Source organism: Streptomyces sp. NPDC016640 (assembly GCF_043076215.1).
In the GTDB taxonomy this organism is placed as follows: domain Bacteria; phylum Actinomycetota; class Actinomycetes; order Streptomycetales; family Streptomycetaceae; genus Streptomyces.
On record NZ_JBIBRG010000002.1, the window covers coordinates 676,738 to 732,120 of the forward strand.

A 55,383-nucleotide genomic window follows, 5' to 3' on the forward strand; every position below is an offset into this window, starting at 1 on the left:
CCGGGGGGCCGCCTGTTGGGTGGGGGTCGGGGGGGGGGGGGGGGGGGTGGTGGGGGGGGGGGGGGGGCGGGCGGGGGGGGGGCGGGGGGGGGGGCGGCCGGGCGGGGGGGCCGGGCGGACGACGAAGGGTGTCCTCCCCGAACCGGGAAGGACACCCTCCGGTGCCGTGGCGCCGACCGGACGCGGTCGGCCGCCAAGCCGGCCGGTCGGCCGGACGCGGTCAGACCGCCACAGGAGCCTTCTCCGGCGCGCGCCCCGCGTTCGCCGACGAGCGCCTGGTGAACAGGCGGTCCAGGCCGAAGGCGCCGGAGCCGGTGAACACCAGCAGGAACATGGCCCAGCAGTACAGGGCCGCGCCCTCGCCGTGGTTCTCGATCGGCCACAGGGCCTCGGGCTGGTGGACCTTGAAGTACGCGTAGGCCATCGCACCGGACGAGATGAACGCGGCGGCGCGGGTGCCGAGGCCGAGCAGGACCAGGCTACCGCCGACGAGCTCGATCACGGCCGCGTACCAGTTGGGCCAGGCGCCGGTCTCGGCGGTGCCGCCGTTGCCGTCCACGCCGCCGAGCACACCGAGGAGGGACACGGCGCCGTGGCAGGCGAAGAGCAGGCCGACGACTATGCGGAACAGGCCGAGAACGTATGGCTGGGCGCTGTTGAGGCGTTCGGTCATGGTGGGGGTCTCCTTCGGTCAGGCCGGCCCCCGGACGGGGCCGGTCCGGGGACGGAACCGAGTCGAAACCCCACGTTAGGTGGGCCTAACTCTTACTTGCAAGTTCAACATTTGGCCACGGCCTCACGTCGCAGCGGCCGTTCCGGAACCCGCTGTCGCATGTCAATACGGCCTCCACCCCGCTTTCATGTTCAACGACGTGACCGGATCCACACCCCCCGGCACAGGCAACTCACAGGTTCCTGCAGCCTCACTGGCTCAGCCGCCTCTCCATCACCGTCCTGAGCCGCGTCCCGGCCTCCTCCTGCTGTGCGTGCTCCAGCCGGAGGACCGCCGAACGCCCCTGTGCCGTCAGGGTCATGAGCTGGTTGCCGAACCAGGGACCACCCGTCTTGCGCCAGTCGACCGACGGCCGGCCCAGACCCCCGTGCCGCGCGAACACGCGGCCGAGTCCCCGGGCGGCGGCGCTCCAGCCGAAGCGGAAGCCGAGCCGGATCGACTGCGGGATGGAGTTGTGGACGGGGGAGCAGGTGAGTTGCACCACCCGGGCGTCCGGTCCGGTGCCACCCGGCCAGCTCGGCTCGGCGACGTAGGCGTGGTGGACGTCCCCGGAGAGCACGCACACCGTCGCGGGCGCCTGCGGTCCCCTGCCGGACTCGGCGATCAGTTCCGCCAGTTCGTCGAACGACTCGGGGAAGGCCGACCAGTGCTCCAGGTCCGCCCCGCGCCGCAGCTTCTCCCCGAGCCGCGCCCAGCGCGCGCCCTTGTCGCCCCGGCACAGCACGGAGCTCCACGCCTCGACGTCGTGCACCAGATGGGGCAGCAGCCAGGGCAGGGACGTGCCGATGAGCAGGTGGTCGTAGGAGCCGCGCCCGTCGAGGGCCTGCTCGCGCAGCCAGGTCGCCTCGGCCCGGTCGAGCATGGAGCGCCGGCCCTCCTCCAGGACGCGGGCCGCGCGGCTGTCCACCATCAGCAGCCGGACCCGGCCGAAGTCGCGCCGGTAGCTCCAGCGCACGGTGGTCGCGTCCGCCTCGGCCCGGGAGGCGAAGGCGCGCAGCGCGTCGGTGCCGTCGGTGTTCTCCCGGACCGACGCGTACAGCGGATCGGCCTCCATCTCGGCGGGGGAGAGGTTGCCCAGGTGCTGGTACACCCAGTACGACATCAGGCCGCTGAGCACCCGCTCCCGCCACCACGGCCGGGCGCGCATGTCGGAGACCCAGGAGGCGGAGGTGTTCCAGTCGTCGATCAGGTCGTGGTCGTCGAAGATCATGCACGTGGGCACGGTGGACAGCAGCCAGCGCACCTGCGGGTCGAGCCAGGACTCGTAGTAGAGGTGGGTGTACTCCTCGTAGTCCGCCACCTGGCTGCCCGGGGGGTCCTCCAGATCGCGGCGGGCGGCGAGCCAGGCGCGGGTGGCGTCGGAGGTCTCGTCGGCGTAGACCTGGTCGCCCAGGAGCAGCAGGACGTCGGGCCGTTCGCCGTCCGGGTCGGCGGCGATGCGCCGGGCCAGGGCGTCCAGGGCGTCGGGGCCGACGGGGTCGGGCTCCCCGGTGGGCGGGGCGGCCCAGCGGCAGGAGCCGAAGGCGACGCGCACGCGGTCGCCGGGGCCCGGGGTGGGGATGACGGAGGGCGGGAAGGACGGTTCCCCGGCCAGGGGCCACACCCGGGTGCGGTCGAGGAAAACCTCGTACGGGGTGCTCGTGCCCGGGGTGAGACCGGTGACCTGGACGAGCGCGTAGTGGTGCCCGGCGATCTGGAAGGTGCCGGCCTCCCCGGCCGTCCCGTCGGCGCAGCGCACCTCGACGGTGCCCGGCCGGCCGGTCTCGACCCAGACGGTCGCGGACGAGCCGTCGATGTACCTCAGCAGCGGTCCGAGCCGCAGTTCGGTCATGGTGTCCCCTTCCTCCGTCGCCCCGTACGGTACGGAACGACGGAGGGCACCGGGGAGACCCGTGCCTGCCGGCAGTTCGCGGGGGCGGTTCAGCAGTTCGCGAGGTGGCCCTGCAGGGCGCTCTTCTCGGCCGAGTCGACCGACAGGCCGTAGTAGTACTTCACCTGTACCCAGGCACGGACGTAGATGCAGCGGTAGTCCGTGCGCGAGGGCATCCAGGTGGCCGGGTCCTGGTCGCCCTTGGACTGGTTGACGTCGTCGGTGACGGCGATGAGCTGCGGGCGGGTCAGGTCGTTGGCGAAGGCCTGGCGGCGCGAGGTGGTCCAGGAGCCGGCTCCGGAGTCCCAGGCCTCGGCGAGCGGGACGAGGTGGTCGATGTCGACGTCGGAGGCGGCGGACCAGGTCGCGCCGTCGTACGGGGAGTACCAGCTGCCGCTGGTGGAGGCGCAGGAGGAGTCGGTCTGCACGTTGGAGCCGTCGCGCTTGAGGACGGTCTCGCGGGTGTTGCAGGCGCCGCTGACGGTGATCCAGTGCGGGAACAGCTCACGGTCGTAGCCGGTGCGGCTCTCGGTGCGCACGGGCAGCGTGGACAGGTAGCCGCGGGCGGTGGAGGCGCTGACCGGGGTCGGGAGGGCGGCGGAGGCGGCCGGACCGTTGAACAGGCCGACGGAGGCTATGAGACCGGTGAACGCCGCGACTATGCTGATCCGTCGACGCGCGTAGAACTTCGACATGCGAACTCCCTTGAGGGGTGGGCGTGTTGGAGTGCGAGCAGGGGAATGCTCACCACTCCGGGTTGCGGGGAGGGGTGCGTCCGGTAAGAAGTTAGTGACGCGTCCATGTCACGTCTATGGTCCGGGTGTGAAGTTTCCGCGCGGGAGGCCGGTGCGTGTCTCGCGTACCATGGACGGCGCAGAAGGGGAGTAGCTCTTCGCCGGACCGTCGACATACTGCTCAGCCCGCCTGAGCCGGCGCCCGGAGGCGGAACCCGTACGGGGTCCGTCGGCGAGACCTTCGGCAAGCAGTGCACGCCCGTGCCCCCCGGCGCGGGTGCCCCGTGTGCTGCCGTGCCGAGGTGTCCCGTGCACACGCGCAGCACTCTCGGTGGGGCAGTCCCGACCGATTGAGGAACCGTTGATCAGCCTGACCGTGACGGCCGTCGTCTTCGGCGTCGTCTTCCTCGCCGAACTGCCGGACAAGACCGCCCTCGCCGGTCTCGTCCTCGGCACCCGCTACCGCGCCTCCTACGTCTTCGCGGGTGTCGCCGCCGCCTTCGCGCTGCACGTCGCGCTCGCGGTGGCGGCCGGAAGCGTGCTCACCCTGCTGCCGCAGCAGATCGTGCACGCGCTCACGGGTGTGCTCTTCCTGGGCGGCGCGGCGATGCTGCTGCTCAAGAAGGACGAGGACGAGTCGGAGGTCCGCAAGCCCGAGAACCAGTCCTTCTGGAAGGTCTCCGGGGCGGGTTTCATGCTCATCCTGGTCGCCGAGTTCGGTGACCTGACGCAGATCATGACGGCCAACCTCGCCGCCCGCTACGACGACCCGCTCTCCGTCGGCCTGGGCGCGGTGCTTGCCCTGTGGTCGGTGGCGGCGCTCGGCATCGTCGGCGGAAAGGCCCTGATGAAGCGGGTTCCGCTGCGGCTGATCACCCAGATCGCGGCGCTGCTGATGCTGGGCCTCGGCGTGTGGAGCCTGTGGGAGGCGGTCACCGGCTGACGCCCCGCCGCGCGGCCCCGGGGGCGACGGCGGGCCGAAGGGTGGGTGAACGCTCGGCGAAGGTGGTGGCGGGATGCCGGGTTTGTTTTGTACCGTGGGTGAACAAAGTGGCTCCCGCCCGTTTTCCCTGACCGGCGGGCGGGGCCGCCTTGTCCCCCCGGGGCACCCCCAGGCCCCCTCCCCCTCCCTCCCCCTCCGTGCCTTGGAGCTGCCGATGACGGCCACCGCCGTACTCACCGCCCGCGCCCTCCTGCTGGACATGGACGGCACCCTCGTCAACTCCGACGCCTCGGTCGAGCGCGTCTGGCGGCGCTGGGCCGACCGGCACGGGCTCGACGGGGACGAGGTCATGAAGGTCGTGCACGGACGCCAGGGCTACGCGTCGATGGCGCTGCTGCTGCCGGACCGGCCGATGGAGCAGAACCACGCGGACAACGTCCGCATGCTCGCCGAGGAGACCGCCGACACCGAGGGCGTCGTCGCCATCCCCGGCGCCCGCGACTTCCTCGCCTCCCTGAAGGGGCTGCCGCACGCGCTCGTGACCTCCGCCGACGTCGCCCTGTCGACGGCGCGGATGGCCGCCGCCGGACTGGAGCAGCCCGAGGTGCGGGTGACCGCGGAGTCCGTCGGCGCGAGCAAGCCCGACCCCGAGGGCTTTCTGAAGGGCGCGGCGGAACTGGGCGTCGAACCGGCCGACTGCGTGGTCTTCGAGGACTCCGGCGCCGGTATCGCCGCGGGCCGCGCCGCCGGGATGCGGGTCGTCGGGATCGGCCCGCGGGCCGGCTTCCACCGGCCGGACGTGGTCGTACGGGATCTCACCCAGGTGCGGGTGGAGGCCGGGGCGGACGGCACGGTCCGGCTGCACATCACGGAGTAGGAACCGCCCTCACGCGGCAGGGGCCGCGCGTACGCGGCGGGCGCGGCACCGCGCCCGGGGACCGGCCCCGCGCGGTCCTGCTGCGGCCCCGCTACGGCTCCCGCGTCTCCGACTCCAGCCGGGACCGGGTCCGCGGGCCGTACACACCCAGCTCCTCCTGGACGCCGCGGGACCACTGGTAGTTGCGCAGGGCCTCCTCGACGCGGTGGGTGAACTCGCCGTCGATGCCGTCGTGGTAGAGGTACAGCTGCCGCAACCGCAACTGGAGTTCGGAGACCTCCGGGCCCCGGTCGCCGCGGCGCAGCACCGGAGCGGTGTCGCCGCTGTCACCCTCGTCCGCGTCCCCGGCGGCATCGGAGGGGGCGGTGGTCACCGGGGCCGCGGACGGCTCGGCCGGCCGCGACGGCCCCGGCGAGGCGCTGGACGCCGACGCCGACGGCGAGGCCGACGAGTCCGCGTCGGCGGACGGCGAGGCCGAGGGGGGCGCGGAGGGCGACGGCGGGACGGAGGGCGCGCTCGGCGCGGGCGTTCCGGAGGGAGCCTCGGACGACGGGTCGGGCACCCCGGCCCTGAGGTCCTCCGGTGCCGCGCCGTTCCGGGAGGGGGTCTCGTAGGCGAGCAGTCCGCTCGCCCACCCCGCCGCCCCCATCACGACGACACAGGCCCCGGCGGCCGCGAGCAGCGTCAGGCGGCGGCGCCGGCGCGGCGGCGATCCGTCGGCGCCGGCCGCACCGGGTGCGGCGGGCCCGGTGACGTCCGGCTGCCCGGTCGCGAACGGGTGCGGATCGGTGGTGCCCGGCCGGGTCGTCGCGGGCGCCATCGGCGTGGGGAGCGCGGACGCGGCGTCGAGGGCGCCGGGAACGTCCGGCGTGCGCGGCGCACCGGCCGGCGGCCCCGCCGCGTCCACCGCGTCCACCGCATCGGCGGCATCGGCGGCGTCGGCGGCGTCCGCCGTCCTCGCATCCTCCGGCGGTCCGTCCTGCGCATCGCCGCTCCGCGCGGTCCGGCCGTCCAGCTCGACGTACGGCCGTATGCGCAGCGGGTCGAAGTCCTCCGCCGCGGCCGCCTCCGCCGTGCGGGTGTCGCGGAGGGCGTCGGCGGCCCGCAGGGTGCAGGCGCAGGAGGGCGTGTTGTCCCCGTTCCTGGGCGCGCCGCACTCCGGGCACGGGTTTTCGTTCGGCTGTTCCATGTCACGTCCCTCCCCTCGCGAACTCCAGAGATTATGCAGATCTCCTTCACGCCCCGGTCCGCGCGCCCCCGGAATGCGGACTTCCGTGATGGCTCAACAGGCCATAACAGGTCATACCGATCACGATGGGGAGTGGAACGAGAACCTGTGGAGGTCTTCATGGCCGGCGACGCGCACGGTACGGCGCCGAGGACGGGCAACGGGCGGCCCGCACCCCGCCCCGGGCCACCGACCGGTGACGGCGGCGGCCGGGAGCGGGTGTCCGGCGACGTCCTCGTCTCCATCGGCGCCCTGCTGCTCGGTCTGCTGCTCGCCGCCCTCGACCAGACCATCGTGGCCACCGCGCTGCCCACCATCGTCAGCGAGCTGGGCGGCCTGGCACACCTCTCCTGGGTGGTCACCGCGTATCTGCTGGCCTCGACCGCCGCGACCCCGCTGTGGGGCAAGCTCGGCGACCAGTACGGGCGCAAGAGGCTCTTCCAGACCGCCATCGTGATCTTCCTGGCGGGATCCGCGCTGTGCGGCGCGGCGCAGGACATGTCCCAGCTGATCGCGTTCCGCGCGCTCCAGGGACTGGGCGGCGGCGGACTGATCGTGCTGTCGATGGCGATCGTCGGCGATCTGGTCCCACCCCGCGAACGCGGCCGCTACCAGGGCCTGTTCGGGGCGGTGTTCGGCACGACGAGTGTGCTCGGGCCGCTGCTGGGCGGACTGTTCACCGAGCACCTGAGCTGGCGCTGGGTGTTCTACGTCAACCTGCCCGTGGGCATCGTGGCGCTCGGCGTGATCGCGGCCGTGCTGCACATCCCGCGCAGGTCGGTGAAGCACGTCATCGACTACCTCGGCACCTTCCTGATCGCCTCCGTCGCCACTTCCCTCGTGCTGGTCGCCTCCCTCGGCGGCACCACCTGGGGCTGGGGTTCGCCGGGGATCGTCGGGCTCGCGCTGCTCGGCGCCGCGCTGATCGTCGCCTTCGTGGCGGTGGAACGCCGGGCCGCCGAGCCGGTGCTGCCGCCGAAGCTGTTCCGGATGCGCACCTTCACGCTCTCCGCCGTGATCAGCTTCATCATCGGCTTCGCCATGTTCGGCGCGATGACCTATCTGCCGACCTTCCTCCAGGTGGTGCAGGGCGTCACCCCGACCATGTCCGGCGTGCACATGCTGCCGATGGTGGCCGGCATGCTGCTGTCCTCCACCGGCTCCGGGCAGATCGTCAGCCGCACCGGCCGCTGGAAGGTGTTCCCGATCACGGGCACCGCCGTCACCACCCTCGGACTGCTGCTGCTCCACCAGCTCGACGCGGACAGCTCCACCGCCGAGATGAGCGCCTACTTCTTCGTCTTCGGCCTCGGACTCGGCCTGGTGATGCAGGTCCTGGTGCTGATCGTGCAGAACGCCGTCTCCTACGAGGACCTCGGCGTCGCCACCTCCGGCGCGACCTTCTTCCGCTCCATCGGCGCCTCGTTCGGCGTAGCCATCTTCGGTACGATCTTCGCCGGCCACCTCGGCGAGAAGCTCACGGACGCCCTCGCCGGGACCCGGCTGCCGCCCGGCGTCTCCGCCGACTCCCTGGAGGCCGACCCGCGCGGCATCGCCGCCCTGCCGCCCGCCCTGCGCCCGTCCGCGCTCGACGCGTACGCCGACGCCATCACCGACGTCTTCCTGTACGCCGTGCCCGTCGCCCTCCTCGGCTTCGTACTCGCCTGGTTCCTCAGGGAGGACCGGCTGCGCGCCTCGGTCACCGCGCCCGACGTGACCGAGACGCTGGCCAGCAACCCCGTCGAGCGGTCCTCGTACGACGAGGTGTGCCGCGCGCTGTCGCTGCTCGGCACCCGCGAGGGCCGGCGCGAGATCTACCGCAAGATCACCGAACGGGCGGGCTACGACCTGCTGCCCGCGGCGAGCTGGCTGCTGCTGCGGATCAGGAAGTACGGCTCGGTGGAACCGGCCCGGCTCGCCGAGCGCAGCCCCATCCCGCTGAGCGTCGTCATCGAGGCGGCCCGCCAGGTCGAGGTACGGCACCTGGCCGTGCGCCAGGGCCTCGACATGGTGCTGACCGCCGAGGGCCGCGAGGTGACGGAGCGGCTGGCACGGGCCCGGGAGGAGTCGCTGGCCGAGCTGCTCGGCGACTGGTGGGGCCCGGACCGCCCGACCGACCTGGTGCAGCTGGTGCACGAACTGAACGACGAACTGTGCGGCTCCCGGGGCGAACGCCCCCAGAACGAACGTCCGGTGACACGGACGGGCTGAGCGGCACGCGCGGGCCGGGAACTGTTTGTGGGTGAACCTTCGGGCAACCCGATAGGCGAACCGGCTCGCGAGGAGTGCCGGTTGGGCCGAGAACCCGGAAGGCATTCATGTCCACTGGCCTGATCATTGCGTTGATCGTCATCATTGCGGTCGTCGTCGCCGCGGCCGTGCTGATGCTGCGCGCCCGCGACCCGCGGCACGGCGGCGGCCTGAAGCGGCGCTTCGGACCCGAGTACGACCGTGCCGTCGCCCGGCACGACGGGGACACCAAGGCCGCCGAGCGGGAGCTCGCCGAGCGCGTGGAGCGCCACGGCGACCTCCGGGAACGGCCGTTGGAGCCCGCCGAGCGTGAGCGGTACGAGGCGCGCTGGACGGCCGCCCAGGAGCGGTTCGTCGACGCGCCGCGGGACGCGGTCGCCGAGGCGGACCGCCTGATCGCCGAACTCGCCGGAGCCCGGGGCTTCCCCGCCGACGGGCACTACGAGGACCAGCTCGCCGCACTGTCCGTGCACCACGCCCACCACGTCGAGGGCTACCGGCGCGTGCACCGCGTGGCGCACGCGGGCGTGAACGGCGCGCACGACGGCGGTGCGGGCACCGAGGAGATGCGCGAGGCCATGGTCGAGGCCCGCGCCCTGTTCGAGGAGCTGGTCCGGCCGTCCCGGCACGACGGCGGACGCCGCACCGGCGCGGACCATGCCGCCCGCCGCGACCACCACACACCGTCCTTGTTCCACCGGCGCCAGGCGAAGGAGAGCTGACCGATGTCCGACGTGACCCGACGCCCCGGCGGCACACCGCCCGCCGAGGGCGACATCCGTACCGCTCCCGGAACCGGTGCCCGGGACCCGGGTGTGCGCGGGAGCGCGGCCGTCGGCGGTGGCCCGGCCGAGGAGGCCGGCCGTACCGCACCCGGGGGCGAGAGCCCGCTGGTGGCCGCGCACCCGGGGCCCGGCGGCTCCGCGCCCCCGCACCCCGGCGGCTCCGCGCACACCGCCTCCGGGCGGACACCCGAGGCCGGCTCCCGCACCTCCGCCGGCCACCTGCTCCCGCACGACGACACCGACCAGCTCTCGGCGCAGCTGCGGCACGCCGTGGCCGGGTTCGTCGACGCACCGCGGGACGCGGTGCGGGAGGCCGATCACGTACTGCAGGAGCTCACCGCGCGCTTCACGGACGCGGTGACCGAGCGGCGCCGCGCCCTGCGGCGTTCCTGGCAGCCCTCCGACACCGAGGAGGGCGGGAAGGCACAGGCGACCGACACCGAACAACTGCGCCTCGCCCTGCAGGACTACCGCGAGCTGGCGGAACGGCTGCTACGCGTCTGAGCCGTCCGAGGCACCCGCCGCCGTCCGGCGCTCCCGCCACCGCCGTACGACGTCCTCGACGTCGTACGGCTTCCTGCCCAGCGGGGGGCCGGGCGGCGGCTTGAACATCATGTCGCGGATCTTCGCGTTGATCTCCGTGAGGATCTTCCGGACGATCCGCTCCGACGGGGCCGCAAGGGCGGCCTCGAGCGCGTCCTCGGCCTCCTTGCGCAGCGCCAGCGTCGGCGGCAGCACGGACATCCCCTCGCGGGCCATCTTCCGCTTGACCCACCACAGTTCGTCGTACGTGTTCTCCACGTCCGCCGGAAGCGGCTTGCCCGCTCCCGGCAGGTGCGCGAACTCGCCGCGGGCGTCCGCGTCGCGGATCTGCTTGTCGACCCAGCTCTCGAAACCGACGCCCGGTGGCTTTCGCTCGGTCATGAGGCCATTGTGCCGGACACCACGGAGCCGGGCGTTTTATCATGCGGCGGCGGCGAGCGGATCCGGCCGCCGTACCAGGCCGCCGCCGTCGTTCCGGACGGATCCGGCCACCGCCGGTCCCGGGCCCTTCCCGGACCGCCAGGACGTCTCAGGAGGAGCGCACGTGCTCGAACTCACCATGGCCGCGGTGTCCGCGGCGGAAGCGGGCGCCACGGCCGGCATGCTCATGGCCGAGGCGCCCAGCGAGCCGGGTGCCGTGCTGCGGGTGGGCCGGGACAGGACGGCGTGCCGGCTCTCCACCCCTGACGACTGGCTGTTCGTCTCCCGGGTCCACCTGGAGTTCCGGTGCGCGCAGGACGGGACCTGGCAGGTGACCTGGCTGCGCGGGTCCCTGCCCGAGCCGTCCTCCGAAGTCCGGCTGACCCTCGGGGAGTACGCCCAGCCGGTCGCCTACGGCGGCACCGTGGCGCTGCCCCGCGGCGGCAGCGGTGAGGTCGTCATCCAGGACCGCACCGCCCCGCGCAGCGTCAACGTGGGCTTCTACCACGAGGCCTGAGGCGCGCGGCCCCCGCTCACGCCGGGACGGCCCGGTTCACGCGGGCCGGCCCCCCGGTCCGCGCCGGTCCGCTCCCGTTCACCCCGATACGCGGGCCAGCGCGAAGCCGTCGTACTCCTTGGCGCCGACGGTCTGGATCGCCGTACCGCTCAGCCGGGGGTGGCTGCCGATCATGTCGAGGGCGGCGCGGGTGCCCACCACGTCCGGATCGGTGTTGTCCGGGTCGGCCACCCGGCCGCCCCGGACGACGTTGTCGAGGACGATCAGGCTGCCCGTGCTGGTCAGCCTGATCGCCCACTCCAGGTAGTGCGGGTTGTTCACCTTGTCGGCGTCGATGAAGACCAGGTCGAACGGGGGCGGGTTCTCGTCGGCCAGCTGGGGCAGCGAGTCCAGCGCCGTGCCCACCCGCACCTCGACCTGCTGGTCGAGTCCCGCGCGGGCGATGTTGCGGGCGGCGACCTCGGCGTGCACGGGGTTGTACTCCAGGGAGATCAGCCGCCCCTCGGCCGGGAGGGCGCGGCCCAGCCAGATGGTGCTGTAGCCGCCGAGCGTGCCGATCTCCAGGATGTACCGGGCGCCCTGCAGCTGGGCGAGGAGCTGGAGCAGCTTGCCCTGCAGCGGCGAGACGGCGATGGCCGGGAGGCCGGCGGCGTCGCTGTCGCGCAGGGCGGCCGCCAGGGCGTCGTCGGGGGCGTCGGGCAGGAGGCGGTCGGTGAAGTAGTCGTCCACCGCGTGCCAGAGCTGCGACTGGCTCATGCACCTGTACCTTCCGTACGGCCAGTTAGCCTCTCTAACCAGTTCCGCTAGCGAAGATACGCCGCGCCCTCGCTCCCCGTCAGACGTTCTCCCGGTGTGTCCCGTGCGTCCCGTGTGTCCTGTGTGCCCCGTGCGTCCCGTGCGTCCCGGGCTCCGGCGACGGCGGCGGACCCGGCAGCGGACGTCCCGCCGACTCGGCCATGCGCCACACCGCCGGACCCCTGTCCGGCGAGCCACTGTGATCCATCTCGCGCCCCCGGAGGCAACCCGCCGGCTCCGTCTGTCGTCATCCGGACAAAAGCGAGAGGGCCGTCAGGTGAAGTCGGGGTTGCCTGCGTCCCTGTCCAGGGGGGACGCGAGCCTCATATGGTTCGCACAGTGAATCCCCGCGCACGGGACGCGCGTGGGACACGACGGGGCGGGAGGCCGACGAGGCGTGGCGAATGCGGAACACAGCGGGGGACCGGTGGAGGCCTTCGGGGCGAGCGGCGTCGACGGCACCCGGGCACGGCTGCGCGCGGCGCGCCTCGGACTGTGGCTGCTCGCCGCCGTCCTCGCCGTACGCCAGACCGTCGTCGTCCTCACCACCCCCCGCGGGGAACGGCTGACCGACCTGGAGACCTGGGTGGGCCCCGAGGGCGTGCTGCACGTCAGCGGATCCCTCTACGACTCCACCCGCTTCACGGGCACCCCCTTCGGCGGACTCGTCCTCAAACCCCTCACCCGGGCGGCGGAGCAGGCCCTCGGCTGGGGCTGGACCTTCGGCACCCTGCTGCTGGTCGCCGCCCTCGGCCTGGTCGCCGCCCGCGCGCTGCCCCAGCCGGCCGGCCGCCGCACCGCGCTGCTGGCCGCGCCCGTCGCCGTCAGCCTGCTCATGCTGTCCCTGCCGGTGCGCAACACCCTCTGGCTCGGCCAGACCAGCATCATCCCGGTCCTGCTCGTCCTGCTGGGCTGCTTCGTCGTACACGGCCGGCGCACCGGCGGCGTCCTGATCGGCGTGGCGGCGGCACTCCAGCCCACCCTGCTGCTCTTCGCACCGCTGCTGTGGCTCACCGGCCGCCGCCAGGCGGCCACCGCCACGGGCGTCACCTTCGCCGCGACCACCGCGCTCGCCTGGGCCGCGATGCCCGAGGACTCCTACACCTACTGGGTGCACCACATGGCGGGCGTCGGCCTCGGCGGACCCGCCGACGGCCTCGCCAACCAGTCCCTGCACGGAGCCCTGCTCCGACTCGGCCTCGAAGGCCCCCTGGAGATCGGCCTCTACCTGCTCCTCGGCGCCGCCGTCGTCGCCCTCGGCCTGAGACGCGCCGTCCGCTACGCCCGCGACGGCCAGCTGCTGCTCGCCGTCGCCCTCACCGGCTGCGTCGCCATCGCCGTCTCCCCGGCCGCCTGGCAGCACCAGCTGCTGTGGGTACTGCTCACCGCCGTCGGCCGGGTCGGCACACGCGCCTCCGACCGGCTGGTCTGGCCCGTCACCGTGGTCCTGGTGATGACGCTGCCCGGCAAGATGATGCTGCCGAACATGGCGGGCCTCCACCCGCTCCGCGACAACGTCGTCCTCCTCGCCGCCCTGGCCGCCGCCACCGCCGTCCCGTTCCTGTCCCGCACCTCGCCGTACTTCCGCTCGCCCGTTCCGACCCGGTACGCCCCGCCGGTCCCGGCCCGCTTCGCGTTCGTCCCGCTGCTGCCGTTCCTGCGCCGGGTGCTCACCCGCCCGAACCTCCTGCTCGAGCTGCTGCTCATCCGCGTCACCTACGCCGCGTACTCCAAGGTCCGCCTCGCCGCGACCGGCGGCAGCAACGAGGCCGGCCGCGCCCGCGCCGAGGAGCACGGCCACCAGATCCTCGACCTGGAGCGCGTGCTCCACATGGACATCGAGCACGCCGTCAACCACGCCGTGGTGAAGATCGACTGGCTGCGGCAGTTCTTCGACTTCTACTACACGTCGTTCCACTTCATCGTCCCGCTGACCGTCCTCGGCCTGCTCTACTGGCGGCGCGCCGTCGACTACCGCTGGGCCCGCTCCAGCCTCGGCTTCGCCACCCTCCTCGCCCTGATCGGCTTCTGGCTCTACCCGCTCGCCCCGCCGCGCCTGATGCCGGGTCTCGGCATCATCGACACGGTCCACGGCGTGCAGGACTTCTCCAAGCCGGACTACGGCACCCTCACCGCCCTCACCAACCAGTACGCGGCGATGCCCTCGCTGCACTTCGGCTGGTCCCTGTGGTGCGGACTGGTGATCGCGGTCATCGCGCCGAAGACGTGGATGAAGGCCGTGGGTCTTCTCCACCCCCTGTTCACGGCCGCCGCGATCGTGGCCACCGGCAATCACTGGGTGCTGGACGCGGCGGGCGGCGCTCTCGTCGTCGGCGCCGGCTTCGGGCTGACGTACCTGCTCCAGGGCCCGCGCGCCCGTACGGTCACGGCCGCCGCCGGGCTCAGCAGCGAGCCGTCGGTGCCGGAGAAGGCCCGTACTCCGAGCTGATCCGGTACTCGCCCGGCGCGGACACGGTGAGCCGCGTGAACTCGCCCTGGCGGCTCAGACAGCCGCCGTCGCTGCGCAGCCAGGGCGAGTACACCACCCGCACGGTCACCGCACCCGGCCGGGACACGCGGAGCACCAGGTCGGCACCGGAGGTCCGGACGACGGTCCCGGGCGCGGACACCAGCGGTACGGCGTCCCGGACCCGGAACACCCGCCAGTGCTCGTCCTGCCAGACGGGCACCAGCCAGTCGGGCCTCTCGTGCCGTATCAGCCGCGCCTCCTCCCGGGCGAACCCGTCGGGCAGGCCGTTCGGCAGCACGACGAAGGCGACCGCCCACCGGTCCAGCCACTGCCGGTAGGAGGCGGCGGAGAAGGACCCGTCGTAGAACAGCCGCGCCCGCTCCACGTCGAGCTGCCGGTTCCAGCCCCGGGCGAGATGGACGTACGGCGCGAGCCCGGCGGCCTCCCGGTGATTGCGCGCGGGCACCACCTCGACCCGGGAGCGGCCGGCGCCGAGCCCGTCGAGCGCCCGGACCACGCCACGGGTCTCCGCCGCCCAGGCCGGAACGGTCGTCGAGACCGCCAGATCGTCGGCGGTCTTCTTGCCCAGCCAGCCCACGGAGAACACGAGCGCGGCGACGAGCAGAGCGCGCCGCAGGGCGCGCAGGCGCGGTTGCGCGAGCAGCGCGGCCAGCAGCACCACGGGCGCGGCGTACTCGGCGAACCGCTCCACGTTCGTGCCGACCGGAGAGGGGACGAGATACGCGAGCACGGTGCCCACGGCGTAGACGACCCCGCTCCAGCGGGCCACCCGCCACGCCGGCGGGACGAGCACGGCGACAGCGAGCCCGAGGGCGACCGGCGGCCATACGCGCGGCGCGGGCATGAGCTGTTCACCGGTGAAGGGGAAGAACACACTGGTCGCCCCGACGACGAGGGCGGGCGGCAGAAGCAGGGCCACGGCGGGCCCCCGCCGCCCGGCCGGCAGGAGCCCCGCCCCGACGACGGCGAGGAACAGCCCGGCGACCGGGGACGCCATGGTGGCGAGGGCGGCATGGCCACCGGCAAGGAAGAGACGTTTCCGCCGGGTGAGGAGAACACAGGCCGCGAGTCCGAAGGCCACCCCGAGGGCGAAGGTGGTCCGCCCGGAGGCGACGTTGCACCACAGGGCGAGGGAGGCGAGCAGGGCAGGGGCGAGGGGTCTTCGCAGACCGGTGCGCCGGATGAGGAGGGCCGCGAGCCAGGAGGCGGCGATCCCGGAGACGACGGTGAGGGCCCGCACCCCCACGGCGGCCATGAGATACGGCGAAACGAGGCTGTAGTTGGCGGTGTGCATCCCGCCGTACCAGAAGAGGTTGTACGCGGAACCCCCGTGCCGGGAGGCGAAGTCGGCCCACGCGTCCTGAGCGGCGAGGTCCCCGCCACCGGTGGCGAGGCAGCCCCACCACAGCGCGTACAGGGGAAGGAAGGGGAGCGTGGCGAGGAGAGGGACGCGATGGCGCCGGTAGAAGGCCCGGAGGGGTCGCCTCCGCTCGAGGGCCGTGTCCGCGTGCTGAATCGGGGTGAGGTCGGCAAGGGGCACGATGTCGTAGACGTGGAACGGGGCGGGAGCGTTTACTGCGGCGCGCGGGGTGGCGTGGGCGTACGTGGTGAAGTGGCCGTGGGGGCCGCTCGCTTCCTGGCCGGTGTCGTGCCTCCGTGAGCCGCGTCAAGGGCGCTGCACTCCGCGTCGCCTGCGGCGATGGGCCTGCGGCCCACCCTTGACCCGGCTCACTCCAGCACGGGGGAGAAGCGAGCGGGCGGCCCGGAGGAACGGGTGGCCGGGCACGCGGCCCCTCACGCCGGCTCAGCGGCCCGCCCCGGGGGCCCCGGGACCCCCTTCGAAAGTCGTGAACACTTCGGCCCGAAGTGTTCACGACTTTCGGCACCGTCCCCTCACTCGCGAGCGTCCACCGCACACTCGAACCACACGGTCTTCCCGCCACGGGCCCCGGGATCGACACCCCACTTGTCGCTCACCGCACCGAGCAGCGCGAGTCCTCTCCCATGCTCCGCGTCGAACGCCAACCCGACCGGAACACACGGAAGTTCATCGCATCCGTCCGTTACTTCCACCCTCACCCCGGTCGACTGCCGCAGCAACAGCAGGGCGCAGCGCCGGTCCGGAACGTGGCGTACGACGTTGGCGAGCAACTCGGTCACGCCCAGTTCCACGGCGTCGGACAGCTCGACCATCTCCCACTCGCGCAGGAACGACCGCACGATGTGCCGGACATGGAGTGCGGAGTGCTCCCCGACCGTGAGACGCATGGCGTACCGGGTGCTGCGGGGTGCGAGGAGAGCGGGGGAAATGTATTCGTTCACACCGCAAGACTGACCTCGGGTGACTACGCTCGGCAATGGAACGAATACAACCGGTTCCGTCGTGGACCGCGTTGAGTGAAAGGGGACCGTGCCGTGACGCATGTCAACGTCCTCGACCCGGGCGCTTCACCGTTGGATTACTACGGCTTCGAGCTGCGGCGCCATCGGGAGACCGCGGGCCTGACGCAGCGGCAGCTCGGGGGCATCGTCAACTACACGGGCTCGCTGGTCGGCCAGATCGAGACGGCGAGGAAGCTGCCGACGGCGGAGTTCAGCGAGCGGGTGGACGCGGCGCTGGGGACGGGAGGGCTGCTGTCCCGCCTCGTCACACTGGTGATGCGGAGCCAACTCCCGGCCTGGTTCCAGCAGGTGGCCGAGCTGGAGTCGCGGGCCAAGGCGATCCGTGTCTTCCAGCCGCAACTCGTGCATGGCCTCTTGCAGACGGAGGCGTACGCACGCGCCGTACTGAGCGCCATGGGCGACCATGATCTGGACAACCGCACCTCGGCGCGGCTTGCGCGGCAGCGCATCTTCGACAGGGAGAAGCCTCCGGTTCTCTGGGCAATTTTACCGAGGCCGTACTCCACCAGCAGGTGGGCGATAAGGAAGTCATGCGGCAGCAACTGATGGGGCTGTTGTCTCATGAGAGGAACCCGAGTGTGAACGTCCAGGTGCTGCCGTTCGAGACGGGTGTACATGCCGGGTTGATGGGCTCTTTCGACATCTTCCGCTTCGCGGGCGATCCCGCCATCGTCTACAGCGAGGACTACGAGACGGGGCATCCGACGGCCAATCCTGACGCGGTTGAGTCCCGATCGCTCCGTTACGATCACTTGCAGGCCGCAGCCCTGTCCGTCAAGGACTCGGCGGCGCTGATCCGGCGCGTGATGGAGGAACGCTATGGGGAGCAACTCGCATCTGACAGGGATCACATGGCGTAAGTCGAGCTACAGCGGCGACACGGGGGGATCGTGCGTGGAGGTCGCCGGCATACCCGGCTCCGGTCTCGCGGTCCGAGACTCCAAGGACCCAGCGGGTCCGATTCTCGCCCTCGGCTCCGCTGCCTTCGCCGCCTTTCTGACCTGGACGGCGAACGCAACCGCTGAACGGCAGTGATGCATCACTTCTCGCGTTCCTGGACCGCGCTGCTCGCAGCCGTCGCCGACATCCCCCACGAGGACTTCGAGCGGCCGTCCGGCTGCAGGGGCTGGCTCGTGCGAGACCTGGTGTGCCACCTGGTCATCGACGCCCAGGACGTCCTGATCACGCTGGTCACGCCCGCCGACGCCGAACCCACCGCGGACGCGGTCACCTACTGGAACCTCGTCGAACCCCCGACCGGCGAGGACCCGTTGGACGCGTTGATCCCCCGGCTGGCCGCCGCGTACGGCGATCCGGGACTGCTCACGTTCCACCTGGACGACGTCGGTTCCGCAGCGGGCCGGGCCGCCGAACTCGCCGATCCCGCCGCCCGCGTCAGGACCCAGGGCAAGGTCCTGACCGTCGGCGACTACCTCTCCGCGTACGTCCTCGAATGGACGCTGCACCACCTCGACCTGATCGCCCACCTGCCCTCGGCCGCCGAGCCGCCCGCCGAAACCCTCGCGGCGGCACGCACGGCCCTGGAGAGGATCGCCGGAACCGCGTTCCCCAGCGAACTCTCCGACACGGACGCGCTGTTGGTAGGGACGGGACGCCGGGGGCCGACCGGCGCGGAACGGTCCGCGCTCGGCGATCTCGCCGAACGTCTCCCGCTCGTCCTCGGCTGAGCCGGACCGGAGGCCGCCGGCCCGCGGAAGACGAAGGCGGCGGCCCCGGGGATCGTGGGGTCGCCGCCTTCGGTACGGGGGCTGTCAGTACCAGCCGTTGGACTGCCAGAAGCTCCAGGCGTCGCAGGCACTGCCGTAGCGGTCCTTCATGTAGTCCAGGCCCCACGCGATCTGGGTGGCGGGGTTGGTCCTCCAGTCGGAGCCGGCCGAAGCCATCTTGGACGCGGGCAGCGCCTGGACCAGGCCGTACGCGCCGCTGGAGGCGTTGGTGGCGGTGGGGTTCCAGTTGCTCTCGTGCTGGACGATCTTCGAGAAGCACTGGTACTCGGCCGAGTTTCCGATCATCTTCTGCGCAGTCGCCTGGGCCGAGCCGGCGCCCGTGGCCGCGGCCTGGGCGGGCGCGGCGGCGATCAGGGTGCCGCAGGTGGCGGCCGCGAGGGCGGCGCCGGCGAGGGCCTTCTTCGGGGAGGCGACGGTGCGGAGGACGGAAGCGGCGGACACAGGCGGCCTTTCGGTCGGAAGCAGGATGGTCGCCGTACGCCCCCGGCGGGGGCATGCATCGGCGCCGCGACCCGTGAGGGCACTCGGCGCCTGGCGACCGCTCCACCGAAACAAAAATCGGGATCGTCCGCAAAGGTCCCTTTTACTACGCGTGGTCGCATGTGCGGTGCGATGCGAGCGCTCGGGGAGGGGGCGATGGGCCCGGTGGCGGGGATCGCCGCCCGGGGCGTGCCTACGGTCCCGCTTCGTATGTGACCGGGGTCATGTGGGGTGCTTCACCCTCTCGGTCACAGGCCGCGGACGCGTGCTCACCGAGGGGCGTCGGCGAATGTGACCGGCGCCTCGAAGGCCGCCCTGCGGGTGGGCGGGTTCGCTCGCCGTGCGGTGGGCCGAAAGTTCTTGACTTGGTTCCGAATTGACGCGGTGACGATGCGAGCCGGCACAGGTGCGGTCAACCGTTCACGCGGGGCGGCGTGCGGCGGCGGGGAGGGGTGCGAGTGCGCAGGGGCTGGCGGTGTTGACGGAACGCGATCGAAAAGTTTCGTCAGCGGGGTGCGGGGGGTGTCGGGGCCGTCAGGTCCACCAGGCGGCACGCCGTCTCGACGTCGGCCCTGACCTGGGCGATGGAGGCACGGCCCGAGAGCCAGCTGATCAGGGCCGAGTGCCAGGTGTGCTCGATGACGCGGACCGCCGAGAGCTGGTCCGGCGTGGGGTCGGTGAGCTCCATGGCGTCGAGGATGATCAGCGTCGTCTGACGGGAGACCTGGTCCACCTCCCCGCTCACGCTGCGGTCCGCGAAGGACAGGGCGCGCACCATCGCGTCGGCCAGCTGCGGCTCGCGCTGGAGTGCGCGGAAGACCCGCATCAGGGTCTCCGCCACCCGCTCGGCCGCGGTCCCGCCGGCCGGCGGCTTCCTCCGCAGGGTGCCGTGCATGTGCTCCAGCTGGTCCTGCATGGTGGCGACCAGCAGATGGATCTTGGACGGGAAGTAGCGGTACAGCGTGCCGAGGGCCACCTGCGAGGACTCCGCGACCTCCCGCATCTGCACCGCGTCGAAGCCGCCCCGGCCGGCCAGCTGGGCGCACGCGTGCAGGATGCGGCGCCGGCGCGCCTCCTGCCGCTCGGTGAGCGAGCCGGCCGGGGGGGTCCGCGTGGCGCCGGCGTCCGTCTTCGTCGCCTTGTCCGCCTTGGCTGCCCGCACTGCGCTGGCCGCCTCGGTCGCCCTGTCTCTGTTGGCCTCCGCGGGCATGGGTCCCGTCCGTGACAGTCGGTGAGGGTGGATGATCAGACAGCATGGCACGCCGTCCCCGTGGCGTGAATCACCTGATCAACTGCTCACAGTGCAGCTACCTGCCGGTAGATTCGGATCCTCCGAACGATCAACTCTGAAACTTGTTCTAGATTAGCGTCCCGGCGTAGTCTCGCGGGACAGTGCAGGCAGAAGGGGGCCCAGAGTGACCGCTGAGGCCAGTCAGGCCGGGCCCCCGGAGGGTCCCGCATCCGACGGCTTGCGACCGCTCCGCATCGCACTCCTCACCTATAAGGGGAACCCGTTCTGCGGCGGGCAGGGCGTCTACGTACGCCACCTCTCCCGCGAGCTCGCCCGCCTCGGCCACCGCGTCGAGGTCATCGGTGCCCAGCCCTACCCCGTGCTCGACGAGGGTCACGGGGGACTGAGCCTGACCGAACTGCCCAGCCTCGACCTCTACCGCCAGCCGGACCCCTTCCGCACGCCGAAGCGCGGCGAGTACCGCGACTGGGTCGACGCGCTGGAGGTCGGCACGATGTGGACGGGCGGTTTCCCCGAGCCGCTGACGTTCTCCCTGCGCGCCCGGCGCCATCTGCGCGCCCGGCGCGGCGACTTCGACGTCGTCCACGACAACCAGACGCTCGGCTACGGCCTCCTCGGCGACCTCGGCGCCCCCCTGGTGACCACCATCCACCACCCCATCACCGTCGACCGGCGGCTGGAACTGGACGCCGCCGAGACATGGAAGCGGCGGTACTCGGTGCGCCGCTGGTACGCCTTCACCCGGATGCAGAAGCGGGTGGCGCGCCGCCTGCCGTCCGTGCTCACCGTCTCCGGCAGCTCCCGCCAGGAGATCGTCGACGACCTCGGCGTACGGCAGGACCGTGTCCACGTCGTCCACATCGGCGCCGACACGGGCCTGTTCAAGCCCGACCCGTCGGTGCCGGTGGTACCGGGGCGGATCGTCACCACCTCCAGCGCCGACGTGCCGCTGAAGGGACTGGTCTTCCTCGTCGAGGCGCTGGCGAAGGTGCGGGCCGGGCACCCCGGGGCGCACCTCGTCGTCGTCGGCAAACGGCCCGAGAAGGGGCCCGTCGCGCAGGCGGTGAAGCGCCACGGCCTCCAGGGCGCCGTCGAGTTCGTCAAGGGCATCTCGGACGCCGAACTGGTCGACCTCGTGCGGTCGGCGCAGATCGCGTGCGTGCCGTCGCTGTACGAGGGCTTCTCCCTGCCCGCCGCCGAGGCCATGGCCACGGGCACCCCGCTGGTCGCCACGACCGGCGGCGCCATCCCCGAGGTCGCCGGCCCCGACGGGGAGACGTGCCTGGCCGTACCGCCCGGCGACGCGGAGGCGCTGGCCGCCGCGCTGGGCAGGCTGTTCGAGGACCCGCTGCTGCGCGCCCGGCTCGGGGCGGCCGGCCGGGAGCGGGTACTGCGCCACTTCACCTGGGCGCGCGCGGCACAGGGCACGGTGGCCCGCTACCGCGAGGCGATGGACCGCGCGGGCCGGGAGACCGGCGCCGCCCGCCCGGCCGCCACGGCCCCGCGCCGCCCGGCCACCGGGAACGCCGCCCCCGAGACTCCCGCGGACACGCCCGCCGTGCCCGCGCGCGCAGCCGACACCTCCGACCGCGAAAGCAGGGCCACGTGCTGACCGTCGACTTCTCCCGGTTCCCGCTCGCCCCGGGCGACCGCGTCCTGGACCTCGGCTGCGGCGCCGGCCGGCACGCCTTCGAGTGCTACCGGCGCGGCGCCCGGGTCGTGGCCCTGGACCGCAACGGAGAGGAGATCCGCGAGGTCGCCAAGTGGTTCGCCGCGATGAGGGAGGCCGGCGAGGCGCCCGCGGGGGCCACCGCCACCGCCCTGGAGGGCGACGCCCTCGCCCTGCCCTTCCCCGACGAGTCCTTCGACGTCGTGATCGTCTCCGAGGTGATGGAGCACATCCCGGACGACAAGGGCGTGCTCGCCGAGATGGTCCGCGTCCTCAGGCCCGGCGGCCGGATCGCGGTCACCGTTCCGCGCTACGGGCCGGAGAAGGTGTGCTGGACCCTCTCCGACGCCTACCACGAGGTCGAGGGCGGCCACATCCGCATCTACCGGGCGGAGGAACTGCTGGCCAGGATCCGCGAGGCCGGCCTCAAGCCGTACGGCACGCACCACGCGCACGCGCTGCACTCGCCGTACTGGTGGCTGAAGTGCGCCTTCGGCGTGGACAACGACAAGGCGCTGCCGGTACGGGCGTACCACAAGCTGCTGGTCTGGGACATCATGAAGAAACCGCTGGCCACCCGGGTCGCCGAGCGGGCGCTGAACCCGCTGATCGGCAAGAGCTTCGTGGCGTACGCGACCAAGCCGCACCTGCCGCGTGCCGGGGCGGAGGCGGACGCCGCGTGACGACCTCCCGGACCCCTTGGACGGAGCACCTCGTCCTGCCGGGGGTGCTCACCGCCGGGCAGGCCGCCGAGACCGTCGCCGGCGTCCTCGCCGTGCAGCGGGAGGACGGGGCGATCCCGTGGTTCCGGGGACACCACCTCGACCCGTGGGACCACGTCGAGGCCGCGATGGCGCTGGACGCGGCCGGCGAGCACGAGGCCGCCGAACGGGCCTACCTGTGGCTGGCCCGGCACCAGCTGGCGGACGGCTCCTGGTACGCGGCCTACGCCGACGGCGACCCGGGCGAGGTCACCGACCGGGGCCGGGAGACCAACTTCGTCGCCTACGTCGCGGTCGGGGTGTGGCACCACTACCTCTCCACCGGCGACGACACCTTCCTGGACCGCATGTGGCCCTGTGTCCACGCGGCGGTGGAGTTCGTGCTGCGGCTGCAGCAGCCCGGCGGGCAGATCGGCTGGCGGCGCGACGACGACGGCACGGCCGCCGCGGACGCCCTGCTGACCGGCTCCTCCTCCGTCCACCACGCGCTGCGCTGCGCGCTCGCCGTCGCCGAACAGCGCGAAGAGCCCCAACCCGACTGGGAGTTGGCGGCAGGCGCGCTGCGTCACGCGATACGGCACCATCCCGAGCGGTTCCTGGACAAGGACCGCTACTCGATGGACTGGTACTACCCGGTGCTCGGCGGCGCGCTGACCGGCGTCGAGGCCAAGGCCCGCATCGAGGAGGGCTGGGACCGCTTCGTCGTGCCCGGGCTCGGGGTGCGCTGTGTGGTGCCCAACCCGTGGGTGACCGGCGGGGAGTCGGCCGAACTCGCCCTGGCGCTGTGGGCGATGGGCGAGTCCGACCGTGCGCTCGACGTGCTCCAGTCGATCCAGCACCTGCGCGACCCGGAGACCGGCCTGTACTGGACGGGCTATGTCTTCGACGACGATGCGATCTGGCCGCGCGAGCTGACCACCTGGACCGCCGGCTCACTGCTGCTGGCGGTCGCCGCCCTCGGCGGCCACGAGGCCACCTGCGCGGTCTTCGGCGGCGACCACCTGCCCAGAGGGCTCGACCCGGACTGCTGCGAGCCCGCCTGAGCGGGCGCGGACGGGACCCGGCGCCGGTGGGGCGCCGGGTCGGGACCGCGTCGGAACCGGGTCAGTGCCTGCGCAGGCGGCCCGCGATGGCGTGGCCGACGAACAGGTAGACGACCGCGGCCAGTCCGTACCCGGCGACCACGCGCGCCCACGCCTCGTCGAAGGTGAACAGGTCACGCGACCAGCCGGCCAGCCAGTTGGCGGCGTCATGGACGAACTGGACCAGGTCGTTGGCCCGGTTGGCGTCCAGCAGATACATCAGAATCCACAGTCCGAGGATGACGGCCATGATGTCCGCGATCACCGCGACGACCGTCCCCGCAGAGGTGGAACCAGTGCGATATCGAGGGGACATGCTTTCCGACTGGCCCCGAATACCCGTTTGAAACCTGGGCGGGCGCCGGGCGTACGACGACGGCCCCCGCCCGCGAGGGGCGAGGGCCGCGACGAGGAGGGGCGGGAGATCAGCCGCGCTGGATGCCGGAGGTGTCCTGGAGGACACCGCGACGGCCGTCCTGCGTCTGGGCGATCAGCACCGGGCCGCGCTGCTCGACCGCCAGGTACCAGGTACCGGGGGCCAGTTCGGCGATCGGCGTGGGCGAGCCGTCCTCCGGGAACAGCGGCCGGGGCACCGGCACCGCGAACCAGAACGGCGAGAAGTCACCGGCGGGCGCCGGGGCGGGCTGCCCCTGCTGCGGCTGCTGCGGCTGGCCCGGGTAGGGCTGCTGCCCCGGCTGACCGGGGTGGCCCGGCTGCGGCTGACCGCCGAAGGACGCCTGCTGCGCCCCCGGGTAGCCGTAACCGCCGGGCGGCTGGGCGCCGTAGGGCTGCGGGGCGGCGGGGCGGGCGGCCGGGAGGAGGGAACCCTTCAGGGCGGGCACCAGGGGCGTGGCGACGGCGGCCGCGGCCATGACGAGCGTGGCGACGAGGGCCAGGATCAGACCGGTGCCGGCGTCGGGGCCGTCGCCGCCGCCCTCGAAGTTGTCGGCACCGCCGGCCACGTCGAAGATGTTGCCGAGCGCGCACCAGGCGGCGAACACCGTGAACGCGATGCCGAACTGGCCGAGGTCGAGCCCCGCGACCTTCGGCGGCTGCGGCAGCGCGCGGGCGGCGACGACGAGCGCGGCGCCGATGAGGCCCGCCAGCACGACCCCGAGCACGACCGGACCGCTGCCCCACAGGCTGGGCAGGTCGAAGCTGTCGGGTGCGCCGTCGACGGAGTAGAGGTCCAGGAACGACGCGATGAACAGCAACACCGCTGCTCCGATCACCACGCCGTCGCCTCGAGTGAGGGAGCGGATATTCACTTCAGGTCCTTCGTAGGTCGTCTCGTCGTCGGAAGAGGCGTCGCTGTCACCTGTCGCCCGAAGGCCCCGTGTGAAGCGCGGGGGTGGCCCCTCATCGTAGGGACGACATTATCGTCCGCACGATCGGGCTGTCCGCCGGGACCGGCGGGCCGGACATCACCCGCGCAGGAAACTCACGATTCCGTCGGAAATTCCTCGCGCCGCCTTCTGCCGCCAGGCACCGCTGGTCAGCAGTGCCGCGTCCTTGCTATCGCGCATGTTGCCGCACTCGATGAACACCTTGGGAACCGTTGACAGATTGAGACCGCCCAGGTCCTCACGTGTGACGAGACCGGTACCGCCGCCGGCGTAGTTGGAGGGCGCGCTGCCGGTGACGCGCACGAAGCTGCCCGCGATGCGCTCGCCGAGCTCGCGGGAGGGCTCGACGATGGCCCGGGTGTCGGCGGCACCGGCCCGGACGGAGCCGGGCAGGATCACGTGGAAGCCGCGGTTGCCGGCGCCCGAACCGTCCGCGTGGAGCGAGACGACGGCGTCGGCCTTCGCCCCGTTGCCGATCCGGGCCCGCTCGTCCACGCACGGCCCGAACGGCCGGTCGTCGTCCTGGGTCAGCCGCACGGTGGCGCCCTGCTCCTGGAGGAGCGCGCGCATCCGGTGGGCGAGGTCCAGGGTGAACTCGGCCTCGGTGTAACCGTCGTTGGTGGAGGTGCCGGTGGTGTCGCACTCCTTGCGGTTCGTCCCGATGTCCACCTGGCGGTTGATCTCGGAGACGTGCCGGAAGTTGCCCGGGTTGTGCCCCGGATCGATGACGACGACCTTGCCCCTGAGCGGCCCGGACGCGGCGGGGGCCGAGGCGGAGGGGGACTTCGTCGTGGGGGAGGCGCCGGGCTCGCCGCCGCCGGAGTCGCCGGTCGGTGACGCCGCGGCCGAGGACGGCGCCCGCGAGGCGGCCGACGCGGAGGGCGGGGAGGACACCGACGGGGACGCGTCCGCCGCCCCCTCGTCGTCCCCCGGCCCGCCCACGGACGCGTACACCGCCCACCCGAGCAACGCCCCCGGCACCAGCGCCGCGAGCGCCACGGTCAGGGGCCCGCGCCGGGAACGCCGGGACTGGGGCGGATCGAAACCAGGACCTGTGTACGACACACAGCCACCCTAGCGCCGCGCCGGCCGGGGTTCGCCCCGGCCGGCGCGGCACCAGCGGTGGCTCAGACGCCCGCGCCGGTCCGGCGCAGTACGCGCAGCGAACCGGTGGCCGAGACCTCGGTGAACGCGCCGGACTCCAGGGCCCGGAGGTAGACGCGGTACGGGGCCTGGCCGGTGAACTCGTCGGCCGGGTCGGGGAAGACGTCGTGGATGACGAGGAGGCCGCCCTCGGCGACGTGCGGGCCCCAGCCCTCGTAGTCGGCGCCGGCGTGCTCGTCGGTGTGACCGCCGTCGACGAAGACGAGGGACAGGGGGGTGTTCCACAGGGCCGCGATCCGCGGGGAGCCGCCGACCAGGGCGACCACGTGCTCCTCCAGGCCCGCCTTGTGCAGGGTGCGGCGGAAGGTGGGCAGGGTGTCCATCAGGCCGAGTTCGGGGTCGACCGTCTCCGGGTCGTGGTAGTCCCAGCCGGGCTGCTGCTCCTCGCTGCCGCGGTGGTGGTCCACGGTGAGGGCGGTGACCCCGGCCGCGCGGGCCGCGTCGGCCAGCAGGATCGTGGAGCGGCCGCAGTAGGTGCCGACCTCCAGGAGCGGCAGCCCCAGCCGGGCCGCCCCGGTGGCCGCCGCGTACAGGGCGAGGCCCTCGTCCACGGGCATGAAGCCCTTCGCCGCCTCGAACGCGGCCAGGATTCCGGGCCCGGGTGTCATCGCCATGGGGCTTGCCTCTCCCGAGGTCGTACGGGTGTGCACGGACCCATGCTGCCGTACCCCCGGCCGGCCCGGCCGACAGGGGGTACCGGCGGGTAACCGGGTCAGGCGGGGACCGTCTCGCCCGGCAGGGACAGGTCCAGGTCGACCGGCCGTCCGTCGCCCGCGTGGGCCGCCGGGGCGGTGAGCGGGGCATGGCCGCCGGCGCGGGCGGCGAGGACGTACGGGCCCCGCGCGGGGACGGCGAGGGCGTAGCGGCCGTCGTCGGCGGAGACGGTGGCGCCCGCCCGGCGGCCGTGGCGGTCGGTCAGCGTGATCTCGGCGCGGGCGACCGGGCGGCCGGCCGCGTCCAGGACCCGGCCGCGGAAGCCGTGCGGGGCCGTCTCCGCGCGCTCCGGGCGGACGTCCTCCCCACTGCTCGCCCGCAGCCGCGCCGAGGGACGCCCGCCGGGCAGGAACAGGGCCAGCGCCAGGCCCACGGCCACCGCGGCCGTCGCGATCAGGAAGGAGATCCGGAAACCGTGCAGGGTCGGGACGGCCACCCCGCCCACGGTGTCCGCCGTGTCGGCCAGCACCATCCCGATGACGGCGCTCGACACCGACGTGCCGATGGAGCGCATCAGGGTGTTGAGGCCGTTCGCCGCGCCGGTCTCCGAGGCCGGGACCGCGTTGGTGATCAGCGCGGGCAGGGAGGAGTAGGCGAGGCCGATGCCCGCGCCGATGACCACCGAGGTGACGACGGTCTGCCAGGCGGCGTCCATCAGGCCGAGGCCGCCGACGTAGCCGGCCGCGATGATCAGCAGACCGAGGACGAGGGTGCTCTTCGGGCCGTACCGGGCGGACAGGCGGGCGTAGACGGGGGCGGTGAACATCATCGTCAGGCCCAGCGGCGCCACGCACAGGCCCGCGACGACCATCGACCGGCCGAGCCCGTGGCCGGTGCCGGCCGGCAGCTGGAGCAGCTGGGGGAGGACCAGGGAGACGACGAAGAAGGAGACCCCGATCATGATCGACGCGAGGTTGGTGAGCAGGACCTGGCGGCGGGCGGTGGTGCGCAGGTCCACCAGGGGCGCGGACAGGCGCAGTTCCATCACGCCCCACAGGAGGAGGACCACGGCCGCGGCGCCGAACAGGGTGAGCGTGGTGCCGGAGGTCCAGCCCCAGTCGCCGCCCTTGGAGAGGGGGAGCAGGAACAGCAGGAGCCCGGCGGACAGGCCCAGCGCTCCCGGCAGGTCGAAGGTGCCCCCGGCGCGGGCCGGGGACTCCGGTACGACGAGCAGGGTGAGCGCGATCGCGAGGACGCCGAGGCCGGCGGCGCCGAAGTAGAGGGCGTGCCAGTCGGAGTGCTGGGCGACCAGCGCGGCGGCGGGCAGCGCGAGCCCGCCGCCGACGCCTATGGAGGAGCTCATCAGGGCCATCGCGGAACCGAGCCGCTCGCGGGGCAGCAGGTCGCGCATCAGGCCGATGCCGAGCGGGATGGCGCCCATCGCGAAGCCCTGGAGCGTACGGCCGGCGATCATCACCAGCAGATCACTGGTGAACGCGCTGACCAGGGCGCCGACCACCATCACCGCGAGGCTGGTGACCAGCATGCGCCGCTTGCCGTACAGATCGCCGAGGCGGCCCATGATCGGGGTGGCCACCGCGCCGGACAGCAGGGTCGAGGTCAGCACCCAGGTGGCGTCGGCGGGCGCCGTGTCCAGCAGACGCGGCAGATCCTTGATGACCGGGACCAGCAGGGTCTGCATCACCGCGACGACGATGCCCGCGAAGGCGAGCACCGGGACCACGGGCCCGCCCGCTCTGCCGGAGGGACGGTCGGTTGTCGTCTGCGTCATGAAGGATGCCTCCAGGGGCGGCCGCGGCAGGGAATACGTGCAGAACGAACCCCGTACACCGAGGCAACTATTCCGATGGTTCGGCACCCTAACGAATTCTTGACCGTTCCTTTGGCATCGCCCCCCGCCTGGGACGGACCGCGCCTCCGGCGGCACCCGGGGAGGTCGGCGCGTAATCGACGCTGCGGGGGACACCGCACGGCTGAGAACATGGCGCACATGCTCGAAGCCACCGACGCCACGCGCACGCCTGTCCGCACCAAACGCCCCATGTGGCTGGTGGTGGCGCTCACCTGCGCCGGGCAGTTCCTCGTCGTGCTCGACATCTCCGTGGTGAACGTCGCGCTGCCGTCGATGCGCACCGACCTGGCGCTCGACGAGCAGGGCCTGCAGTGGGTGGTGAACGCGTACGCCATCGCCTTCGCCGGCTTCATGCTGCTCGGCGGGCGCGCGGGCGACCTCTACGGGCGCAAGCGCATGTTCCTCGTCGGACTCGGCCTGTTCACGCTGGCCTCGCTGGCCGGCGGGCTCGCCCAGGAGGGCTGGCAGCTGCTGCTGGCCCGGGCGGCGCAGGGACTCGGGGCGGCCGTCCTGTCGCCCGCCACGCTCACCATCCTCACCTCCGCGGTACCGGAGGGCGCGGCCCGCGCCCGGGCCATCGCCACCTGGACGGCCGTCGGGGCGGGCGGCGGCGCGGCCGGCGGGTTCGTCGGCGGGGTGCTGGTGGACGTGCTGTCGTGGCGGTGGGTGCTGCTGATCAACGTACCCGTCGGGGCGATCGTGCTGGCCGGGGCCATCCGCCGGCTGGTGGAGAGCCGGGCCGGCGACGGGCGGCGGCTCGACCTGCCGGGCGCGGTGCTGGTGACCGCCGGCCTCGCCACCCTGGCGTACGGCATATCGCAGACCGAGGCGGAGGGCTGGACGGCCGCCGCGGCCCTGGTGCCACTGTGCGCCGGACTCGCCCTCATCGCCCTGTTCCTGCTCGTCGAGGCGCGGGCCAAGGCCCCGCTGATGCCCCTCGGACTGCTGCGGCTGCGCTCGGTGGCGTCGGCGAACACGGCCATGTTCCTGACCGGCTCCGCACTGTTCTGCATGTGGTTCTTCATGACCCTGTACGTGCAGAACGTGCTCGGCTACACCCCGCTGGAGGCGGGACTGGCCCTGGTGCCCAGCTCGCTCGCCGTGATCTTCGGCTCCAAGTTCGCGCCCCGGCTGATGCGTACGGCAGGCCCGCGCACCGTGGCGGTGCTCGGCACGCTGATCGCCACGACCGGCTTCGGCTGGCAGTCGACGATGACCGCGGACGGCGGGTACGCGACCTCGGTCCTGTTCCCCGGCCTGCTGATGATGCTGGGCGCGGGCCTCGCCGGGACCCCGCTGGCCGCCCTGGCCACCTCCGGCGCGGCACCGGGGGAGGCCGGTCTGGTCTCCGGGCTGGTCAACACCTCCCGCACGATGGGCGGCTCACTGGGACTCGCGGTCATGTCGACCATCGCGGCGACCCACACGGCGGGCGCCCCCCGGACCCCGGAGACCCTGGCGGAGGGGTACTCGGTGGTGTTCGCCACGGGGGCGGTCGTGCTGGCCGCCGGGGCGGTGCTGATGTGGGTGTGGCTGCCCAGGCGGACGGCGACGGCGCACTGAGCGCTCGGCCGGCACCCGTCCGGCGCCGGGTCGTACGGGTCTTCCCGCGGCCCGCGGCCCCTCCATCGACGACGACCGGAGATCCATGCCCATCGACGCAGCCGAGGCGCTCGCCGCCCCGCCCCGCACCGGTGACATCTCCTGGACGGTCAAGGACGTCCTGCTCTACCACCTCGGCATCGGCGCGGGCCGGCCCGCCACCGACCCCGGTGAACTGCGCTACACCCTGGAGTCCCGGCTGCACGTGCTGCCGAGCTTCGCCACCGTCGCGGGCGCCGGACCGCCCGGTGTGACCGGCGCCCTGTCCATGCCCGGCGTCGACGTCGACCTGGCCCGGGTCCTGCACGGCGGGCAGTCGCTCACCGTGCACCGGCCGCTGCCGGCCGAGGGCACCGCCACCACCACGGACCGCATCGTCGCCGTGCACGACAAGGGCGGGGCGGCCGTGCTCGTCCTGCGCACCGACGCCGCCGACGCCGACGGGCCGCTGTGGACCGCCGAGGCGCGCATCCACGTACGCGGTGAGGGCGGCTGGGGCGGTGACCGGGGCCCGTCCGTGCGGCGCGAGGCGCCCGCCGGGCCGCCGGACCGGACCCTCGAGCGGCCCGTCCGGGAGGACCAGGCCCTGCTCTACCGGCTCTCCGGCGACTTCAACCCGCTGCACGCCGACCCCGGGTTCGCCGCGCTCGCCGGTTTCGAGCGGCCCGTCCTGCACGGGCTGTGCACCTACGGCATGACGCTCAAGGCGGTCGTCGACACCGAACTCGGCGGCGATGTCACCCGCGTCCGCGCCTACTCCGCCCGGTTCGCGGGAGTCGCCCATCCGGGCGAGACGCTGCGGATCCGGATGTGGCGCGGGGACGGCGCGGTGCGGGTGGTGGTGAGCGCCGTCGAGCGGGAGGACGCGCCGGTGCTCGCCGACACCACCGTCGAACACCGCTGAGACGGCGAGCGGTTCACCCGGGGGAAGACGCACGGTCCCGCCCGTCGGGCGACGGGCGGGACCGTGCGGGGGAGCGCCGCGGACTGACGGATCGTCAGACGGCGCACCCCGCGTGTTCGTTCTCCTGGACCGGCCTGCGGTGCCGGCCGCGCGGGGACGCCTCGGCGTCCTGCGTGGAAACCGGTCCCCGGTGCCTGCCGTGTCCGGCGGCGGCCCGCGCGTCCTCGGCGGACTGCGGCTCGTTCGTGCGGAACTCGTTCATCTGAAGGAATTCACCCCGTAAACATGATCTTTCCTACAACCGGGCGAGTCTAACCGGCACACCACGACCCGAATCCAGACGGCCACGCCGACCGCCGCTACTTCGTTACAAGCCGCCCCAGAGGCGCTTGCCGCAAGGGCACGGGGCGGGGAGCGGCGGGGGTGCCGGGGCCGCCCGGAGCCGTGGTCCCGGCGGCCGCCGCCGGCCGGCCGCCGGCCATCGGCCCGAAGGAGAACGGGAGTCCACCGCAAGCCGCCGGAGAGCCACCGGGGTCCGTGGTGTTCGTCGGATCCGCCGGCGGACGGACGCCCGGGCCCTCCGGCGGACGGACTCCCACGTCCCGCGGCCGGCTCTCCGGCAGGTGGACTCCCAGGCCCTCCGGCCGGCGCTCCTGCCCCGGTGCCCGCAGCCCGGCCACCCCGCACGGCACCGCCCGGGTGGCGTACGGCAGGCGCAGCACCCCGTCCGCCGTCCACAGCCCGGAACCCGTCAACCACCCCTCCGGCGCCGGGAAGTGGTGCACCTGACGTTCCGCGGGCCGCCACACCCCCACCCAGCTGCCGAGCGCGCCGTCGATGCGCAGCGCCACCGCGCACCCCTCCGGGGTCAGCATCTGCCCCGGCTGGATCGCGAACGGCGTGACCGCGCAGTCCGCCAGCCGCAGGCAGTCCGGGAAACGCACCGGCAGCGTGCTGCCCAGCACCCCCCAGCCCAGCCGGTCCCGTCCGGGCGAGGGCGCGTCCGAGCGGATCAGCAGCAGCCCGCTGTCCGGGTCGGCGAGCAGCACCCGGTCGTCGCTCTCGGCGGTGATCTGCAGCAACGGGGACATCTCGCCGCCGCGTTCCAGGTCCACCACGACCGCCTTGGTGCGCCCGCCGGTCTCCCGGTCCAGGGCCAGCATCCGCCCCTCGCGGTCCAGCCACACCCCGCCCGAGCAGCGGCCGGGCACCTCCGCGAGCCGCTCGGGCCCGAACGCGCCGCCCGCCACCCGCCACACCGCCGTCGAGCGCGGGCCCACGGCGAGGGCGTACGCCCGCTCCCCGCCCGGGGCGGGCGGCAGCAGCCGCAGCCGGGTGTCCCCGTCCGGGCGGTCGACCGTGCCCAGCGCCAGTTCGCCGGTGCCGGGGCCGGTGGGGTACAGCAGGGAGAAGGCGTGCCGCCCCTCCACCAGCCGGTGGATCAGCACCCGCCCGTCGCTCAGGGGCTGCACCTCGGTGCCGGGCTCCTCGGGCTGGTTGCCGGGCAGCGGAACCGCGTAGGGCTCGGGGCCGTCCAGGGTCCAGCGCTCCGGGAAGAAGGAGTCGCCGGCGAGGGCGAGGCGTGCGGCGTAGCAACCGTCCGCGGTGATGGCGCAGCCCGCCCGCCCGGCTCCGTCCTCGTGTTCCGTCGCAGGTTCGATGGCACAGACCGTCATCGTTCGGTCACCTCCGGTGACGAACGGTAGTTTTCGCGTGCGCGGGCGGCGGAGCTGTGGGCCCGCACTTCACACGTAAGGGTGCTCCAGGAACGATTCGCCTGAGGAAGCGGAGGGCCGTGTGCTCCAGGGAGGCGGTACTCGCGCACGAAACGGCCAGGTAGCCTTGCAGGCGTGCCCCGTCTGTCTGAAGTCATCGCCGCGCTGGAGGAACTGTGGCCCGCCGAGCGGGCCGAGTCCTGGGACGCGGTCGGCACCGTCGTGGGCGAACCCGGCCAGGAGGTCACGCGGGTCCTGTTCGCCGTCGACCCGGTCCAGGAGACCGTCGACGAGGCGGTGAAGCTGGACGCCGACCTGCTCGTCACCCACCACCCGCTCTACCTGCGCGGGACCACCACCGTCGCTGCCTCCACCTCCAAGGGCCGGGTGGTGCACACGCTCATCAAGAACGACATCGCGCTGCACGTCGCCCACACCAACGCCGACACCGCCGACCCGGGTGTCTCCGACGCCCTCGCCGGCGCCCTGGACCTCAGGGTCGTACGGCCCCTCGTCCCGGACCCCGCCGATCCCGCGGGCCGCCGGGGCCTGGGCCGCGTGTGCGAGCTCGACCACCCGCTGACCGTCCGCGACCTCGCCGCCCGCGCCGCCGAGCGCCTCCCGGCCACCGCGCAGGGCATCCGCGTCGCCGGCGACCCCGACGCGCTCGTGCGCACGGTCGCCGTCAGCGGGGGTTCCGGAGACAGCCTCTTCGACCACGTACGGGCCGCGGGCGTGGACGCCTTCCTCACCGCGGACCTGCGCCACCACCCGGCCTCCGAGTTCGTCGCGGACCGGGCCCACGGCCCCCTCGCGCTGCTCGACGCGGCGCACTGGGCCACCGAGTGGCCCTGGTGCGAGCTGGCCGCAGCCCAGCTCGACGCCCTCTCCGACCGCCACGGGTGGGGGCTTCGGGTGCACGTCTCGAAGACGGTCACCGACCCCTGGACCGCCCACGCGGCGTCCTCCCGCCCGTCGCCCGCCACCACCACCCCTCCAGGGAGCGCTTCGCGCGCCCCTTCCGAATCCGACCCATCTGGAGCCCCCAACTGAACGCCGCGTCCGCCGACCAGATCCGACTCCTCGACGTCCAGGACCTCGACGTCCGACTCCAGCAGCTCGCGCACAAGCGCAGGTCGCTGCCCGAGCACGCCGAGATCGAGTCGCTGGGCCGGGACCTCACCCAGCTGCGCGACCTGCTCGTCGCCGCGCAGACCGAGGAGAGCGACTGCGCCCGCGAGCAGACCAAGGCGGAGCAGGACGTCGACCAGGTGCGCCAGCGCGCCGTCCGCGACCAGAAGCGCCTCGACTCCGGTGCCGTCTCCTCGCCCAAGGACCTGGAGAACCTCCAGCGCGAGATCGCCTCCCTCGCCAAGCGGCAGGGCGCCCTCGAGGACGTCGTCCTGGAGGTCATGGAGCGCCGCGAGTCCGCGCAGGAGCGGGTCGCCGAACTGACCGAGCGGGTCGGCTCCGTGCAGGGGAGGATCGACGACGCGACCGCGCGCCGGGACGCGTCCGTCGAGGAGATCGACGGCGAGGTGGCCTCGGTGACCAAGGAGCGCGAGGTCGTCGCCGCCTCCGTGCCCGAGGCACTGCTGGGGCTGTACGACAAGCTGCGCGCACAGCAGGGCGGCATCGGCGCGGCGAAGCTGTACGCCCGCACCTGCCAGGGCTGCCGTCAGGAGCTCGCCATCACCGAGCTGAACGAGATCCGCTCCGCCGCCCCCGACACGGTGGTGCGCTGCGAGAACTGCCGCCGCATCCTGGTGCGTACGTCGGAGTCGGGACTGTAGGGGCCGGCGGCGATGCGGGAGTTCATCGTCGAGGCGGACGGCGGGTCGCGGGGCAACCCGGGGCCCGCGGGCTACGGGGCCGTGGTGAGCGACGCGGCCACGGGCGAGACGCTGGCGGAGGCGGCCGAGTACCTCGGCGTCGCCACGAACAACGTCGCCGAGTACCGGGGCCTGCTGGCCGGCCTGCGCGCCGCCCGTGAACTGGACCCCCAGGCCGCGGTCCACGTCCGGATGGACTCCAAGCTGGTCATCGAGCAGATGACGGGCCGCTGGAAGATCAAGCACCCCGCGATGAAGCCGCTCGCGGCGGAAGCGGCGCGAGTCTTCGCGCCGGGGCGGGTGACGTACGAGTGGATCCCGCGCGAGCGGAACAAGCACGCCGACCGCCTGGCCAACGAGGCGATGGACGCGGGCAAGCGGGGCGAGGCCTGGTCGCCCGCGGCCTCGCGGGCCGCCCTGGACACCCCGGCGGCGCGTCCCGCGACGCCCGGCCCCTCAGGTCCGTCCGGGGCCGCGGGTGCCGGGGCCGACGCCGGGGTGCGGGCCGCCGGGACCGACGTCGTCTCCGAGGGCGCCGACGCTGCCGCGGGCGCCGGTGCCGATGTGCGGGCCGCGCAGGCCGTGGCCACCCCCCGGGCCGGGTGGGCGCCCGCCGACATGGGGCCCCCGGCCACGTTCGTCCTGCTCCGGCACGGTGAGACCCCGCTGACTCCGCAGAAACGCTTCTCGGGCAGCGGAGGCAGCGACCCCTCGCTCTCCGAAACCGGCCGGGAGCAGGCCGAGCGGACCGCCGCCGCGCTCGCCCGGCGCGGCACCGTCCAGGCGGTCGTCGCCTCCCCCCTCGCCCGCACCCGCGAGACCGCCGGCATCGTCGCCGCCCGCCTCGGTCTCGACGTGAGCGTGGAGGACGGCCTGCGCGAGACCGACTTCGGCGCCTGGGAGGGCCTCACCTTCGGCGAGGTCCGCGAACGCCACCCCGAGGACCTGAACGCCTGGCTGTCCTCCCCGGACGCCGAACCCACCGGCGGCGGCGAGAGCTTCGCGGCCACCGCCACCCGCATCGCCGCGACCCGCGACAAGCTGATCGCCGCGCACGCCGGCCGCACGGTCCTGCTCGTCACCCACGTGACACCGATCAAGACCCTGATGCGCCTCGCCCTGGGCGCCCCGCCCGAGGCCCTGTTTCGCATGGAACTCTCGGCGGCCTCACTGTCCGCCGTGGCGTACTACGCCGACGGCAACGCCAGCGTCCGCCTGTTCAACGACACCTCGCACCTGCGCTGAGCCCGGCCGCCGCACGCGCCAGCCGCTCGACCCGGTCCCAGTCCCGGGCGGCCACCGCGTCCGCCGGAAGCATCCAACTGCCGCCCACACACGCCACGTTGGGCAGTGCGAGATAATCCGGCGCGGAATCGGGCCCGATGCCTCCGGTCGGGCAGAAACGGGCCTGCGGCAGCGGCCCGGCGAGCGACTTCAGGTACGCGGTCCCGCCCGCGGCCCGCGCCGGGAAGAACTTCATCTCCCGCACCCCGCGCTCCAGCAGCGCCACCACCTCCGAGGCGGTCGACACCCCCGGCAGGAACGGCACCCCGGACGCCCGCATCGCGTCCAGCAGCACGTCCGTCCACCCCGGGCTGACCAGGAACCGCGCCCCGGCATCCACCGCCTCGCCCACCTGCCCGGGCGTGATCACCGTCCCGGCCCCGACCACGGCGTCCGGCACCGCACCGGCGACCGCCCGGATGGCGTCGAGGGCGGCGGGCGTCCGCAGGGTCACCTCGATCGCGGGCAGCCCCCCGGCCACCAGCGCACGCGCCAGCGGTACGGCGTCGGCGGCGTCCTCGACGACGACGACGGGCACGACGGGGGCGAGATCGAGGACCGAGGAGGGCAGCGCAGAACTCATGGCGTCATCCTGCCCACCCGGTGCGCGGTGCGCAAAGGGCGTTGCGCATGCTGCAACCCGCGCGCTGTCCGGGATTCAGTGCACCTCGGTCACCAGCACGTCCAGCGCCCACGCCGTCCCCGGCTTCGCCGGTGCCGTCGCCTCCACCTCGTACCCGAGATCCCGCAGCGCCTCCACCAGCCCGGCGGGGTCCTCCGGTGCCGTCCCGGCCGTCAGCAGACTCCGCACGATCCGTCCCTTGGTCGCCTTGTTGAAGTGGCTGACCACCTTCCGGGTGGGCGCGTGCAGCACCCGTACGGTCGCCGTCCGCCCGGCCACCTCGCCCTTCGGCTTCCAGGCCGCCGCGTACGCCGCCGACCGCAGGTCGAGGACCAGCCCGCCCCCGGCCGCCTCCGGCAGCACCTCGGCCATCGGCGCCCGCCAGTGTCCGCTCAGCGCGCCCAGTCCGGGCAGTCTCACGCCCATCGAGCAGCGGTAGGAGGGGATCCGGTCGGTGACCCGGACCGCGCCCCACAGTCCGGAGAACACCAGGAGGGACCCGGCGGCCCGCCGCTTCGCCGCCGTGCCGAGGGACGCCAGGTCCAGGGCGTCGTACAGCACGCCGGTGTAGATCTCCCTGGCGGGCCGGGCCCCGGCGGTCCGCAGTTCCGTGTTCTTCGCGACCTCGCCCCGCAGTCCCTCGCTCAGTCCGAGCACCTCGCGCGCCTTGTCCTCGTCGCCGGTGCACAGGTCCACCAGTTCGGCGAGGACGGCCTCGCGGGCGGCGGCCAGCCCCGGCAGCGACAGCGACTCGGGCTTCAGCGGGGCGCCGCGGCCGGAAGCGGCCTTGCCTTCGGACGGCGGCAGCAGGACAAGCACACGTACTCCTTCAATAGAGCTCCGGGTCAGGGTACGGCGCGCGTCAGCCGGTCCAGTTCGGCGCCGTAGAGCACCGCCGGGTCGAAACCCATGCCCGCGAAGTGGCCCGCCAGTTCCAGGGACAGCACGCCGTGCAGCCGGGACCGGAAGGACAGCGCGCGGCCCAGGGCCGCCGGATCGGCCGGATGGTCGCCCGCCCACTGCCGGTGCCGCGCGAGATGGGCCCCGGGGGGCGGTGCCGTCGTGACTGCCGTGGCCGTCGTGGCTGTCCGCACGGGCCCCGGCGCGCCGAGCCGCGTCGAGCAGGATCCCCATGATCTCGCGCGCGATCGTGGTGACGTCGTCGGGCGCGTGGTAGCCGGGGACCGGTGTGCCGTAGACGAGGAAGTAGCGCTGGGGGTCGTCGAGCGCCCACGCGCGCAGCGCGGCCCCGAGCCCGGCCAGGTCCGCGTCGCCGGACGCGGGGGCGCGCAGCGCGTCGGCCAGGCTGCGGTAGGCGTCCCGGACCAGTTCGGTGATCAGGTCGTCGCGGCCGGCGAAGTAGCGGTACAGCGCGGGTCCGCTCATGCCCATCCGCTTGGCGATGGCGTTCAGCGACAGCCCGGGCACCCCCGCCGTGGCGATCTGCTCCCGGGCGTGCTCCTTGATCTCCGCGCGCACCTGGGTGCGGTACCGCTCGCGGGGTGTCCGCCCGTCCTCGCCCGCCACGCGCCGTGCCCTTCCGCCGTCGACCGGTTGTCCGGTGAGACGCTATGACCGGAGGAAGGGGCTGCAACGGGCCGGTCGGGTGCGCGCGTCGGCCACCGCCCCGGCGAGCGCGCGTACGAGCCCGTCGGAGTCGTCCGCGTGGAAGCGGACCACGCGGACCTCGCGGCGACCGCCGCAGAAGGTGACGTGGGCGACCGGCTCGGTCAGCTCCACCGTGACGGTCGTCTGCGAGCCGACGGCGACATCGAGCTCGCCGTCGGCCCTCTCGTGCGTCATCCGCAGCTCCCGCCGGACCGAGGCGATCCGCTCCAGCGGTATCCGCAGATCGACGTGCACGGCCCGGCGGACCCGCAGCACGCCCGGGTCCAGGACATGGGGGCGCACGACGGACGAGGCGTGCAGCGCGACGACGAAGACCACGGTGTACACGTCCAGGACGAGCACCACCGCGTGCACCGTCGGCCAGTCGCTCAGCAGCACCGACATCGCGACCGTCTCGACCGCGCACACGAACGCGAACCCGAACATCATGGCCGCCTGCCCGCCCGCGTACCCGAACGCCGTCCCACCGCCGGTGCCGTGTGGACGCCGCGCCACCCACAGCCCCAGGCTCACCATCAGCCGCAGCTCGTACCCCACCAGGCGCCGCGCGGCCCGCGCGAACCCCCTCACGACCGCCGCCCTTCCGTGAGGATCCGCATCGTCCGGCGGATCACCTCCGCCTGGGCCGGGGCGAAATCGGCGTAGAAGGCGCGCAGGAAGCCGTCGCCCTCCTCGACGGCACCGTCCGCCCCCTCCGGCACCAGCCCGGCGGGCACGCAGGCGGCGAGGGCGCGGGCCGCCTCCGCCACCCGCGGGTCGTCCGGATCGGCGTCGGCGAGCGAGTCGAGCAGCCCGTACACGGTCAGCGCCCGCTCCACCCCGCCGGGCGCGGTCATGACACCACTCAGCAGCCCCGCCAGCCGCTCCCGTTCCTCCGGCGACGCCGCGGTCTCGACCAGCGCCAGCATCTCGCGGTCCCTGGCGGCCATGGGGGAGTCGGTGAGATGCGCCATCTCCCGGAACAACGCGCCCAGTCCGGCCGACACCGGCCCCCCGGCGGCCAGCGCGCCCTCCGACTCCAGTAACGCCCGCAGCCGCGCCCGCCGGTCCCGGATCGCCTCCTCCTGCCGCGCCAGATCCTCGTCCAGCTCCGTCAGCACCTCGACGAGGTCCTTCCCCGCGTCGTCCGCGAGCACGTCCCGCACCTCGGCGAGCCCCAGCCCCAGCTCGGTCAGCCGCCGGACCCGCGCCAGGACTACGGCGTGCCGCAACGTGTAGTCCCGGTACCCGTTGCCCAGCCGCTCCGGTTCCGGCAACAGCCCCAGATGGTGGTAGTGCCGCACCGCCCGCGTGGTGACGCCGACGACGCCGGCGAGTTCTCCGATCCGCATGCCACCAGTAGAAACGTTGACGCCGCGACAGGGTCAAGCGAGCGACTGAGGCTCTACCGCGGTGCGGACCCCTGGATGCCCTGCGACGGTGTCGCCATGGTCCTGGAGGTGACGTCCACGAAGCCGAACGCCGACCGCGAGGCCAAGCGTCGCTGCCACGCCCGCGGCGCCATCCCCCTCCACCTCCTCGTCGATCGCGAAGCCTCCTCGGTCACGCTGTTCAGCGACCCGGTGGAGGACGTCTACCGGGAGCACTGCACCCGCCCCCTGGGCAAGCCCTTGGCACTCCCCGCCCCCTTCTCCTTCGACCTGGACACCGGCGACTTCCTCCGATCCCCTGTGGGCGGGGGTGCGAGGTGACGGACGCACGGGAGCGGGCGCGCCGGACCAGGGCGCGGCCCGGGCGCCGCGGTCCCCCGCCGGCCACCGCACCGAAGCCCCGCTCACGCCCGGTACCATGGTCGACACGGCAGACGAGCCGGGCGGGCGGCCGCGTGGAGTCCCTCACGGGACTTCCCGAGGAACGTCCGGGCTCCACAGGGCAGGGTGATGGCTAACGGCCACCCGGGGTGACCCGCGGGACAGTGCCACAGAAAGCAGACCGCCGAGGGCTCCGGCCCCCGGTAAGGGTGAAACGGTGGTGTAAGAGACCACCAGCGCCTGAGGCGACTCAGGCGGCTAGGTAAACCCCACCCGGAGCAAGGTCAAGAGGAGGCGCCTCCTCGGAAGGGAAGGCGTCTCTGCGCGGACGTTCGAGGGCTGCCCGCCCGAGTCCGCGGGTAGACCGCACGAGGCCGGCGGCAACGCCGGCCCTAGATGGATGGCCGTCGCCCGGGGCTCCGCGAGGAACCCCGGGAACAGAACCCGGCGTACAGCCCGACTCGTCTGTCGCTCTTCATTTCAGCAGGTCAGGGCCCTTGTTCTCGCGCTGGGCAAACTGCCGGGCCGAACCCGCGCCGTGGGGCACGGTCCAAGCGGTGCCCCGGGGGGCTGGGCTTTCGGCCAGGAGAACCGTCTCCACCAGAGGCTCCGCACGCCTACGTGCCCGTCCGGCGCCGACGTGCCCGGCTCCGCCCTTTGCTTCGTCGCCACCCGCTCGGAAGAACGGCGGTACGCTCCCGGCGCGCGGTGGCGACGCCCGAACGCCGGGCGACGCCGTCGCTGCGGCCGTTGCGCGCCACCTTTCAGCGGGTCACGGCCGGCCGGAACTCGTCGCGCTGAGCCGGAGTACTTCGCCAAGTCGCGCTGTCCCGGCTCTCCGTGAACTCGATATTCTCGGCGCATGCGGATTCTTGTGACCGGCGGGGCCGGGTTCATCGGGTCGGAGTTCGTCCGGAGTCTGCTCCTGACTTCCGATGCGGTCAGTTCCCATCAGGACCTCGGAATCACCGTCCTGGACAAACTCACTTACGCGGGCACGACCGCCGGACTGGACCCGGTGTCCGGGCATCCCGGTTATTCCTTCGTCCGTGGCGACATCTGTGACGCCGACCTGGTCGAAAAGGTGATGGCAGGGCACGACGCGGTGGTGCATTTCGCCGCCGAATCGCATGTCGACCGGTCCATCGAGAGTTCCGGCCCCTTCGTGACCACGAACGTCCTGGGCACCCAGGTCCTGCTGGACGCGGCCCTGCGGCAGGGCGTGCGGCGCTTCGTCCACGTCTCCACCGACGAGGTGTACGGATCGATTCCGGCCGGGTCCTGGTCGGAGGAGAGCCCGTTGGCCCCGAACTCGCCGTACGCGGCGTCCAAGGCCGGCTCCGATCTGCTGGCCCTCGCTTGTCATCGTACGCACGGGCTGGACGTCGTGGTGACACGTTGTTCCAACAACTACGGCCCCTACCAGTTTCCCGAGAAAGTGATTCCGCTCTTCGTCACACAGTTGCTGGACGGCGAGAAGGTGCCGCTGTACGGAGACGGACACAACGTGCGCGAATGGGTACACGTGTCCGACCACTGCCGGGGAATTCAGCTCGCGCTCCGGCACGGCCGGGCCGGTGAGATCTACCATTTCGGCGGTGGTACCGAGCTGACGAACAAGGAACTCACCGGCCTCCTGCTCGAAGCGACCGGCAACGACTGGGACATGGTCGAGCAGGTGACGGACCGCAAGGGGCACGACGCGAGGTACTCCCTGGACTTCGGCAAGGCCGTCGCGGAACTCGGGTACGGGCCGCGGGTGGAGTTCGCCGAGGGGCTCGCGAGCACGGTCGCCTGGTACCGGGACAACCGCTCCTGGTGGACACCGCTCAAGGAAGGCCGGCAGCGGTGACACCGTCCCCGGAGCGGGCCACCCGCCCCCGGGCGAGTCGTCGTGACCGGTTTTCGCCGTCCGGGAAAGGCGGATGCGACCGGCTGGAGAATCGACTACGGTTGGTGGCGTGTGAGATACGGCATTGACCCTCTGTGACGCGGCGCTGGGCGCGAAGCCCCAAGCGGCCCTTGGCTGAAGCCCTCCGGCGAGACGTACCGCCGGGCGCGGCTTCCGGGTTGTGCTGCTCGTATGCCCGTCCGTTGTCGCCGACGGTGTTCACCCTCCTCCCTTCCGGCCCCGGCCTGGCCCTGCCTCGTCCTGCCCTGTCCGTCCCTTCGACGGATCGGACGGGCTCCACGCGTACCCCGGACATCTCCGGGGGCCCGCGCAGAGGTCAGGTGAACGATCACGCGACCGGTGGGAACCGTCATCCCCAGGAGGGCCCGCAGCGCACCCGTGCCGGGCTCCACCGGCGGTCCCCGCCCGAGAAAGGACTCATATGACTCACCCCGAAGGTTCCGCCGCACGTCAGCAGCGGGCGGATGCCCTGATGGACGAACACCTCGTGCCGGACCCCGACAGCTTCGACGGTGAGCAGTACGACCGCGAGGAGCGGGCCGCGCTGCGCCGGGTCGCCGGACTGTCCACCGAACTCGCCGACGTCACCGAGGTCGAATACCGCAAACTGCGCCTGGAGCGCGTCGTGCTCGTCGGAGTCTGGACGTCCGGCAGCGCCGACGACGCCGAGGCCTCACTCGCCGAACTGGCCGCGCTGGCGGAAACGGCGGGCGCCCTGGTGTGCGACGGGGTCATCCAGCGGCGGCAGAAGCCCGACCCGGCGACCTACATCGGATCGGGCAAGGCCGAGGAGCTGCGGGAGATCGTCGAGGAGGCCGGCGCCGACACGGTCGTCTGCGACGGCGAACTCAGCCCGGGCCAGCTGGTCCACCTGGAGGACGTCGTACGCGTCAAGGTCGTGGACCGTACCGCGCTGATCCTGGACATCTTCGCGCAGCACGCGAAGTCCCGGGAGGGCAAGGCCCAGGTGGCGCTGGCCCAGATGCAGTACATGCTGCCCAGGCTGCGCGGCTGGGGCCAGTCGATGTCCCGGCAGATGGGCGGCGGTGGCGGGGGCGGCATGGCGACCCGCGGACCCGGCGAGACGAAGATCGAGACCGACCGGCGGCAGATCCACGAACGGATGGCCAAACTCCGCCGTGAGATCGCCCAGTTGAAGATCGGACGGGACGTCAAGCGCGAGGAGCGGCGGCGCAACAGGGTGCTGTCGGTCGCGCTCGCGGGGTACACCAACGCCGGCAAGTCCTCCCTGCTGAACCGGCTCACCGGCGCCGGAGTGCTGGTGGAGAACGCGCTGTTCGCCACCCTGGACACCACGGTGCGCCGCGCGGAGACCCCGAGCGGCCGTCCCTACACCATCGCCGACACCGTCGGCTTCGTACGGCACCTTCCGCACCACCTCGTCGAGGCGTTCCGCTCGACCATCGAGGAGGTGGCGGACGCGCACCTGGTGCTGCACGTGGTGGACGGCTCGCACCCGGAACCGGAGGCGCAGCTCGCCTCCGTCCGGGAGGTCCTGGCGGAGGTCGGCGCGGGCGAGATCAGGGAGGTCGTGGTCGTCAACAAGGCGGACGCCGCCGACCCGGACGTGCTGTCCCGGCTGCTGGCCGCGGAACCGGGCTCGATCGCGGTCTCCGCGCGCACCGGAGACGGTATCGAGGCACTGCGGGACTTCATCGACGTCCTGCTGCCGCGTCCCGAGGTGGAGATCGAGGCCATGGTGCCCTACACCCAGGGCGGCCTGGTGTCCCGGGCCCACGAGGAGGGCGAGGTGCTGTCCGCCGAGCACACCGAGCAGGGCACCCTGCTGAAGGCGAGGGTGGGGCCGGAGCTGGCGTCCGCTCTGCGGGCCTACCCCCAGCCGTGACCCGGGCAGGAGGGCCGCGGGACGGACCGGTCCTCCCGCCCGGGTCCGGCCGGACCGATTGCCGGTGCAGCTTCGTACCGCCTACGATGGCCGTATGGGTTCCCTGTGACCGGTACATGTGGTCCGCGAGGGTGTGGGACGTCGAGCCCGGCCCCGTCGCCGCACCCGGCCGTGCACGCCTGAGAAGACGGACGCGCTGCGATTCCCTCGGCATGCGCCGTTTCCGCCGGACGGACCCGCTCCTGACGGTGCGGGTCCCCGGCGGACTGCGTTTTCCAGCGGTCTGCTGTGTGCGCGGCGACATCACTCAACCCAGATCAGGAGGACTCCTGCGTGTCGACAGCGCAACTCGCTCTGCATGACATCACCAAGCGTTACCAGGACCACGTCGTACTCGACCGGATCGGCTTCACCGTCAAGCCGGGCGAGAAGGTCGGTGTCATCGGGGACAACGGCTCCGGCAAGTCCACGCTGATCAAGCTCATCGCCGGGCAGGAACAGCCGGACAACGGTGCGCTGACGGTGGTCGCGCCCGGCGGCGTCGGCTATCTGGCCCAGACACTGGAGCTGCCGCCGGACGCCACGGTCCAGGACGCCGTCGATCTGGCCCTGGCCGACCTGCGGGAGCTGGAGGAGGGCATGCGCCGGACCGAGGCCGAGCTGGCCGAACGGCCCTACCAGGCGGGCCAGGACCCCGAACTCGCCGGCCTCCTGGAGCGTTACGCCGCGCTGGTCGACCAGTACCAGGCCCGCGGGGGCTACGAGGCCGACTCCCGGGTGGAGATCGCGCTGCACGGGCTCGGGCTGCCCGGGCTGGAACGCGGCCGGCGGCTGGGCACCCTCTCCGGCGGCGAGCGCTCGCGCCTCGCCCTGGCGGCGACGCTGGCCTCGGAACCCGAACTGCTGCTGCTGGACGAGCCGACCAACGACCTGGACGACCGGGCCGTGGGCTGGCTGGAGGAACACCTGCGCAAGCACAAGGGCACCGTCGTCGCGGTCACCCACGACCGGCTCTTCCTCGACCGGCTCACCACCACGATCCTGGAGGTCGACTCCGGCAAGGTGATGCGCTACGGCAACGGCTACGAGGGCTACCTGACGGCCAAGGCGGCGGAACGGCAGCGCCGGCTGCTGGAGTACGAGCAGTGGCGCGCCGAACTGGACCGCAGCCGCGAACTGATCACGTCCAACGTGGCGCGCCTGGACGCCATCCCGCGCAAGCTGCCCTTCGCCGTCTTCGGCGCCGGACAGTTCCGGATGCGCGGGCGGGGCCACGGGGCGATGGTGCGGATCCGCAACGCCAAGGAACGCGTCGAGCGGCTGACCGAGAACCCGGTCGCGCCGCCGCCCGAGCCGCTCACCTTCACCGCCGAGATCACCACGGAGGCCGCGCAGCCTCAGGAGACGGTGGCCGAACTCACCGGCATCCGGGTCGCCGACCGGCTCGGCATCGACTCCCTGCGCCTCGGGCCCGGTGAGCGGCTGCTGATCACCGGCCCCAACGGGGCGGGCAAGACGACGCTGCTGCGGGTGCTCTCCGGGGAGCTGGCACCCGACAGCGGATCGGTGCGGGTGTCGGGCCGGGTGGGACACCTGCGGCAGGAACAGGCGCCGTGGCAGAAGGGGATGACGGTGCTTCAGGCGTTCAGCAGCGGACGGGTCGGCGACGTCGACGAGCACGCCGAGTCGCTGCTCTCCCTCGGGCTGTTCAGTCCGGACGACCTCCGGCAGCGTGTGCAGGACCTGTCGTACGGGCAGCGGCGCCGCATCGAACTCGCCCGGCTGGTGACCGAGCCGGTCGACCTGCTGCTGCTGGACGAACCGACCAACCATCTCTCGCCCGCGCTCGTCGAGGAGCTGGAGGAGGCGCTGACCGGCTATCAGGGCACGGTCGTCGTCGTCACCCACGACCGGCGCATGCGGTCCCGCTTCACCGGCGCCCATCTGACGCTGCGGGACGGACACGTCGCCGAGTTCACCGCCGCCTGATCGCCGAAGCGGTGGGGGAGGGACGGGTACCTGGGGGTCCGTCCCTCCGGACGGTCAGAGGCGGACCGGCAGGCTCTTCAGGCGCCAGGCGCCCGGGAAGGGCTGCCGTTCCAGCGCGGACGGCGGTACGGCGAGGGCGAGGCCGGGGAAGCGGTCGAACAGGGTGTCGAGGGCGACCGCGGTCTCCTGGTGAGCCAGGGCGGCGCCCAGGCAGTAGTGCGGGCCGAAGCCGAACCCGACGTGTGCCTCGTGCGGTGCGCGGTGGCCCCGGGTGATGTCGAACCGCTCGGGGTCGGGGAACCGGTCCGGATCGTGTCCGGCGGCGCCGATCACCGCCACCACCTGCTCGCCCTTGCGTACGGCGATGCCGCCGACCTCGAGGTCCTCGGTCGCGTAGCGCGGCTGGGTGACCTGGACGGGCGTGCACCAGCGCATCAACTCGTCGACCGCCGGGGACAGCAGCCGTCGGTCGGAGCGCAGCAGGGCGAGCTGGTCGGAGTGGGTGAGCAGCGCCGCGACCCCGTTGCCGATGAGGTGGGCGGTGGTCTCGTTCCCGGCCGTGACGAAGGTCAGGACGAGCGTGGCGATCTCCTCGTCGGTGAGCGGCTCCCCCTGCTCGTCCTCGGCCTGCACCAGACCGGTGAGGAGATCGCCGGCGGGCGTGGCCCGGCGCTCTTCGATGACCAGGTGGAGATGGTCGACCATGCCCCGTACCGCGGGCCCGATCACTGCCGGGTCCATGGTGTAGAAGGCGGAACCCCACGTGTGCCATTGTTCCCGCGCTTCTTCCGGGATACCGACGATCTCGCAGATGACGTCGATGGACAGCGGATAGGAGAAGTCCTCGAGGAGGTCGACCACACCGTCCCGCGCCCGGCCGGGGAGCGCCGCCAGCAACCGGTGCGCCAGCTCCGTCACCCGTGGCCGCAGGTCATTGACCCGCCGCACGGTAAACGCCCGCGAGGACAGCCGGCGCAACCGCAGATGGCCGGGACCGTCCTGGGACAGGATGCTGCCCACCAGGTACCGCACGTACGCGTCGGGGATGCCGTCGTCGCCCAGGGCCTGCTCGTACGCATGGGGCAGGTTCATCTCCGGAACGTTCGCGGGGTTGTTCACCAGCCGGGGGTCGGTCAGCACCGCCTTGACGTCGGAGTACCGGGTCGCGAGCCACTGGACGGCGCCCCACGGGTACGCGGCCCGCACCAGCGGTGCCCGGGTCCTGATCCTGGCGTAGGTGCCGAACGGATCGCGCAGCACCTCGGGATCCATCAGGTTCAGCGCTGTCATCGTCACTGCCCTCCTCTGAACTGCCGTCGCCACAGTGTCGGCCGGGACAGCGGTGCCGAGAAAGGAAAGCGGGACTGACTGTGTCACCTCCGGGTTGCCGGAGAAATATCCCGAAACCAGGATGGGCGCGCCTGATCTCGGCCGACGATTCGGCACCGTTTCCAGCGAAAGGAACAAGAATCGATGCAGTCGCGCGTCGAGCGTCTACCCTCATTGACCGGGCTGCGCTGGTTCGCGGCGCTTTCCGTATTCGTCTGCCATATCGCCCAGCAGGGCATTTTCAGCGACCCGGACGTGGCGTCGGCCCTGGGGCACCTCACTTCGCTCGGCTCGCTCGCGGTCTCCCTGTTCTTCGTGCTGAGTGGCTATGTGCTGACTTGGTCGGCCCGGGACGGCGACTCCGTCAGGGGTTTCTGGCAGCGTAGGTTCGCCAAGATCTATCCGCTGCATTTCGTCACCTTCTGTATTGCGGGCGTCATTATCTTCAGCCTCTCCGAGCCGGTGCTGCCGGGGGGTTCGACGTGGGACGGCATGGTGCCCAACCTGCTGCTGGTGCATTCCTGGCTGCCGGACGCGTCGATCGTCTCGGGATTCAATACCCCGAGTTGGTCGCTCTCCTGTGAAATGGCCTTCTATTTGTCGTTTCCGTTGTGGTACCGGCTGCTGCGCCGGGTACCTGCGCGCCAGTTGTGGTGGTACGCGGCCGGGCTGGCGGTGGCCGTGGCGTGCATGCCGTTCGCGGCCCGGCTGCTGCCGGACAGCGCCGAGGTCGTTCCCGGGATGCCGCTGCGGGAGATGTGGTTCACGTACTGGTTCCCGCCCGTGCGGATGCTGGAGTTCGTCCTCGGCATCGTCCTGGCGCTGATCCGGCGCCAGGGGACGTGGCGGGGGCCCGGAACGGGCACGGCCGCGCTGCTGCTCGGCGGCGCGTTCGCGCTCAACCAGGTGGTGCCGCCGATGTTCACCCTCACCGCCACCACCGTCATCCCCATCGCCCTGCTGATCGCCGCCGCGGCGGACGGTGACCTGCGCGGGCGCCGTACGGGACTGCGCACGGCCGTGCTGGTCAGGCTGGGCGAGTGGTCGTACGCCTTCTACCTGATCCACTTCCTGATCATCCGCTACGGGCACCGGCTGCTGGGCGGCGACCAGGGGTACGCCCGGCAGTGGGACACCCTCGCGGCGCTCGGCATCACCGTGGCGGCGCTGGGGGTCACGATCGCCGCGAGCGCACTCCTGCACATCTTCGTCGAGCGGCCCTGCATGACCCTGTTGCGCGGCCGTCGCTCTCCGGAGGAGCCGGCTCCGGCATCCGGGGCCCGCTCGCACCAGGCTCCGCTGGAAAGGGCGTGACACGTGGCCGACCAGACCGCTCTCAGTCCGGCACTGCTGGAATACGCCAGGAGCGTCTCGCTGCGCGACGACGCCGTGCTGCGGGAACTGCGGGAGCTGACGGCGGACCTGCCGGGCGGACGCGCCATGCAGGTCATGCCGGAGGAGGCCCAGCTCCTCGCCCTGCTGATCCGGCTCACGGGCGCCACTCGGATACTCGAGATCGGCACGTTCACCGGGTACAGCACGCTGTGCATGGCCCGGGCACTGCCGCCCGGCGGCCGGATCGTCACCTGTGACATCACCGAGCGGTGGCCCGGCGTCGGCGCCCCGTTCTGGAAGCGGGCGGGCGTCGCCGACCGCATCGACCTTCGCATCGGCGACGCCGTTCGGACCCTGGCCGACCTGCGCGAACACGAAGGCGACGGAATCTTCGACCTGGTGTTCGTCGACGCGGACAAGGCCGGATACCCGCACTACTGTGAGGAGGCGCTCGCACTGGTCCGCCCCGGCGGGCTGCTGGCCGTCGACAACACCCTGTTCCTCGGCCGGGTGGCGGACCCGCGGGCCGACGATCCCGACACCCTCGCCGTACGCGAACTCAACGAGCGGCTGCTCCACGACGAGCGGGTGGACCTCGCCCTGCTGACCATGGCCGACGGCATCACCCTGGCACGCCGCCGGGAGTGACCGACGCGCCAGGGGAACGGGGAGCCGTGACGCCGTGAGTGCCCACCGCCCAAAGGCGGTGGGCACCACTCTTCGCGTGCGGCCGTTCCCTCAGCGGAACCGGTTGATGGCCGTGAGGTGGCGTTCACGCAGTTCGTGGTCGCGTACGCCGAGCCCTTGCCGGGGGGCCAGGCACAGGACGCCGACCTTGCCCTGGTGGACGTTGCGGTGCACCTCGGAGACCGCCAGTGCGGTGTCCTCCAGGGGATGGGTGCGGGACAGCGTCGGATGGATGAGGCCCTTGGCGATGAGCCGGTTGGCCTCCCACGCCTCGCGGTAGTTGGCGAAGTGGGTGCCGACGATCCGCTTCAGCGACATCCACAGATAGCGGTTGTCGTACTGGTGCTCGAAGCCTGAGGTGGACGCACAGGTCACGATGGTGCCGCCCTTGCGCGTGACGTACACGGAGGCGCCGAAGGTCTCGCGGCCGGGGTGCTCGAAGACGATGTCGACGTCCTCGCCCCCGGTCAGCTCACGGATGCGCTTGCCGAACCGTTTCCACTCCTTGGGGTCCTGCGTGTGTTCGTCCTTCCAGAAGCGGTAGTCCTCGGCGCTGCGGTCGATGACCAGCTCGGCGCCCATCCGCCGGCAGATCTCGGCCTTCCGGGGGGAGGAGACGACACAGACGGGGGTCGCCCCGCCGGCGAGCGCCAACTGGGTGGCGTAACTGCCGAGTCCGCCGCTCGCGCCCCAGATCAGCACGTTGTCGCCCTGCTTCATGGCGGCGCCGTTGCGGGAGACCAGCTGCCGGTAGGCGGTGGAGTTCACGAGACCGGGAGCCGCGGCCTCCTCCCAGGAGAGATGGCCGGGCTTGGGCATCAGCTGGTTGGACTTCACCAGCGCGATCTCCGCCAGCCCGCCGAAGTTCGTCTCGAACCCCCAGATCCGCTGCTCCGGGTCGAGCAGGGTGTCGCCGTGGCCGTCGGGGCTCTCCAGCTCGACCGACAGGCAGTGCGCGACGACCTCGTCACCGGGCCGCCAGGCGTGCACTCCCGGCCCGGTGCGCAGCACCACACCGGCCAGGTCCGAGCCGAGCACGTGGTAGGGCAGGTCGTGGCGCGCGGCCAGAGGCGAGGTGCGGCCGTACCGTTCGAGGAAACCGAAGGTGGGCAGCGGCTCGAAGATCGACGACCAGACGGTGTTGTAGTTGACCGAACTGGCCATCACCGCCACCAGTGCCTCACCCGGCCCGAGCCGGGGCAGCGGCACCTCGTCCACGTGCAGGGACTTGCGCGGATCCTTGGCCGCGCTGCTCATGCCGTCGAACATGCCGACGTCCTCCTTGCGGACGGTCACGGCCCGGTAGGACTCGGGCAGCCGCAGCGCGGCGATGTCGGCGGCGGTTCGGCCGGGCGCGGTGATCGTGGCGAGCAGGTCGGTCATGGCGGGGTTCACGGGCATCACGGGTGCGCTCCGTTCGGTCGGTTTGCGAAGAATGCGGCCGGGTCTGTGGTCAGACCACCGCCGCCCGGTGTTCCTGCTGTTCGGCGTGTCCGGCGTGTTCGGCGTGTTCGGCGGTGAGGCGTTCCAGGATCGGGACGATTCCGGCGGGTGTGGGGTCGGCGAGCATCTCCGCGCGCAGCCGGCGCGCGCCCGCCCGGATCGAGGGGTCCTCCACCGCCGTACGCACCGCCGCGGTCAGCATGTCCGCGGTGAGGTCCGCCGGGGGCAGGTGGAAACCGGCCGACAGACGCTGCAACTGCTGTGCCTTGAGCGGCGCGTCCCACAGGGACGGCACCAGCAACTGCGGCACACCGTGCAGCAGGGCCGTGGACCAGGTGCCCGCCCCACCGTGGTGGATGATCGCGGCGCAGCTGGGCAGCAGCGCGTCGAGCGGGACGAAGTCCACCGGCACGATGTTGTCGGGGAGGTGGCCCAACCGCTCGCGCTGGGAGTGGTCGAGGGTGGCCACCACCTCCATGTCGAGCCGGCCCAGCGACTCCAGCAGCGTCGGGAAGGAGACCGCGTCGCGGCCGTAGGTCTCGCGGGCCGAGGTGCCGAGGGTGAGGCAGATCCGGGGACGCTCGGGCGTGCGCAGGAGCCAGGGCTCGATCACCGAGCGCCCGTTGTAGGGGACGTACCGCATGGGCACGGTGGTCTGCCCCACGTCCAGCCGGGTGCTCCGCGGACCCGGGTCGATCACCCAGTGGCCGAGCACGTCCCGTTCGTCGTACGCGCACCCGTACCGCTCCAGGGTCCAGCCGAGCCACTCCGCGATGGGGTCCTCGCGCAGCTCCGGCGGGACCTCGTGGAGCGCTTCGAGGAAGCGTCTGCGGGAACGCCCGATCGCGTCGGGGCCCCACAGGATGCGGGCGTGCGCGGCGCCGCAGGCACGGGCGGCGACCGGGCCCGCGTACGTCCAGGGTTCCCACACGACCAGGTCGGGGCGCCAGCCGCGGGCGAAGTCGACGACCTCGTCCATGGTCGCCGCACCGTTGAAGGGAGCGAAGCAGAAAGCCGACATCAGCGTCTGCTGGCCCAGCAGGTACTCCCAGCCGGCCTCCTGGGCCGGGCCGTCCTCGGTGAACTCCAGGCCCTTGTTGTAGGGCACCAGATCGCTGCCCATCTCGGCCAGCAGCTCGACGGCGGGCCGGTCGTCGCCGACGGGGACGGCGGTCAGACCGGCGGAGGTGATGACGTCGGTGAGCGAGGGCGGACTGGCCACCCGCACCTCGTGCCCGGCCGCACGCAACGCCCAGGCCAGCGGCACGAGACTGTAGAAGTGCGTGTTGTGCGCGAGCGAGGTCAGCAGGACTCGCATCGGGGCTCCGATCGTGCGAGGGCGGACGGTGGCGTGGGGCTCAGTGCGCGGTGACGGGGAAGCGGGCGTAGGACCGTACGACCGGCGAGCGGGGGCGCATCAGGACCGGGCCCGCGGCCTTCAGGCCGGGCAGCGCGCCGGCCAGGGCCGACACGGCGGTCGTGGCGGCCAGCCGTACGACGGGCAGCGCGAGGCCGAGGTACGGCCCGGTGCGGGACACGTCCCGAGGAGCGTCCGGAGCGGCCGGGGCCACCATCACCACCTGGTCGTCGGCGCGGATGCGACGGCCCCCCAGGCGGACGTCCTCGTGGGCGACCCGGCGCTCCAGGCGGGCGGGCGGCCGCACGAGCAGCGTGCGGTCGACAGCAGCCGACGCCGCCGGGGCGTGGCGGGCGTTCGCCCAGTCCCCGGAGCCGCTCAGCAGCGCCCGCACGGTGTTCGCGACGGCCGTCGCGGCGGGTTCCGGCGCGCCGACCGCGAGGACGAGACCGATGCGTTCGACGTCCCGGGGTGCGACGCCCCGGCCCAGCAGCGCTGCGATGAGGCCGGCCGGCCGGTCCGCGCCCGTGGCGGCCTCGCGGGCGACGAGTTCGCGGACCAGCGCGGCCACCTCCCGGACCGCCGCGGCGGAGTCCCGTGCCACGGCCAGCGTCTGCGGTGTGAACCGGGCGTCCAGTTGGGGCCCGCACCGGGTGAGGAGACGGACCGCCTCCGCCCGCTCCCCCTCTCCGGCGCCCAGCAGCCGCAGGACCAACGCCCCGACGTACGGCCGGACGACATCGCCGACGAGATCGAACGCGGCGCCGTCGGCGGGCGGGCGGGCAAGGACCGGAGCATCCGCTTCGGCCCGCTCGACGCCGAGCGGGGCGGTGTCGCTCAGTACCGGGGCGGCCAGGGCGTGCAGGCGGGCGAGCTCCGGGCGTTCGTACTCGGGGAACTCGGCGGCGATCGGCAGCAGGCCGGCGTCCGGGCGGTGTCCCGCGCGGTCGAGTGTGCCGAAGCGGGGATCGCTCAGCACCCGGCCCGTCACGGCGGGGTCCGCCGTGACCCAGGCGCCGAGCAGGTCGCTGCGGAACCACGTGCCGTGCGCGCGGATCCGCTCCTCCCAGGGGGCGCTGTCGTCGTCGGTGGCGCGCAGGATCATCGCGTACGGGTCGCCCTGGTTGCCCGCGAACCAGATTCCCGCACGGGTCAGTTGCAGCCGACGGCCGAATTCGCGGATCTCGTCGTCCGGCCGGGCGGCCGGGACCTCGACGGTGGTGGTGGCGGACATGGCTCCTCCTTCTCCGGTTCGGTGCCGGACGCCGTTCAGCGGCACGTTCCGATGAACAGGCCGGGGCGGCCGATGTCGCTGCGATCCAGGTACCGCACCTCGCAGCCGGCGTTCTTGAAGGCCCGCTCGTACGCCGACCGCTGGAACAGGGTGATCCGGTGGCTCTCGGAGAGGACGCGGACGCCGTCCACCGGGTGCGCGAGCAGGTAGCGCACCTCGATCCGGGTGGCGTCGCCCTCCCGCACGGAGTGCGACATCCGGCATATCGTGTGCTCACCGGTCTCGGTGAGACTCGCCCCGATGTGACCGGGCGTGAACGACTCGGGAAACCACCAGGGTTCGACGAGGATCACGCCGCCCGGGCCGAGGTGCTGGGCGAAACGCTCCAGCGTGGCGTCGAGTTCGCCGGTGTCACGCAGGTGACCGATGGAACTGAACATGCAGACCACGGCGTCGAACCGCCGGCCGAGCCCGAACGTGCGCATGTCGCCCTGGTGCAGCGGCACGTCAGGGTTGCGGCGCGCCGCCAGGGCGAGCATGTCGGGGGAGAGCTCGAGGCCCTCCACGTGGTCGAAGAGACCGGCGAGGTGACGCAGGTGCTGACCGGTCCCGCAGGCAACGTCGAGCAGCGACCCGGCGTCCGCGCGCTCGGCCCGCACCAGGGCGGCGATCTCCTCCGCCTCGCGCCGGTAGTCCTTGCCCTTCCCCTCGTGCACCAGGTCGTAGACGGCCGCGATCTCATCGGTGTACATCAGCGTCCTCCGGGACGGATTCGGTGGGTCTGTCGTGGTTGTCGCGGGCGGTGGACGCCAGCCAGTCGTGGACCGCCGAGGCCGTGTCCGCCGCGTGGTCGGTGAGCATGGTGAAGTGGTTGCCGGGCACGTCGGTGACGCTCGTGGCCCCCGGTACCCGGGACCGCCAGCCGTCCGGGCCGTCGTCGCCGGTCCACTCGCGCAGCGGCTCGGAGGCCCGCACCAGCAGCACGGGCGCGCGCAGCGCGGTGAGGCGGCTGCCGAGCAGCAGCCGGTGGTACCCGGCCATGGCGGTCAGCCGGTGCTCCGCGAGCGGCACCGGGCTGCGCTCCAGCGACCAGCGCAGCAGGTCGTCCCGCCATACGCCCATCGCGCCGGGGTCGTCCGGGAAGTACATGTCCATCAGGACGACCGCTGCCGGACCGCTGCCGCGCGACTCCAGGTGCGCGGCGAGGGCGTGCGCGACGTTCGCGCCGGCGGAGTGGCCCGCGAGGGCGAACGGCTCGCCCCCGCAGTGCTCCAGCAGCGCGTCGGCCCGGTCGGCGAGCAGCGCGTCCAGCGATGCGGGCAGCGGCTCGGCCGGATCGGCGAAGCCGGGCAGCGGCAGGACGGTCACGTCCCGGCGGCCGCGCAGGGCGTCCGCGAAACGCGCGTACTCCCGGGGGTTCGACGTGGCGGCCGTGCCGGCGCAGCAGTACAGCCGCGGCCGCGCGGCCCCGGTCGCGAGACCCACCGGCGCCGGGAGTCCGGCCGGGGGTCCGTCGCCGGTGAAGACGGGCCGGAACCGGGCCAGTCCGGCCATCAGGGACACCGCCTCGTCGGTCCGGCCCCGGGCGACGGCCGTGCGCAGGACGCCGAGCAGCGTGCCCTCCGGTTGCGCGGGCGACCCGGAGACGCCGTCCGCCTCGCGCCCGGCCAGCTCGGACAGGTGGTCCGCCAGCGCAGTCGGGTCCTCGTGGTCGAACACGAGGCCGGCGGGCAGCTCCAGCCCGGTCGCCTCCGCCAGCCCGTCCCGCAGACTGACCGCGGCCAGCGAGTCGAAGCCGAGATCGCGGAAGGAGGCTCGCGCGTCCACCTGCTCGGCCCCGGAATGACCGAGCACACCGGCGGCCAGCCCCCGCACCAGCTGGAGCGCGAGCCCGCGCCGCTCCTCGGGCCGCGCCCGTCCGAGGCGCGGCACGGCCCGCTCGCCGTCCGCCGGGCCGGACTTCGCGGCACCGCGCCGGGTGGCCGGGCGCGCCGTGCGGACCTGCGGGATGTCGCTGATCAGCGGGCTGGGACGCCTCGCCGTCAGGGTGGGCGCGAACCGGTCCCAGTCGAGGTCGGCGACGGTCACGTTGACGTCGCGGTGGTCGAGGGCCTGCTGCAGCGCGGCCAACGCCGTTTCCGGCCGCAGCGGCCGCACCCCCTGGCGCTCCAGGTAGCCCTCCGGGGCGAGTTCGACCATGCCCTTCCCACCCCAGACCCCCCAGGCGATGGAGGTGGTGGGTTGTCCTTGGGTGTGGTTTTGCTGGGCGAGGGCGTCGAGGTGGGCGTTGGCGGCGGCGTAGAGGGATTGTC

The 55,383-nt window shown here is 72.9% G+C and carries 50 protein-coding genes, 1 other RNA gene and 3 pseudogenes; 25 read left to right on the plus strand and 29 right to left on the minus strand.

Going from position 1 to position 55,383, the window contains the following annotated elements; all coding sequences use genetic code 11:
- Window positions 1-220: 220 nt before the first annotated feature.
- The 3 genes from ACF07S_RS06615 to ACF07S_RS06625 form a co-directional block, all read right to left on the minus strand.
- The gene (locus ACF07S_RS06615) at window positions 221-673 is read right to left on the minus strand and encodes a DoxX family protein (RefSeq protein ID WP_391961934.1); all 453 of its coding nucleotides are present in this window, start codon (window positions 671-673) and stop codon (window positions 221-223) included.
- Window positions 674-923: 250 nt separating this feature from the next.
- Complete coding sequence (locus ACF07S_RS06620; protein ID WP_391973579.1) at window positions 924-2,564, minus strand: alkaline phosphatase D family protein; 1,641 nt, start codon at window positions 2,562-2,564, stop codon at window positions 924-926.
- A gap of 89 nt (window positions 2,565-2,653) precedes the next feature.
- Window positions 2,654-3,298, minus strand: coding sequence for an HNH endonuclease family protein (locus ACF07S_RS06625; protein WP_391961932.1), 645 nt, complete (start codon window positions 3,296-3,298; stop codon window positions 2,654-2,656).
- A gap of 400 nt (window positions 3,299-3,698) precedes the next feature.
- Here ACF07S_RS06625 and ACF07S_RS06630 point away from each other — a divergent pair, with 400 nt between their 5' ends.
- Both ACF07S_RS06630 and ACF07S_RS06635 read left to right on the plus strand, forming a co-directional pair.
- Window positions 3,699-4,280, plus strand: coding sequence for a TMEM165/GDT1 family protein (locus ACF07S_RS06630; RefSeq protein ID WP_391961931.1), 582 nt, complete (start codon window positions 3,699-3,701; stop codon window positions 4,278-4,280).
- A gap of 214 nt (window positions 4,281-4,494) precedes the next feature.
- Complete coding sequence (locus ACF07S_RS06635; RefSeq protein ID WP_391961930.1) at window positions 4,495-5,157, plus strand: HAD-IA family hydrolase; 663 nt, start codon at window positions 4,495-4,497, stop codon at window positions 5,155-5,157.
- Between the two features lie 91 nt (window positions 5,158-5,248).
- Here the strand turns inward: ACF07S_RS06635 and ACF07S_RS06640 are convergent, their stop codons facing one another.
- Window positions 5,249-6,346 carry a peptidoglycan-binding protein gene (locus ACF07S_RS06640; RefSeq protein ID WP_391973580.1) on the minus strand — a complete coding sequence of 366 codons (1,098 nt, stop codon included), beginning with the start codon at window positions 6,344-6,346 and terminating at the stop codon, window positions 5,249-5,251.
- A 159-nt stretch (window positions 6,347-6,505) separates the two neighbouring features.
- On the opposite strand from ACF07S_RS06640, the gene ACF07S_RS06645 reads away from it, so the two are divergent.
- The 3 genes from ACF07S_RS06645 to ACF07S_RS06655 all read left to right on the plus strand — a co-directional run bounded on the left by ACF07S_RS06645 (window position 6,506) and on the right by ACF07S_RS06655 (window position 9,924).
- Entirely contained in the window at window positions 6,506-8,596 is a 2,091-nt protein-coding gene (locus ACF07S_RS06645) for an MDR family MFS transporter (protein ID WP_391962469.1), read from the plus strand.
- A gap of 107 nt (window positions 8,597-8,703) precedes the next feature.
- Complete coding sequence (locus tag ACF07S_RS06650; RefSeq protein ID WP_391961928.1) at window positions 8,704-9,357, plus strand: hypothetical protein; 654 nt, start codon at window positions 8,704-8,706, stop codon at window positions 9,355-9,357.
- A gap of 3 nt (window positions 9,358-9,360) precedes the next feature.
- Complete coding sequence (locus ACF07S_RS06655; protein WP_391973581.1) at window positions 9,361-9,924, plus strand: hypothetical protein; 564 nt, start codon at window positions 9,361-9,363, stop codon at window positions 9,922-9,924.
- Here the strand turns inward: ACF07S_RS06655 and ACF07S_RS06660 are convergent.
- Window positions 9,913-10,344: a DUF1992 domain-containing protein gene (locus tag ACF07S_RS06660; protein ID WP_391961926.1), complete on the minus strand. Its 432-nt coding sequence runs from the start codon at window positions 10,342-10,344 to the stop codon at window positions 9,913-9,915. The two genes, ACF07S_RS06655 and ACF07S_RS06660, sit on opposite strands and share 12 nt — an antisense overlap.
- A gap of 163 nt (window positions 10,345-10,507) precedes the next feature.
- Here ACF07S_RS06660 and ACF07S_RS06665 point away from each other — a divergent pair, with 163 nt between their 5' ends.
- Window positions 10,508-10,900 carry a hypothetical protein gene (locus tag ACF07S_RS06665; protein ID WP_391961925.1) on the plus strand — a complete coding sequence of 131 codons (393 nt, stop codon included), beginning with the start codon at window positions 10,508-10,510 and terminating at the stop codon, window positions 10,898-10,900.
- 78 nt (window positions 10,901-10,978) lie between these two features.
- Here ACF07S_RS06665 and ACF07S_RS06670 read toward each other — a convergent pair whose 3' ends face one another.
- Entirely contained in the window at window positions 10,979-11,656 is a 678-nt protein-coding gene (locus tag ACF07S_RS06670) for an O-methyltransferase (protein WP_391961924.1), read from the minus strand.
- Window positions 11,657-12,092: 436 nt separating this feature from the next.
- Between ACF07S_RS06670 and ACF07S_RS06675 the strand changes: the two genes are divergently transcribed.
- The gene (locus tag ACF07S_RS06675; RefSeq protein WP_391961923.1) at window positions 12,093-14,144 is read left to right on the plus strand and encodes a phosphatase PAP2 family protein; all 2,052 of its coding nucleotides are present in this window, start codon (window positions 12,093-12,095) and stop codon (window positions 14,142-14,144) included.
- Here ACF07S_RS06675 and ACF07S_RS06680 read toward each other — a convergent pair.
- Window positions 14,098-15,726 (minus strand): hypothetical protein, encoded by a 1,629-nt coding sequence (locus ACF07S_RS06680; protein ID WP_391961922.1) that lies wholly within the window; start codon window positions 15,724-15,726, stop codon window positions 14,098-14,100. The two genes, ACF07S_RS06675 and ACF07S_RS06680, sit on opposite strands and share 47 nt — an antisense overlap.
- Window positions 15,727-16,079: 353 nt before the next feature.
- A complete protein-coding gene (locus ACF07S_RS06685; protein WP_391973582.1) occupies window positions 16,080-16,508 on the minus strand; it encodes an ATP-binding protein in 429 nt (142 codons plus the stop codon).
- A 93-nt stretch (window positions 16,509-16,601) separates the two neighbouring features.
- Between ACF07S_RS06685 and ACF07S_RS06690 the strand changes: the two are divergent.
- The 3 genes and pseudogenes from ACF07S_RS06690 (at window position 16,602) to ACF07S_RS06700 (ending at window position 18,277) form a co-directional block, all read left to right on the plus strand.
- Window positions 16,602-17,449 (plus strand): annotated as a pseudogene (locus ACF07S_RS06690) (helix-turn-helix domain-containing protein).
- Complete coding sequence (locus ACF07S_RS06695) at window positions 17,409-17,624, plus strand: DUF397 domain-containing protein (RefSeq protein ID WP_391973583.1); 216 nt, start codon at window positions 17,409-17,411, stop codon at window positions 17,622-17,624. Before ACF07S_RS06690 ends, ACF07S_RS06695 begins: the two are co-directional and overlap by 41 nt.
- A complete protein-coding gene (locus tag ACF07S_RS06700) occupies window positions 17,624-18,277 on the plus strand; it encodes a maleylpyruvate isomerase N-terminal domain-containing protein (protein WP_391973584.1) in 654 nt (217 codons plus the stop codon). Before ACF07S_RS06695 ends, ACF07S_RS06700 begins: the two co-directional genes overlap by 1 nt.
- Before the next feature lie 84 nt (window positions 18,278-18,361).
- Here the strand turns inward: ACF07S_RS06700 and ACF07S_RS06705 are convergent, their stop codons facing one another.
- The gene (locus ACF07S_RS06705) at window positions 18,362-18,778 is read right to left on the minus strand and encodes a lytic transglycosylase domain-containing protein (protein WP_391961917.1); all 417 of its coding nucleotides are present in this window, start codon (window positions 18,776-18,778) and stop codon (window positions 18,362-18,364) included.
- 544 nt (window positions 18,779-19,322) lie between these two features.
- On the minus strand, window positions 19,323-20,027 hold the full coding sequence (locus ACF07S_RS06710; RefSeq protein WP_391973585.1) for a TetR family transcriptional regulator: 705 nt from the start codon (window positions 20,025-20,027) through the stop codon (window positions 19,323-19,325).
- 205 nt (window positions 20,028-20,232) lie between these two features.
- Between ACF07S_RS06710 and ACF07S_RS06715 the strand changes: the two genes are divergently transcribed.
- From ACF07S_RS06715 to ACF07S_RS06725, 3 genes are read left to right on the plus strand one after another with little or no spacing between them, the layout of a single operon-like run.
- A complete protein-coding gene (locus ACF07S_RS06715) occupies window positions 20,233-21,681 on the plus strand; it encodes a glycosyltransferase family 4 protein (protein WP_391961915.1) in 1,449 nt (482 codons plus the stop codon).
- The gene (locus ACF07S_RS06720; RefSeq protein WP_391961914.1) at window positions 21,675-22,421 is read left to right on the plus strand and encodes a methyltransferase domain-containing protein; all 747 of its coding nucleotides are present in this window, start codon (window positions 21,675-21,677) and stop codon (window positions 22,419-22,421) included. Before ACF07S_RS06715 ends, ACF07S_RS06720 begins: the two co-directional genes overlap by 7 nt.
- Entirely contained in the window at window positions 22,418-23,503 is a 1,086-nt protein-coding gene (locus tag ACF07S_RS06725; protein WP_391961913.1) for a prenyltransferase, read from the plus strand. The genes ACF07S_RS06720 and ACF07S_RS06725 overlap by 4 nt, the downstream gene beginning before the upstream one ends.
- A 61-nt stretch (window positions 23,504-23,564) precedes the next feature.
- Here the strand turns inward: ACF07S_RS06725 and ACF07S_RS06730 are convergent, their stop codons facing one another.
- From ACF07S_RS06730 to ACF07S_RS06750, 5 genes are all read right to left on the minus strand, one after another.
- Window positions 23,565-23,858 carry a hypothetical protein gene (locus tag ACF07S_RS06730; RefSeq protein WP_391961912.1) on the minus strand — a complete coding sequence of 98 codons (294 nt, stop codon included), beginning with the start codon at window positions 23,856-23,858 and terminating at the stop codon, window positions 23,565-23,567.
- Between the two features lie 109 nt (window positions 23,859-23,967).
- Entirely contained in the window at window positions 23,968-24,810 is an 843-nt protein-coding gene (locus tag ACF07S_RS06735) for a DUF5336 domain-containing protein (protein ID WP_391961911.1), read from the minus strand.
- Between the two features lie 156 nt (window positions 24,811-24,966).
- The gene (locus ACF07S_RS06740; RefSeq protein ID WP_391973586.1) at window positions 24,967-25,953 is read right to left on the minus strand and encodes an N-acetylmuramoyl-L-alanine amidase; all 987 of its coding nucleotides are present in this window, start codon (window positions 25,951-25,953) and stop codon (window positions 24,967-24,969) included.
- Window positions 25,954-26,015: 62 nt separating this feature from the next.
- On the minus strand, window positions 26,016-26,666 hold the full coding sequence (locus ACF07S_RS06745; protein ID WP_391973587.1) for a class I SAM-dependent methyltransferase: 651 nt from the start codon (window positions 26,664-26,666) through the stop codon (window positions 26,016-26,018).
- Window positions 26,667-26,764: 98 nt separating this feature from the next.
- Window positions 26,765-28,498, minus strand: coding sequence for an MFS transporter (locus ACF07S_RS06750; RefSeq protein ID WP_391973588.1), 1,734 nt, complete (start codon window positions 28,496-28,498; stop codon window positions 26,765-26,767).
- Between the two features lie 219 nt (window positions 28,499-28,717).
- Here ACF07S_RS06750 and ACF07S_RS06755 point away from each other — a divergent pair, with 219 nt between their 5' ends.
- Window positions 28,718-30,142, plus strand: a complete 1,425-nt coding sequence (locus ACF07S_RS06755; protein ID WP_391961907.1) for an MFS transporter — start codon at window positions 28,718-28,720, stop codon at window positions 30,140-30,142.
- A gap of 85 nt (window positions 30,143-30,227) precedes the next feature.
- Window positions 30,228-31,085, plus strand: coding sequence for a MaoC/PaaZ C-terminal domain-containing protein (locus ACF07S_RS06760; protein ID WP_391973589.1), 858 nt, complete (start codon window positions 30,228-30,230; stop codon window positions 31,083-31,085).
- Window positions 31,086-31,179: 94 nt separating this feature from the next.
- Here the strand turns inward: ACF07S_RS06760 and ACF07S_RS06765 are convergent, their stop codons facing one another.
- Entirely contained in the window at window positions 31,180-31,347 is a 168-nt protein-coding gene (locus tag ACF07S_RS06765; protein ID WP_391961905.1) for a hypothetical protein, read from the minus strand.
- A 97-nt stretch (window positions 31,348-31,444) separates the two neighbouring features.
- Window positions 31,445-32,761 carry a hypothetical protein gene (locus ACF07S_RS06770; protein WP_391961904.1) on the minus strand — a complete coding sequence of 439 codons (1,317 nt, stop codon included), beginning with the start codon at window positions 32,759-32,761 and terminating at the stop codon, window positions 31,445-31,447.
- A 174-nt stretch (window positions 32,762-32,935) separates the two neighbouring features.
- Between ACF07S_RS06770 and ACF07S_RS06775 the strand changes: the two genes are divergently transcribed.
- From ACF07S_RS06775 to ACF07S_RS06785, 3 genes are read left to right on the plus strand one after another with little or no spacing between them, the layout of a single operon-like run.
- A complete protein-coding gene (locus ACF07S_RS06775; protein ID WP_391973590.1) occupies window positions 32,936-33,853 on the plus strand; it encodes a Nif3-like dinuclear metal center hexameric protein in 918 nt (305 codons plus the stop codon).
- Window positions 33,850-34,593, plus strand: a complete 744-nt coding sequence (locus tag ACF07S_RS06780; protein WP_391962468.1) for a zinc ribbon domain-containing protein — start codon at window positions 33,850-33,852, stop codon at window positions 34,591-34,593. Before ACF07S_RS06775 ends, ACF07S_RS06780 begins: the two co-directional genes overlap by 4 nt.
- 12 nt (window positions 34,594-34,605) lie before the next feature.
- Complete coding sequence (locus ACF07S_RS06785) at window positions 34,606-35,877, plus strand: bifunctional RNase H/acid phosphatase (RefSeq protein ID WP_391961902.1); 1,272 nt, start codon at window positions 34,606-34,608, stop codon at window positions 35,875-35,877.
- On the opposite strand, the gene eda is transcribed toward ACF07S_RS06785, so the two are convergent.
- The 6 genes and pseudogenes from eda to ACF07S_RS06815 form a co-directional block, all read right to left on the minus strand.
- Window positions 35,852-36,499, minus strand: coding sequence for a bifunctional 4-hydroxy-2-oxoglutarate aldolase/2-dehydro-3-deoxy-phosphogluconate aldolase (gene eda, locus ACF07S_RS06790; protein ID WP_391973591.1), 648 nt, complete (start codon window positions 36,497-36,499; stop codon window positions 35,852-35,854). The genes ACF07S_RS06785 and eda overlap by 26 nt on opposite strands.
- Before the next feature lie 75 nt (window positions 36,500-36,574).
- Window positions 36,575-37,357, minus strand: coding sequence for a peroxide stress protein YaaA (gene yaaA / locus ACF07S_RS06795; RefSeq protein ID WP_391973612.1), 783 nt, complete (start codon window positions 37,355-37,357; stop codon window positions 36,575-36,577).
- A 26-nt stretch (window positions 37,358-37,383) separates the two neighbouring features.
- A complete protein-coding gene (locus tag ACF07S_RS06800) occupies window positions 37,384-37,632 on the minus strand; it encodes a TetR-like C-terminal domain-containing protein (protein WP_391973613.1) in 249 nt (82 codons plus the stop codon).
- 61 nt (window positions 37,633-37,693) lie between these two features.
- Window positions 37,694-38,065: pseudogene (locus tag ACF07S_RS06805) on the minus strand (TetR/AcrR family transcriptional regulator); the annotation flags it as partial.
- Between the two features lie 42 nt (window positions 38,066-38,107).
- Complete coding sequence (locus ACF07S_RS06810; protein ID WP_391962467.1) at window positions 38,108-38,683, minus strand: hypothetical protein; 576 nt, start codon at window positions 38,681-38,683, stop codon at window positions 38,108-38,110.
- Between the two features lie 50 nt (window positions 38,684-38,733).
- Window positions 38,734-39,498, minus strand: a complete 765-nt coding sequence (locus ACF07S_RS06815) for a MerR family transcriptional regulator (RefSeq protein WP_391961898.1) — start codon at window positions 39,496-39,498, stop codon at window positions 38,734-38,736.
- Between the two features lie 48 nt (window positions 39,499-39,546).
- Between ACF07S_RS06815 and ACF07S_RS06820 the strand changes: the two are divergent.
- The 5 genes and pseudogenes from ACF07S_RS06820 to car(A) all read left to right on the plus strand — a co-directional run.
- Window positions 39,547-39,858 (plus strand): annotated as a pseudogene (locus tag ACF07S_RS06820) (Uma2 family endonuclease); the annotation flags it as partial.
- Window positions 39,859-39,972: 114 nt separating this feature from the next.
- An RNA gene (gene rnpB / locus ACF07S_RS06825) (RNase P RNA component class A) lies at window positions 39,973-40,386 on the plus strand.
- A 394-nt stretch (window positions 40,387-40,780) separates the two neighbouring features.
- The gene (gene rfbB, locus ACF07S_RS06830) at window positions 40,781-41,770 is read left to right on the plus strand and encodes a dTDP-glucose 4,6-dehydratase (protein ID WP_391961897.1); all 990 of its coding nucleotides are present in this window, start codon (window positions 40,781-40,783) and stop codon (window positions 41,768-41,770) included.
- A 481-nt stretch (window positions 41,771-42,251) separates the two neighbouring features.
- Window positions 42,252-43,697, plus strand: a complete 1,446-nt coding sequence (gene hflX / locus ACF07S_RS06835) for a GTPase HflX (protein ID WP_391973592.1) — start codon at window positions 42,252-42,254, stop codon at window positions 43,695-43,697.
- A gap of 333 nt (window positions 43,698-44,030) precedes the next feature.
- Entirely contained in the window at window positions 44,031-45,686 is a 1,656-nt protein-coding gene (gene car(A) / locus ACF07S_RS06840) for an ABC-F type ribosomal protection protein Car(A) (RefSeq protein ID WP_391961895.1), read from the plus strand.
- Between the two features lie 54 nt (window positions 45,687-45,740).
- Here car(A) and ACF07S_RS06845 read toward each other — a convergent pair whose 3' ends face one another.
- Window positions 45,741-46,976, minus strand: a complete 1,236-nt coding sequence (locus tag ACF07S_RS06845; protein WP_391973593.1) for a cytochrome P450 — start codon at window positions 46,974-46,976, stop codon at window positions 45,741-45,743.
- Window positions 46,977-47,159: 183 nt separating this feature from the next.
- Here ACF07S_RS06845 and ACF07S_RS06850 point away from each other — a divergent pair, with 183 nt between their 5' ends.
- The gene (locus ACF07S_RS06850; protein ID WP_391961893.1) at window positions 47,160-48,329 is read left to right on the plus strand and encodes an acyltransferase family protein; all 1,170 of its coding nucleotides are present in this window, start codon (window positions 47,160-47,162) and stop codon (window positions 48,327-48,329) included.
- Window positions 48,330-48,332: 3 nt separating this feature from the next.
- Window positions 48,333-48,998, plus strand: coding sequence for an O-methyltransferase (locus ACF07S_RS06855; protein ID WP_391961892.1), 666 nt, complete (start codon window positions 48,333-48,335; stop codon window positions 48,996-48,998).
- Window positions 48,999-49,088: 90 nt separating this feature from the next.
- Here the strand turns inward: ACF07S_RS06855 and ccrA are convergent, their stop codons facing one another.
- The 5 genes from ccrA to ACF07S_RS06880 form a co-directional block, all read right to left on the minus strand.
- Window positions 49,089-50,420, minus strand: coding sequence for a crotonyl-CoA carboxylase/reductase (ccrA, locus tag ACF07S_RS06860; RefSeq protein ID WP_391962466.1), 1,332 nt, complete (start codon window positions 50,418-50,420; stop codon window positions 49,089-49,091).
- A gap of 70 nt (window positions 50,421-50,490) precedes the next feature.
- Window positions 50,491-51,798 carry an activator-dependent family glycosyltransferase gene (locus ACF07S_RS06865; RefSeq protein WP_391973594.1) on the minus strand — a complete coding sequence of 436 codons (1,308 nt, stop codon included), beginning with the start codon at window positions 51,796-51,798 and terminating at the stop codon, window positions 50,491-50,493.
- A 40-nt stretch (window positions 51,799-51,838) separates the two neighbouring features.
- Complete coding sequence (locus ACF07S_RS06870; RefSeq protein ID WP_391973595.1) at window positions 51,839-53,071, minus strand: hypothetical protein; 1,233 nt, start codon at window positions 53,069-53,071, stop codon at window positions 51,839-51,841.
- Between the two features lie 35 nt (window positions 53,072-53,106).
- Window positions 53,107-53,823, minus strand: coding sequence for a class I SAM-dependent DNA methyltransferase (locus ACF07S_RS06875; RefSeq protein ID WP_391961889.1), 717 nt, complete (start codon window positions 53,821-53,823; stop codon window positions 53,107-53,109).
- The coding region (locus tag ACF07S_RS06880; protein ID WP_391973596.1) for a thioesterase domain-containing protein at window positions 53,810-55,383 on the minus strand (1,574 nt) is incomplete at its 5' end. The genes ACF07S_RS06880 and ACF07S_RS06875, both read right to left, overlap by 14 nt.

Coding starts and splice junctions, on each gene's coding strand:
- ACF07S_RS06765 (WP_391961905.1), bottom strand. CDS start 31,347: ATGAACGAGTTCCGCACGAACGAGCCGCAGTCCGCCGAGGACGCGCGG.
- ACF07S_RS06660 (WP_391961926.1), bottom strand. CDS start 10,344: ATGACCGAGCGAAAGCCACCGGGCGTCGGTTTCGAGAGCTGGGTCGAC.
- ACF07S_RS06620 (WP_391973579.1), bottom strand. CDS start 2,564: ATGACCGAACTGCGGCTCGGACCGCTGCTGAGGTACATCGACGGCTCG.
- ACF07S_RS06615 (WP_391961934.1), bottom strand. CDS start 673: ATGACCGAACGCCTCAACAGCGCCCAGCCATACGTTCTCGGCCTGTTC.
- ACF07S_RS06640 (WP_391973580.1), bottom strand. CDS start 6,346: ATGGAACAGCCGAACGAAAACCCGTGCCCGGAGTGCGGCGCGCCCAGG.
- eda (WP_391973591.1), bottom strand. CDS start 36,499: ATGAGTTCTGCGCTGCCCTCCTCGGTCCTCGATCTCGCCCCCGTCGTG.
- ACF07S_RS06760 (WP_391973589.1), top strand. CDS start 30,228: ATGCCCATCGACGCAGCCGAGGCGCTCGCCGCCCCGCCCCGCACCGGT.
- ACF07S_RS06870 (WP_391973595.1), bottom strand. CDS start 53,071: ATGTCCGCCACCACCACCGTCGAGGTCCCGGCCGCCCGGCCGGACGAC.
- ACF07S_RS06875 (WP_391961889.1), bottom strand. CDS start 53,823: ATGTACACCGATGAGATCGCGGCCGTCTACGACCTGGTGCACGAGGGG.
- ACF07S_RS06750 (WP_391973588.1), bottom strand. CDS start 28,498: ATGACGCAGACGACAACCGACCGTCCCTCCGGCAGAGCGGGCGGGCCC.
- ACF07S_RS06655 (WP_391973581.1), top strand. CDS start 9,361: ATGTCCGACGTGACCCGACGCCCCGGCGGCACACCGCCCGCCGAGGGC.
- ACF07S_RS06865 (WP_391973594.1), bottom strand. CDS start 51,798: ATGCGAGTCCTGCTGACCTCGCTCGCGCACAACACGCACTTCTACAGT.
- hflX (WP_391973592.1), top strand. CDS start 42,252: ATGACTCACCCCGAAGGTTCCGCCGCACGTCAGCAGCGGGCGGATGCC.
- ACF07S_RS06745 (WP_391973587.1), bottom strand. CDS start 26,666: ATGGCGATGACACCCGGGCCCGGAATCCTGGCCGCGTTCGAGGCGGCG.
- ACF07S_RS06700 (WP_391973584.1), top strand. CDS start 17,624: ATGCATCACTTCTCGCGTTCCTGGACCGCGCTGCTCGCAGCCGTCGCC.
- ACF07S_RS06645 (WP_391962469.1), top strand. CDS start 6,506: ATGGCCGGCGACGCGCACGGTACGGCGCCGAGGACGGGCAACGGGCGG.
- ACF07S_RS06785 (WP_391961902.1), top strand. CDS start 34,606: ATGCGGGAGTTCATCGTCGAGGCGGACGGCGGGTCGCGGGGCAACCCG.
- ACF07S_RS06730 (WP_391961912.1), bottom strand. CDS start 23,858: ATGTCCCCTCGATATCGCACTGGTTCCACCTCTGCGGGGACGGTCGTC.
- ACF07S_RS06755 (WP_391961907.1), top strand. CDS start 28,718: ATGCTCGAAGCCACCGACGCCACGCGCACGCCTGTCCGCACCAAACGC.
- ACF07S_RS06710 (WP_391973585.1), bottom strand. CDS start 20,027: ATGCCCGCGGAGGCCAACAGAGACAGGGCGACCGAGGCGGCCAGCGCA.
- ACF07S_RS06815 (WP_391961898.1), bottom strand. CDS start 39,498: ATGCGGATCGGAGAACTCGCCGGCGTCGTCGGCGTCACCACGCGGGCG.
- ACF07S_RS06650 (WP_391961928.1), top strand. CDS start 8,704: ATGTCCACTGGCCTGATCATTGCGTTGATCGTCATCATTGCGGTCGTC.
- ACF07S_RS06670 (WP_391961924.1), bottom strand. CDS start 11,656: ATGAGCCAGTCGCAGCTCTGGCACGCGGTGGACGACTACTTCACCGAC.
- ACF07S_RS06810 (WP_391962467.1), bottom strand. CDS start 38,683: ATGGTGAGCCTGGGGCTGTGGGTGGCGCGGCGTCCACACGGCACCGGC.
- ACF07S_RS06845 (WP_391973593.1), bottom strand. CDS start 46,976: ATGACAGCGCTGAACCTGATGGATCCCGAGGTGCTGCGCGATCCGTTC.
- ACF07S_RS06635 (WP_391961930.1), top strand. CDS start 4,495: ATGACGGCCACCGCCGTACTCACCGCCCGCGCCCTCCTGCTGGACATG.
- ACF07S_RS06695 (WP_391973583.1), top strand. CDS start 17,409: ATGGGGAGCAACTCGCATCTGACAGGGATCACATGGCGTAAGTCGAGC.
- rfbB (WP_391961897.1), top strand. CDS start 40,781: ATGCGGATTCTTGTGACCGGCGGGGCCGGGTTCATCGGGTCGGAGTTC.
- ACF07S_RS06850 (WP_391961893.1), top strand. CDS start 47,160: ATGCAGTCGCGCGTCGAGCGTCTACCCTCATTGACCGGGCTGCGCTGG.
- ACF07S_RS06625 (WP_391961932.1), bottom strand. CDS start 3,298: ATGTCGAAGTTCTACGCGCGTCGACGGATCAGCATAGTCGCGGCGTTC.
- ACF07S_RS06770 (WP_391961904.1), bottom strand. CDS start 32,761: ATGACGGTCTGTGCCATCGAACCTGCGACGGAACACGAGGACGGAGCC.
- ccrA (WP_391962466.1), bottom strand. CDS start 50,420: ATGACCGACCTGCTCGCCACGATCACCGCGCCCGGCCGAACCGCCGCC.